At 59.9% G+C, this 57,428-nt stretch carries 52 protein-coding genes and 1 pseudogene (1 of these 53 running past the window's edge); 26 read left to right on the top strand and 27 right to left on the bottom strand.

From position 1 onward, the window contains the following. Together B1722_RS07075 and B1722_RS07070 are read left to right on the top strand one after the other, a co-directional pair. A protein-coding gene (locus B1722_RS07075; protein WP_086791993.1) for an allophanate hydrolase subunit 1 crosses the window boundary here: on the top strand, positions 1-74 show its 3' portion. 631 nt of this gene lie to the left of the window's left edge; 74 of the gene's 705 nt are visible here — the last part of the coding sequence; the start codon falls outside the window, past its left edge; its stop codon occupies positions 72-74. Continuing rightward, complete coding sequence (locus tag B1722_RS07070; protein WP_086791992.1) at positions 71-988, top strand: biotin-dependent carboxyltransferase family protein; 918 nt, start codon at positions 71-73, stop codon at positions 986-988. Before B1722_RS07075 ends, B1722_RS07070 begins: the two co-directional genes overlap by 4 nt. A gap of 88 nt (positions 989-1,076) precedes the next feature. Here the strand turns inward: B1722_RS07070 and B1722_RS07065 are convergent, their stop codons facing one another. Together B1722_RS07065 and B1722_RS07060 are read right to left on the bottom strand one after the other, a co-directional pair. After that, a complete protein-coding gene (locus B1722_RS07065) occupies positions 1,077-2,255 on the bottom strand; it encodes a VWA domain-containing protein (protein WP_027614532.1) in 1,179 nt (392 codons plus the stop codon). A gap of 12 nt (positions 2,256-2,267) precedes the next feature. Beyond that, positions 2,268-3,113, bottom strand: coding sequence for a MoxR family ATPase (locus tag B1722_RS07060; protein WP_003222636.1), 846 nt, complete (start codon positions 3,111-3,113; stop codon positions 2,268-2,270). Between the two features lie 202 nt (positions 3,114-3,315). Here B1722_RS07060 and B1722_RS07055 point away from each other — a divergent pair. Together B1722_RS07055 and B1722_RS07050 are read left to right on the top strand one after the other, a co-directional pair. After that, positions 3,316-3,545 (top strand): annotated as a pseudogene (locus B1722_RS07055) (DUF4160 domain-containing protein). After that, positions 3,533-4,030, top strand: a complete 498-nt coding sequence (locus tag B1722_RS07050) for a DUF2442 domain-containing protein (protein WP_086791990.1) — start codon at positions 3,533-3,535, stop codon at positions 4,028-4,030. The pseudogene B1722_RS07055 and the gene B1722_RS07050 overlap by 13 nt, the downstream one beginning before the upstream one ends. Here B1722_RS07050 and B1722_RS07045 read toward each other — a convergent pair. After that, entirely contained in the window at positions 4,027-5,103 is a 1,077-nt protein-coding gene (locus tag B1722_RS07045; RefSeq protein ID WP_086791988.1) for a DUF748 domain-containing protein, read from the bottom strand. The genes B1722_RS07050 and B1722_RS07045 overlap by 4 nt on opposite strands. A gap of 127 nt (positions 5,104-5,230) precedes the next feature. Between B1722_RS07045 and cysK the strand changes: the two genes are divergently transcribed. Both cysK and B1722_RS07035 read left to right on the top strand, forming a co-directional pair. After that, complete coding sequence (cysK, locus tag B1722_RS07040) at positions 5,231-6,205, top strand: cysteine synthase A (RefSeq protein ID WP_041070300.1); 975 nt, start codon at positions 5,231-5,233, stop codon at positions 6,203-6,205. A 184-nt stretch (positions 6,206-6,389) separates the two neighbouring features. After that, positions 6,390-7,328 (top strand): aspartyl/asparaginyl beta-hydroxylase domain-containing protein, encoded by a 939-nt coding sequence (locus B1722_RS07035; RefSeq protein ID WP_041070298.1) that lies wholly within the window; start codon positions 6,390-6,392, stop codon positions 7,326-7,328. A gap of 259 nt (positions 7,329-7,587) precedes the next feature. Here the strand turns inward: B1722_RS07035 and B1722_RS07025 are convergent, their stop codons facing one another. Then, the gene (locus B1722_RS07025; protein ID WP_368040856.1) at positions 7,588-8,112 is read right to left on the bottom strand and encodes a hypothetical protein; all 525 of its coding nucleotides are present in this window, start codon (positions 8,110-8,112) and stop codon (positions 7,588-7,590) included. Positions 8,113-8,585: 473 nt separating this feature from the next. Between B1722_RS07025 and B1722_RS07020 the strand changes: the two genes are divergently transcribed. Further along, entirely contained in the window at positions 8,586-9,449 is an 864-nt protein-coding gene (locus B1722_RS07020; protein ID WP_086791984.1) for a DMT family transporter, read from the top strand. A gap of 135 nt (positions 9,450-9,584) precedes the next feature. On the opposite strand, the gene B1722_RS07015 is transcribed toward B1722_RS07020, so the two are convergent. Continuing rightward, positions 9,585-10,478 carry a DMT family transporter gene (locus tag B1722_RS07015; protein ID WP_086791982.1) on the bottom strand — a complete coding sequence of 298 codons (894 nt, stop codon included), beginning with the start codon at positions 10,476-10,478 and terminating at the stop codon, positions 9,585-9,587. 219 nt (positions 10,479-10,697) lie between these two features. On the opposite strand from B1722_RS07015, the gene aceK reads away from it, so the two are divergent. From aceK to B1722_RS06990, 5 genes are all read left to right on the top strand, one after another. Next, positions 10,698-12,419 carry a bifunctional isocitrate dehydrogenase kinase/phosphatase gene (gene aceK / locus B1722_RS07010; RefSeq protein WP_041070282.1) on the top strand — a complete coding sequence of 574 codons (1,722 nt, stop codon included), beginning with the start codon at positions 10,698-10,700 and terminating at the stop codon, positions 12,417-12,419. A 180-nt stretch (positions 12,420-12,599) separates the two neighbouring features. Further along, positions 12,600-16,511, top strand: a complete 3,912-nt coding sequence (gene hrpA / locus B1722_RS07005) for an ATP-dependent RNA helicase HrpA (protein WP_086791980.1) — start codon at positions 12,600-12,602, stop codon at positions 16,509-16,511. A gap of 319 nt (positions 16,512-16,830) precedes the next feature. Then, positions 16,831-17,952, top strand: coding sequence for a beta-ketoacyl-ACP synthase III (locus tag B1722_RS07000; protein ID WP_047292361.1), 1,122 nt, complete (start codon positions 16,831-16,833; stop codon positions 17,950-17,952). Between the two features lie 189 nt (positions 17,953-18,141). Next, the gene (locus tag B1722_RS06995) at positions 18,142-18,756 is read left to right on the top strand and encodes an RNA polymerase sigma factor (protein ID WP_086791978.1); all 615 of its coding nucleotides are present in this window, start codon (positions 18,142-18,144) and stop codon (positions 18,754-18,756) included. Then, entirely contained in the window at positions 18,750-18,989 is a 240-nt protein-coding gene (locus B1722_RS06990) for an anti-sigma factor (protein ID WP_041070273.1), read from the top strand. Before B1722_RS06995 ends, B1722_RS06990 begins: the two co-directional genes overlap by 7 nt. Before the next feature lie 169 nt (positions 18,990-19,158). Here B1722_RS06990 and B1722_RS06985 read toward each other — a convergent pair whose 3' ends face one another. Beyond that, complete coding sequence (locus tag B1722_RS06985; RefSeq protein WP_007966005.1) at positions 19,159-20,481, bottom strand: putative porin; 1,323 nt, start codon at positions 20,479-20,481, stop codon at positions 19,159-19,161. A 278-nt stretch (positions 20,482-20,759) separates the two neighbouring features. On the opposite strand from B1722_RS06985, the gene B1722_RS06980 reads away from it, so the two are divergent. Next, positions 20,760-21,884, top strand: coding sequence for a GNAT family N-acetyltransferase (locus tag B1722_RS06980; protein WP_086791976.1), 1,125 nt, complete (start codon positions 20,760-20,762; stop codon positions 21,882-21,884). 94 nt (positions 21,885-21,978) lie between these two features. Here the strand turns inward: B1722_RS06980 and aqpZ are convergent, their stop codons facing one another. The 5 genes from aqpZ to B1722_RS06955 form a co-directional block, all read right to left on the bottom strand. Next, complete coding sequence (aqpZ, locus tag B1722_RS06975) at positions 21,979-22,674, bottom strand: aquaporin Z (protein WP_041070268.1); 696 nt, start codon at positions 22,672-22,674, stop codon at positions 21,979-21,981. Positions 22,675-23,024: 350 nt separating this feature from the next. Beyond that, on the bottom strand, positions 23,025-24,857 hold the full coding sequence (locus tag B1722_RS06970; RefSeq protein WP_086791974.1) for an ABC transporter ATP-binding protein: 1,833 nt from the start codon (positions 24,855-24,857) through the stop codon (positions 23,025-23,027). Positions 24,858-24,945: 88 nt separating this feature from the next. Then, positions 24,946-25,503 carry a peptidylprolyl isomerase gene (locus B1722_RS06965; protein ID WP_086791972.1) on the bottom strand — a complete coding sequence of 186 codons (558 nt, stop codon included), beginning with the start codon at positions 25,501-25,503 and terminating at the stop codon, positions 24,946-24,948. 3 nt (positions 25,504-25,506) lie between these two features. Next, positions 25,507-26,310 carry an alpha/beta fold hydrolase gene (locus B1722_RS06960; protein ID WP_086791970.1) on the bottom strand — a complete coding sequence of 268 codons (804 nt, stop codon included), beginning with the start codon at positions 26,308-26,310 and terminating at the stop codon, positions 25,507-25,509. A gap of 14 nt (positions 26,311-26,324) precedes the next feature. Then, the gene (locus tag B1722_RS06955) at positions 26,325-27,248 is read right to left on the bottom strand and encodes a LysR family transcriptional regulator (protein WP_041070257.1); all 924 of its coding nucleotides are present in this window, start codon (positions 27,246-27,248) and stop codon (positions 26,325-26,327) included. 49 nt (positions 27,249-27,297) lie between these two features. Between B1722_RS06955 and B1722_RS06950 the strand changes: the two genes are divergently transcribed. From B1722_RS06950 to B1722_RS06940, 3 genes are all read left to right on the top strand, one after another. Further along, positions 27,298-27,612: a 3-phosphoglycerate kinase gene (locus B1722_RS06950; RefSeq protein ID WP_086791968.1), complete on the top strand. Its 315-nt coding sequence runs from the start codon at positions 27,298-27,300 to the stop codon at positions 27,610-27,612. A 231-nt stretch (positions 27,613-27,843) separates the two neighbouring features. After that, entirely contained in the window at positions 27,844-28,443 is a 600-nt protein-coding gene (locus B1722_RS06945; RefSeq protein WP_041070251.1) for an FMN-dependent NADH-azoreductase, read from the top strand. A 343-nt stretch (positions 28,444-28,786) separates the two neighbouring features. Beyond that, on the top strand, positions 28,787-29,644 hold the full coding sequence (locus tag B1722_RS06940) for a carboxylate/amino acid/amine transporter (protein ID WP_086791966.1): 858 nt from the start codon (positions 28,787-28,789) through the stop codon (positions 29,642-29,644). An 89-nt stretch (positions 29,645-29,733) separates the two neighbouring features. Here B1722_RS06940 and B1722_RS06935 read toward each other — a convergent pair whose 3' ends face one another. Beyond that, positions 29,734-31,032, bottom strand: a complete 1,299-nt coding sequence (locus tag B1722_RS06935; RefSeq protein WP_086791964.1) for a mechanosensitive ion channel family protein — start codon at positions 31,030-31,032, stop codon at positions 29,734-29,736. 191 nt (positions 31,033-31,223) lie between these two features. Between B1722_RS06935 and B1722_RS06930 the strand changes: the two genes are divergently transcribed. Continuing rightward, positions 31,224-32,564, top strand: coding sequence for a DEAD/DEAH box helicase (locus B1722_RS06930; protein WP_086791962.1), 1,341 nt, complete (start codon positions 31,224-31,226; stop codon positions 32,562-32,564). A 62-nt stretch (positions 32,565-32,626) separates the two neighbouring features. Here the strand turns inward: B1722_RS06930 and B1722_RS06925 are convergent, their stop codons facing one another. From B1722_RS06925 to B1722_RS06915, 3 genes are all read right to left on the bottom strand, one after another. Continuing rightward, positions 32,627-33,226 carry a hypothetical protein gene (locus B1722_RS06925; protein ID WP_086791960.1) on the bottom strand — a complete coding sequence of 200 codons (600 nt, stop codon included), beginning with the start codon at positions 33,224-33,226 and terminating at the stop codon, positions 32,627-32,629. Between the two features lie 12 nt (positions 33,227-33,238). Continuing rightward, positions 33,239-33,823 carry a papain-like cysteine protease family protein gene (locus B1722_RS06920; RefSeq protein WP_086791958.1) on the bottom strand — a complete coding sequence of 195 codons (585 nt, stop codon included), beginning with the start codon at positions 33,821-33,823 and terminating at the stop codon, positions 33,239-33,241. Between the two features lie 261 nt (positions 33,824-34,084). After that, positions 34,085-34,360: a hypothetical protein gene (locus B1722_RS06915; protein WP_086791956.1), complete on the bottom strand. Its 276-nt coding sequence runs from the start codon at positions 34,358-34,360 to the stop codon at positions 34,085-34,087. Between the two features lie 187 nt (positions 34,361-34,547). Between B1722_RS06915 and B1722_RS06910 the strand changes: the two genes are divergently transcribed. Further along, on the top strand, positions 34,548-34,940 hold the full coding sequence (locus B1722_RS06910) for a transcriptional regulator (RefSeq protein WP_086791954.1): 393 nt from the start codon (positions 34,548-34,550) through the stop codon (positions 34,938-34,940). A 78-nt stretch (positions 34,941-35,018) separates the two neighbouring features. On the opposite strand, the gene B1722_RS06905 is transcribed toward B1722_RS06910, so the two are convergent. The 3 genes from B1722_RS06905 to B1722_RS06895 all read right to left on the bottom strand — a co-directional run bounded on the left by B1722_RS06905 (position 35,019) and on the right by B1722_RS06895 (position 37,074). Next, entirely contained in the window at positions 35,019-35,888 is an 870-nt protein-coding gene (locus tag B1722_RS06905; RefSeq protein WP_086791952.1) for a DUF6279 family lipoprotein, read from the bottom strand. Positions 35,889-35,959: 71 nt separating this feature from the next. Beyond that, the gene (locus tag B1722_RS06900; protein WP_041070236.1) at positions 35,960-36,679 is read right to left on the bottom strand and encodes a TorF family putative porin; all 720 of its coding nucleotides are present in this window, start codon (positions 36,677-36,679) and stop codon (positions 35,960-35,962) included. Positions 36,680-36,885: 206 nt separating this feature from the next. Then, positions 36,886-37,074: a hypothetical protein gene (locus B1722_RS06895; protein ID WP_016985943.1), complete on the bottom strand. Its 189-nt coding sequence runs from the start codon at positions 37,072-37,074 to the stop codon at positions 36,886-36,888. A 350-nt stretch (positions 37,075-37,424) separates the two neighbouring features. Between B1722_RS06895 and B1722_RS06890 the strand changes: the two genes are divergently transcribed. The 3 genes from B1722_RS06890 to B1722_RS06880 all read left to right on the top strand — a co-directional run bounded on the left by B1722_RS06890 (position 37,425) and on the right by B1722_RS06880 (position 39,942). Then, entirely contained in the window at positions 37,425-38,261 is an 837-nt protein-coding gene (locus B1722_RS06890) for a S1 RNA-binding domain-containing protein (RefSeq protein ID WP_041070234.1), read from the top strand. A gap of 102 nt (positions 38,262-38,363) precedes the next feature. Further along, a complete protein-coding gene (locus B1722_RS06885; RefSeq protein ID WP_086791950.1) occupies positions 38,364-38,768 on the top strand; it encodes a DUF2177 family protein in 405 nt (134 codons plus the stop codon). Between the two features lie 241 nt (positions 38,769-39,009). Then, complete coding sequence (locus tag B1722_RS06880; RefSeq protein WP_086791948.1) at positions 39,010-39,942, top strand: DMT family transporter; 933 nt, start codon at positions 39,010-39,012, stop codon at positions 39,940-39,942. Here the strand turns inward: B1722_RS06880 and B1722_RS06875 are convergent. Then, positions 39,887-41,068, bottom strand: a complete 1,182-nt coding sequence (locus B1722_RS06875; RefSeq protein ID WP_086791946.1) for an MFS transporter — start codon at positions 41,066-41,068, stop codon at positions 39,887-39,889. The genes B1722_RS06880 and B1722_RS06875 overlap by 56 nt on opposite strands. Before the next feature lie 104 nt (positions 41,069-41,172). Here B1722_RS06875 and B1722_RS06870 point away from each other — a divergent pair, with 104 nt between their 5' ends. Both B1722_RS06870 and B1722_RS29770 read left to right on the top strand, forming a co-directional pair. Further along, complete coding sequence (locus B1722_RS06870; protein WP_041070227.1) at positions 41,173-42,066, top strand: LysR family transcriptional regulator; 894 nt, start codon at positions 41,173-41,175, stop codon at positions 42,064-42,066. Positions 42,067-42,208: 142 nt separating this feature from the next. Next, entirely contained in the window at positions 42,209-42,337 is a 129-nt protein-coding gene (locus B1722_RS29770; RefSeq protein WP_003184145.1) for a PA1414 family protein, read from the top strand. A gap of 107 nt (positions 42,338-42,444) precedes the next feature. Here B1722_RS29770 and B1722_RS06865 read toward each other — a convergent pair whose 3' ends face one another. The 5 genes from B1722_RS06865 to speB all read right to left on the bottom strand — a co-directional run bounded on the left by B1722_RS06865 (position 42,445) and on the right by speB (position 47,769). After that, positions 42,445-43,170 (bottom strand): MBL fold metallo-hydrolase, encoded by a 726-nt coding sequence (locus tag B1722_RS06865; RefSeq protein WP_041070226.1) that lies wholly within the window; start codon positions 43,168-43,170, stop codon positions 42,445-42,447. A gap of 84 nt (positions 43,171-43,254) precedes the next feature. Next, positions 43,255-44,634, bottom strand: coding sequence for a sodium:solute symporter (locus B1722_RS06860; RefSeq protein ID WP_041070225.1), 1,380 nt, complete (start codon positions 44,632-44,634; stop codon positions 43,255-43,257). Positions 44,635-44,819: 185 nt separating this feature from the next. After that, the gene (locus B1722_RS06855) at positions 44,820-46,331 is read right to left on the bottom strand and encodes a cytosine permease (protein ID WP_041070224.1); all 1,512 of its coding nucleotides are present in this window, start codon (positions 46,329-46,331) and stop codon (positions 44,820-44,822) included. A gap of 54 nt (positions 46,332-46,385) precedes the next feature. Further along, positions 46,386-46,808: a nuclear transport factor 2 family protein gene (locus B1722_RS06850; protein ID WP_041070223.1), complete on the bottom strand. Its 423-nt coding sequence runs from the start codon at positions 46,806-46,808 to the stop codon at positions 46,386-46,388. A 10-nt stretch (positions 46,809-46,818) separates the two neighbouring features. Further along, entirely contained in the window at positions 46,819-47,769 is a 951-nt protein-coding gene (gene speB / locus B1722_RS06845; RefSeq protein WP_003222717.1) for an agmatinase, read from the bottom strand. Positions 47,770-48,152: 383 nt separating this feature from the next. On the opposite strand from speB, the gene B1722_RS06840 reads away from it, so the two are divergent. Then, positions 48,153-49,046: a LysR family transcriptional regulator gene (locus tag B1722_RS06840; RefSeq protein WP_007956593.1), complete on the top strand. Its 894-nt coding sequence runs from the start codon at positions 48,153-48,155 to the stop codon at positions 49,044-49,046. Between the two features lie 5 nt (positions 49,047-49,051). Next, entirely contained in the window at positions 49,052-49,648 is a 597-nt protein-coding gene (locus B1722_RS06835) for a tRNA-uridine aminocarboxypropyltransferase (protein ID WP_086791944.1), read from the top strand. 144 nt (positions 49,649-49,792) lie between these two features. On the opposite strand, the gene B1722_RS06830 is transcribed toward B1722_RS06835, so the two are convergent. From B1722_RS06830 to B1722_RS06820, 3 genes are all read right to left on the bottom strand, one after another. Continuing rightward, positions 49,793-51,151: an HlyD family type I secretion periplasmic adaptor subunit gene (locus B1722_RS06830; RefSeq protein WP_041070217.1), complete on the bottom strand. Its 1,359-nt coding sequence runs from the start codon at positions 51,149-51,151 to the stop codon at positions 49,793-49,795. Positions 51,152-51,324: 173 nt separating this feature from the next. Next, positions 51,325-53,487 (bottom strand): type I secretion system permease/ATPase, encoded by a 2,163-nt coding sequence (locus tag B1722_RS06825; RefSeq protein WP_041070215.1) that lies wholly within the window; start codon positions 53,485-53,487, stop codon positions 51,325-51,327. 157 nt (positions 53,488-53,644) lie between these two features. Continuing rightward, positions 53,645-55,003: a TolC family outer membrane protein gene (locus B1722_RS06820; RefSeq protein ID WP_047292413.1), complete on the bottom strand. Its 1,359-nt coding sequence runs from the start codon at positions 55,001-55,003 to the stop codon at positions 53,645-53,647. Positions 55,004-55,535: 532 nt separating this feature from the next. Here B1722_RS06820 and B1722_RS06815 point away from each other — a divergent pair. Further along, positions 55,536-57,428, top strand: a 1,893-nt coding sequence (locus B1722_RS06815; protein ID WP_140395989.1) for a retention module-containing protein, incomplete at its 3' end; no start/stop codon positions are given.

Genomic DNA, 57,428 nt, shown 5'->3' with positions numbered 1-57,428 from the left:
GTTTCGAAGCGGTGAGCCACGCCGAGTTCATCAACCTGGGCGGTGATGACACACCGCTGGAGGCGCTGGCATGAGCCGACTGACGATTGAAGCCAGCACGCCGCTGTGTTTGTTGCAGGACGCCGGGCGTTTTGGCGTGCGCCATTTGGGCGTGACTCAGGGCGGCGCGGCAGATTGGTGTTCGATGAGTTGGGGCAATTGGTTGCTCGGCAATGCGCTGGATCTGCCGGTGATTGAAATTACCCTCGGCGGGTTTGCCGTGGTGGCAAAGGAGGATTGCCTGCTGGCGCTGGCCGGGGCGGATCTTGGTGCGCAGATCGATGGGCAGGCGCTGGCGCCGTGGCGCAGTTTCAAACTGGGCCAAGGGCAAACATTGAGGTTCACCCAACCGCTGCTCGGCGCGCGGGCTTATCTGGCCGCGCCCGGTGGTTTCGACGCGCCGCAGGTGCTGGGCAGCAGCGCCACGGTGGTGCGCGAAGAACTCGGTGGATTGGATGGTATGGGGTTACCGCTGACCAAGGGCGCGACGTTGAGTTATCGCGGTGCGGTTCAGCAAGTGCGTGAAGTACCGCAGGCGCATCGACCTGATCTGCGCCTCAATGCACCGCTGGATCTGGTGCTCGGCGCACAGATCGGCCAGTTCAGCGGACAGAGTCTGTTCGATGTGTTCAACAGTCCGTGGGCGCTGGACAGTCGCGCTGACCGCATGGGCATTCGACTGTTGGGCACGGCGTTGCAGTACCAGGGCCGGCCGATGATTTCCGAGGGCATTCCGCTGGGCGCGGTGCAGGTGCCGCCGGATGGACAGCCGATTGTGCTGCTCAATGATCGGCAGACGATTGGTGGGTATCCACGGTTGGGAGCGTTGACGCCGTTGGCGCTGGCGCGACTGGCGCAGTGTCTGCCGGGGGCGCAGGTGCGATTGAGGCCGGTGGTGCAGGACGTCGCACACCGCGAGCATGTCGAGTATTTGCAGCGCTTTGGTTGAAGATCAAAAGATCGCAGCCTACGGCAGCTCCTACATGGAAACGCGAATTTTTCTGTAGGAGCTGCCGCAGGCTGCGATCTTTGGCTTTTTATTTGGACAAAAACCGCATCCCTTCCTCAAGCCCACGCAACGTCAGCGGATACATCTGATCCTCGATCAAATCGCGCACGATATTGGTCGACGAAGTATAGCCCCACGTGTCCTTCGGATACGGATTGATCCAGATGAGCTTCTTGTACTTCTCCATGAAGCGCTGCATCCACAGGTAGCCCGGCTCTTCGTTCCAGTGCTCGACGCTGCCGCCGGCCTGGGTGATTTCGTAGGGCGCCATGGCGGCGTCACCGATGAAGATCACTTTGTAGTCGGCGCCGTACTTGTGCAGCAGATCCTGCGTCGAGAAACGCTCGGACGTGCGGCGCATGTTGTTCTTCCACACCGACTCATAAATGAAGTTGTGGAAGTAGAAGTACTCCAGATGCTTGAACTCGGTCTTGCACGCCGAGAACAGCTCCTCGCAGATCTTCACGTGAGCGTCCATCGAGCCGCCGATGTCGAACAGCAGCAACAGCTTCACCGTGTTGCGCCGCTCCGGGCGCATCTGGATGTTCAGCAGGCCGGCATCCTTGGCGGTGTGGTCGATGGTGCCGTCGATGTCCAGCTCTTCCGCCGCACCCTGACGGGCGAATTTACGCAGACGACGCAGGGCGACCTTGATGTTGCGCGTGCCCAGCTCCACCGAATCGTCGAGGTTCTTGTACTCGCGCTGATCCCAGACCTTGACCGCTTTGCCTTGACGCTTGCCGGCATCGCCGACCCGAATGCCTTCCGGGTTGAAGCCGCCGGAGCCAAACGGGCTGGTGCCGCCGGTGCCGATCCATTTGTTGCCGCCGGCGTGGCGTTCCTTTTGTTCTTCGAGGCGCTTCTTGAACTCTTCGATCAGCTTGTCCAGACCGCCAAGGGACTGGATCTGCGCGCGTTCCTCATCGGTCAGCGAACGCTCGAATTCCTTGCGCAACCAATCTTCGGGAATCAGCGCCTGCAAGTGATCGTCGAGCTTTTCCAGGCCATTGAAGTAGGCGCCGAACGCACGGTCGAACTTGTCGAAATGCCGTTCGTCCTTGACCAGAATCGCCCGCGACAAGTAATAGAACTCGTCCATGTCGGCGAAGGTCACGCGCTGCTTCAAAGCGTTGATCAGGTCGAGCAGCTCGCGCACCGACACTGGCACCTTGGCTGCACGCATTTCATTGAACAGGTTGAGCAACATGGCATCAGCCTCTTAGCGAGAACCGCGACGGCTCATGAACGCCAGGCGCTCAAGCAACTGCACATCCTGCTCGTTCTTCACCAGCGCACCGGCCAATGGCGGAATGGCTTTGGTCGGATCGCGCTCGCGCAGCACCGCTTCGCCGATGTTGTCAGCCATCAGCAGCTTCAGCCAATCGACCAGCTCGGAGGTCGACGGCTTCTTCTTCAGGCCCGGCACCTTGCGCACGTCGAAGAACACGTCCAGTGCTTCGCTGACCAGGTCCTTCTTGATGTCCGGGTAGTGCACGTCGACGATTTTCTGCAGTGTGCTACGGTCGGGGAAGGCGATGTAATGGAAGAAGCAGCGGCGCAGGAAGGCGTCCGGCAGCTCTTTCTCGTTGTTCGAGGTAATGATGATGATCGGACGTTTCTTGGCCTTGATGGTCTCGTCGATCTCGTAAACGTAGAACTCCATCTTGTCGAGTTCTTGCAGCAGGTCATTCGGGAACTCGATGTCGGCCTTGTCGATTTCGTCGATCAGCAGGATCACCCGTTCTTCGGACTCGAACGCCTCCCAGAGCTTGCCTTTTTTCAGGTAGTTACGCACGTCGTGGACTTTTTCGTTGCCCAGTTGCGAGTCGCGCAGACGGCTGACCGCGTCGTACTCGTACAGGCCCTGATGGGCCTTGGTGGTGGACTTGATGTGCCAGGTGATCAGCTTGGCGCCGAACGATTCGGCCAGTTGCTCGGCGAGCATGGTCTTGCCGGTGCCCGGTTCGCCCTTGACCAGCAGCGGTCGCTCCAGGGTGATGGCGGCGTTGACCGCCAGCTTCAGGTCATCGGTGGCGACGTAGGCCTGGGTGCCTTCGAACTTCATCTGCTAATCCTCGAACGGTAACGCCGACCTGCACGAGCAGGGCGGGGGCGAAAAAATCGGATGCCCCGACTATAACGCGCAGCCCGGTCGACTGTGAACGCAGACGGCTTATTCAGTCTCTGAATGGGGCGTCACATGTTGACTCGGTTTCGGCCAGAGGCCAGTATTCAGGTATCGCCGATTTGGCGATAGTCTGTCGGGCATGACGACTAAATACCGATTTCGCGACAAATACCGCATTCAGTTACGTGAGAAGGATCACCCGCCACCCATGTCCACTTGATCGGTGGCGGTGTGGACGTGATGCTGAGCCTTGAAACCGTCGACGTCATGACGGGCAAGGCACCGCCGCTGATTATCAAGGAAGCGCTGGCTTGGGTTGCGGCTCATCAAGTGCAACTGCTGGAGGACTGGAAACGATGTTACCCATGAAAAGGCCTCGTCTGACGGCTGTGCAGGCGCTGTCAGGTTATCGATTGAAACTGACCTTTATTGATGGTCAGGATCTGACCCTTGACCTGAGCCGAGATATCCACGCTTATCCAGGTCTGCAACCATTGCTTGATCCCGAAGTGTTTGCGGCTGCGACCCTTGACGACAATGGCTGGACGGTCGAATGGCTTGAGCCTGATATACAGATTGGCGCAGACACGCTTTATATGGATGCGCTGGCCCAAAACACTGTCGATGAAAACACTCGGATTTTCATCGATTGGCGTGCACGTACCGGACTCTCACTGAATCAGGCAGCCGAGGCGTTGGGTGTCAGTGCCCGCAGCATCAGCCGATACAGTAATGGGCGGGAGGCGGTGCCAAGGTCATTAGCCTTGGCTTGTCTTGGTTGGGACTCATTGCAGCAAAAGTCCACGCTGGCGGCTGAAGAATCTGGTCGATATGTCGTTAATCGTAAGAATTAGCCCGCATCCGGCTTCGGCCGCTCATACCGCGCATTGAAAGCCTGAATGAAGCCATTACGCAAAATCTGCAAAAACGCTTCGAACGCACTGATGTTTTGCTGATGCACGTTGCCACTGAGTTCGACCTTGGTGGCGAACTGGTTTTTGGCCTGGTTCTTCAGCACGGTTTCCGTGCCGCCGACGATGGCCTCCCAGACGGAGCGGAAGATGCTCTTGTCCTTGTTTTCCACGTCCTGCTGCCAGTTGAACACTTCGACGTCGCGCAGCAAGGGTTTGATGTAGCCGCTGACCTGGGCTTTTTTCGCCTGGGCCTCGATGACGACGTCGCCATGGCCGGCGTTGAAATCGAACTTGCCGTAGGCCGAGGCAAAGTCGTTCATGCTTTTGAGTTCGATGTCGCGGGCGCGCAGGCGGAACTGGAAGTCTTCGAAGTTGCTCAGCGGATCGAAGGTGGCGCTGGTCTCCAGCGGTGCATGGCCGAGCAGCTTGGCCTTGCCTTCGAAGCGGGCATCGCGTTTGCCCTGTTTGTCGACCACGTTGGTCATGTTGTAGATGCTCGCCTCGACGTTGCTGGCGTTCATGTTGACCGGGGGTTTGGAGTTGAAATTGCGGAAAGTGATCTTGCCGTCGTGGATCTGCACCTCGTCGAGAGTGATCGGCAGCAACTTGCCCAGTTGCGCCCGCCAGTCGGTGCCTTTACCAGTCTGCGAGTTCTGCTTGTTGGGGCCGCCATCGACGAAGTTGATCTCGGGATTGAAGAACTGCACCTGCGCCACCACGGCATGGTCGTACCACAGCGAATGCCAGCTGACCGCCAGATCAATCACCGGCGCGTTGACGAACGGCACCGGCACCTTGCCGTCGACCTTGACGATCTTCAGGCCGTTGATCTTATAAGCGCCGCGCCAAAGGGCCAGATCGACATCGGTGATCTGACCGCGGTAATCGCCCATGTCGGCGAGCTTGCCGTTCAAGTAATCGCGTACCACGTAAGGCAGGGCGATGTGCAGGGCGATCAGCAGCACGACGATGATGGCGAAAATTCCGATGGGCCAGCTGTAGCGACGCTTCATGGCGGTAGTTCCCGAACGATGTAAGCGATTGACTGTTGCGCGTCGCAGACGTTCGACCCGACTGGACTGCGTCAGGCAACAGGCATACCTTGAAAGGCTGAATTCAACGCTGCATAAGGACCCAGCCATGAGCCGCATTTTCGCTGACAACGCCCATTCCATTGGCAATACGCCGCTGGTACAGATCAACCGCATCGCGCCGCGTGGCGTGACCATTCTGGCCAAGATCGAGGGACGCAACCCCGGTTATTCGGTCAAATGCCGAATCGGCGCGAACATGATCTGGGACGCCGAGAGCAGCGGCAAACTCAAGCCGGGCATGACCATCGTCGAGCCGACGTCGGGCAATACCGGCATCGGTCTGGCCTTCGTTGCCGCCGCCCGTGGTTACAAATTGATGCTGACCATGCCGGCCTCGATGAGCATCGAGCGGCGCAAGGTGCTCAAGGCCCTCGGCGCAGAACTGGTCCTGACCGAACCGGCCAAGGGCATGAAAGGCGCAATCGAGAAGGCTGCCGAGATCGTTGCCAGTGATACCGGCAAATACTTCATGCCGTCGCAATTCGATAACCCGGCCAACCCGGCGATCCACGAAAAAACCACCGGTCCGGAAATCTGGAACGACACTGACGGCGCTGTCGATGTACTGGTCGCAGGTGTCGGGACCGGCGGAACCATCACCGGCGTTTCGAGGTATATCAAGAATACCCAGGGCAAACCGATTCTGTCGGTCGCGGTAGAACCCGTCTCTTCACCGGTGATCAGCCAGGCCCTGGCAGGAGAAGAGATCAAGCCAAGCCCGCACAAGATTCAGGGAATTGGCGCCGGTTTCGTGCCGAAGAACCTCGATTTGTCGATGGTCGACCGGGTGGAGCAGGTCACCGATGACGAGTCCAAGGCCATGGCGCTGCGCCTGATGCAGGAAGAAGGGATCCTTTGCGGGATCTCATGCGGCGCGGCCATGGCCGTGGCGGTGCGTCTGGCCGAAAAGCCGGAAATGCAGGGCAAGACCATCGTGGTGATTTTGCCGGACTCCGGTGAGCGGTATCTGTCGAGCATGTTGTTCAGCGATCTGTTCACCGAGCAGGAGAATCAGCAATAGTCGAATTGACTCAGATCAGCCGGGGTTCAGGATCTTTATGCTAATAAATGCTTTGTTGCGCAATTCTTAACACTGAATCTTGGGTTCAGCGGGTTTTGCCCGAGGCCGGTAGTGTTTATCATGGCCGGCTGCCATGCCGGCTAAAGGGCATTGCGCAGCGTTGTCTTTATTCAAGGAGTCGTTGATGACCTTTTCGTTAGCCGCCAAGGTGTTGGTGTTGCTGCTGTTTGTGGGCAGCATCCTCTATGTGCATTTGCGCGGCAAGGCGCGTTTGCCGGTCCTGCGTCAGTTCGTCAACCACTCGGCGCTGTTCGCCCCGTACAACGCGCTGATGTACCTGTTCTCCGGCGTGCCGTCCAGACCGTATCTGGATCGCAGCAAGTTTCCGGAACTGGATGTGCTGCGCGATAACTGGGAAACCATTCGCGACGAGGCCATGCATCTGTTCGATGAGGGCTACATCCGCGCGGCCGAGAAAAACAATGACGCTGGTTTCGGCTCGTTCTTCAAGAAGGGCTGGAAGCGTTTCTACCTCAAGTGGTACGACAAACCGCTGCCGTCGGCCGAAACCCTGTGCCCGAAAACCGTGGCGCTGGTCAGTGCGATCCCTAACGTCAAAGGCGCGATGTTCGCGCTGTTGCCCGGTGGCAGCCACCTGAACCCGCACCGTGATCCGTTTGCCGGCTCGCTGCGTTATCACCTGGGCCTGTCGACACCGAACTCCGACGACTGCCGGATCTTCGTCGACGGTCAGGTCTACGCCTGGCGCGACGGTGAAGACGTGATGTTCGACGAGACCTACGTGCACTGGGTGAAGAACGAAACCGAACAGACTCGCGTCATTCTGTTCTGCGACGTCGAACGCCCATTGAGCAACCGTCTGATGACCCGCATCAACCGCGCCATCAGCGCTTGGCTGGGACGCGCCACCGCCCCGCAGAACCTTGATGACGAACGTGTCGGCGGCATTAACCAGGCTTATGCCTGGAGCAAGAGCTTCAGCGACAAGTTCAGTGGCGTGGTCAAACAATGGAAACGCCGCAACCCCAAGGCTTACCGCATCCTGCGTCCGGTGTTGGCGGTGCTGGTGTTGACGTTGCTGGGGTATTGGCTGTTTGGTTGAGGCTGGGTGTTGAAATAAAAAACCGCTCCTGGTGAGCGGTTTTTCGTCTGCTGATAAATCTAAAGTCGGCCAGCGGCGAGTACATTCGGCTCTTCGCTTTCAGTACCCTTTATCAGTAACTGCAGCAGACGCCTCTGACTCGCAGTGAGCGTTATCTCATCGGATTTTTTGCCGAGAGGGGGTATCTCTTTTCTGGAGGACGGCTTCTTTGTTGATTTGCTCATTTCTCCTCCTGTATTGATCGATAATTGAACAGTTTTCACGATACTAGGTTCTCCAGGGTTTTGACAAGGCGGCCACCAGCGTCGAAGCCGAAGCCAAGCTCTTGATAGTGTGAAATCGCGCCCTTCAAAGGTTCTTGGATCTCGAGAACCTTGCTGCCTATGAGTTGGGCGTATTGTTCAATCACAATCATCGCCAGTGCCCCGATACGTCTTTTTAACGGATGGGATTCGTAGGGGCGTCCCTCCAGGCGCACAATTCGTAGTCTGTTTTTGCTGGCATTTGGATTTGCGAAACACAGCCCGCACAGTTCCTCTTCAAACCAGATAGCGATGTCCAGAGATAAAGGCTCTCGACCTTTCCACTCAATGACCTCATTCCAGCAAAAGTGCTGGTCTCTCCAGAAAGTTGATGCCTGAAGTGCTTGTTGGTCGATAGGTTCGAAACGTACTTTCGACAAATCGATGGCAGTCGGACCATGGCGTTCCAACTGAAGCTGTAGTTGAAGGGTAACGATAGCAGCCTGCTTCCGCGCCTCTGACCGATAGACCTGATACCGCAAATATGTCCGTTCCCTTGGCATGTGATCCCGAGCATTCCCTGTCTCCCCATCAATGGGCCTATCCGTTGCTCATCAGCCTATTCACCTCGCCGCCAACTGTCCCTGCTGGCCCTTTGTCCAAATCGTTGCAATCCATGTCCCACGCTGGTTATAGTCGGCGCTCGTGAATCAGCTGATTCACTCTCCAAACCCCTCAAAAAAGATCAGCCCCAATGCCTGCATCCCTCATCAACGCGGTAGTCGATTCAGCGGTCAACGCTGGCGTCGTGCCGTGCGGGAATCAGCAGCCTGGGCAGATCAGTCATTACCCTCCACCTGTCAGTAGCACGCCGGTGTGCGTCGTCGTATCACCGCCGGGCGTTGGCGTTGCGGGCTGATCGGCATTCTCCGCTGACCCCCTGCGCCCGCCAGAAACACCTACTGAATTTCAGCCTCGGCTGAGTTGGCTATTTGCCTGACTACAGGTGGTATTCATGTTTGTCCTTTCGAAAAAATCCGCGCTCGCGGCGATGTCCACGAGCCTGTTCGTTCTGCTGTGGAGCAGTGGTGCGATCTTCTCCAAATGGGGCCTGGCCCATGCCTCGCCCTTTGCCTTTCTGCTGATTCGCTTTGTGATCGCCCTGTGCGGGCTGCTGTTGTTGACGCCGCTGCTCAAGTTGAAGCTGCCCAAGGGCAACAAACCGATGCTGTTCGCGATTGCAACGGGCCTGGTGTTGTTGGGCGCGTATCAGATTTTCTATCTGCTGGCGCTCAACACCAAAGTCACGCCGGGGGTGATGGCGACCATCATGGGTGTACAGCCGATCCTCACCGTGGTGTTGATGGAGCGGCAGCGCTCGGCGAGCCGGATGTTCGGTCTGGCGCTGGGCTTGGCGGGGCTGATCATGGTGGTTTACCAGGGGATCGGTCTGGCGGGGATGTCCTGGGCCGGCATGCTGTTTGGCCTGCTTGCACTGGCGAGCATGACTCTGGGTTCGATCATGCAGAAACGCATCACCGACAATCCCCTTGGCACGCTGCCGGTGCAATACCTGGCCGGACTGTTGTTGTGCGGGATATTTGTACCGTTTCAGCCGTTCCACTTTGAGCACAGCGCCGGTTTCATCGTGCCGGTGTTGTGGATGGGACTGGTGGTGTCGGTGCTGGCGACGCTGTTGCTGTACCGCCTGATCGCTCGGGGCAATCTGGTGAACGTCACCAGTCTGTTCTATCTGGTGCCGGCGGTGACGGCGCTGATGGATTACCTGATTTTCGGCAATCGTCTGGCGGCGCTGAGTGTGCTGGGGATGCTGTTGATCATTGTCGGTCTGGCGTTTGTGTTCCGTAGAACTGCTTGAAAACCTTCAGGCCGACCCGGGCATTTTCAGTGTCTGGGCCGGCCTCTTCGCGGGCAAGCCCGCTCCCACAATTGGAATGCATTCCTCCTGTGGGAGCGGGCTTGCTCGCGAAGACTGACTTATCAACGCCGCAAATCAGCGGGCTGTAGCTACCGCCGGCTTCAACACCAACCACAACGCCAGCGCAATCAACACCCCGCCGTACAAGTGAGCCATCGACAGCGGCTCATCCAGCAGCAACGCACCCCACAACACGCCGAACGCCGGGATCATGAAGGTGACGGTCATCGATTTGACCGGGCCGATGGAACTGAGCAAGCGGAAATAGATGATGTAGGCGAACGCCGTGCAACCCAGACCCAGGCCCAGCAGCGACAGCCAGACGTTCCACCCACCCCAGCTTGCCGGTGGTGCGGTGATCACGCTGTAGCCGAACAGCGGCAACAGAAACAGCGAAGCGCCGAGCATGCTGCCCACCGCCGAGAGACGACTGTCGAGCCCGCCGCTGTGATCCAGCCAGCGTCGCGTGAGAAATCCGGCGAAGCCGTAGCAGGTGGTGGCAAGCAGGCAGGCGAGGGCGCCCATGAGCAATGGCAGATCAAAAGCCACCGGACCTGCGCGCGTCAGCACGCCGACACCGAACAAGCCGAGAAACACCCCGGTCAGCTTCGCGGCAGTGAGTTTTTCACTGAAAAACAGCCCGCCAATCAACACGCCCATCAACGGCGTGGTGGCGTTAAAGATTGCCGAGTAACCCGCCGGCAACACCTGCGCCGCGACTGAATACAGCGTTGCCGGAATCCCCGAATTGATCACGCCCAGCAACATCACGGTTTTAAGCTTGCCTTTGAAGTCCCAGCTGATGCGCATCAACCCGAGAATCACCAGCAGCCCGACGGCCGCTATCGACACCCGAAAGAACGCAGTCGGAATGGTGCCGATGACCGGCGCAATAATGCGCATGAACAGGAAACTCGCGCCCCAGATGGCTGCCAGCGACAGCATGCGGAAAATATCGACAGCGCTCACGATGGCACTCCTTCCTTGATCGGGACGAGAGTGTTGCCGAGCGCCCCGGCGATGGCAACCGCTAATCGGGCATTTAATTCTCAGCAGCGGGTTGCCTGGTGAAAAATGCCAGCGATGTGCGCTGGCGTTCCGGTTTTGGCAGAAATTGCACTTCACCTGCACCCGGTTCCGTGGCTAAGCTCAGGCACAGATTTCCACTTGCACGCCGAGGTCTCATCTATGCCGCAGCAATGGCCAGCCATCGACATCGCCCGCATGATCCTCGATGGCTTTGACGATTACCGCGAGCACTTCCGGCGGATTACCGATGGCGCGCGCGAGCGCTTCGAGCAGGCGCGCTGGCAGGAAACGCAGACCGCCTCGGCGGCGCGGATCAATCTCTACGAGGAAAAGGTCGGCGAAACCATCGCCCGCCTGCGCGATCATTTCGACGACGAGACGTTGATGAATGTCGGCAGCTGGCCGTTGGTGAAAAGCGCCTACATCAGCGTAATCGACCTGCGCTTCGACGATGAGCTGTCCGAGACCTGGTACAACTCGATCTTCTGCGGGCTGTTCAGCCACGACCTGATCAGCGACGGCTGCATGTTCATCCACACCACCCGGCCGAGCCTGCGCCGCGCCCGGGCTGCGCAAACCCGCACCTACAAGCCGCAAGGTCAGCTGTCGTCGATGCTTGCGAGCATCTTTGCCGACTACCGTTTCAGCGAGGATTACGCCGATCTGCCCGGCGATCTGCAGCGCCTCGAAGCGCAACTGCGCGAGAATTTGCCGGACTGGGTGTGCAAGGATCCGGAGCTGAGCGTCGAGCTGTTTTCCTCGGTGCTGTACCGCAACAAAGGCGCCTATCTGGTCGGGCGCATCTACACCCGCGACGAGCAGTGGCCGCTGGTGATTCCGCTGCTGCACCGCGAAGGCCGCGGGATTCAGATCGACGCGCTGATCACCGACGAAGCCGATGTGTCGATCATCTTCTCTTTCACCCGTTCGTATTTCATGGTCGATGTGCCGGTGCCGGCCGAGTTCATCGGTTTCCTGCGGCGCATTCTGCCGGGCAAGCACATCGCTGAGCTGTACACCTCGATCGGCTTCTACAAACACGGCAAGTCCGAGTTCTACCGCGCGCTGATCAATCACCTGGCCAACACCGACGATCAGTTCATCATGGCGCCGGGCGTGCGCGGCATGGTCATGAGCGTGTTCACCCTGCCGGGCTTCAACACCGTGTTCAAGATCATCAAGGACCGTTTCTCGCCGTCGAAAAACGTCGACCGGGCGACGGTGATCGAAAAATACCGATTGGTGAAAAGTGTCGACCGCGTCGGGCGCATGGCCGATACCCAGGAATTCGCCGACTTCCGTTTTCCACTGAGCAAGTTCGATCCGGCGTGCCTGGAAGAACTGCTGGAAGTCGCGCCGTCGACGGTCTCGGTCGAAGGCGACACGGTGCTGATCCGTCACTGCTGGACCGAGCGCCGCATGACCCCGCTCAACCTCTACCTGGACAACGCCAACGACGCGCAGGTGCGCGAGGCGCTGGAGGATTACGGGCTGGCGATCAAGCAACTGGCGGCGGCCAATATCTTCCCCGGCGACATGTTGCTGAAGAACTTCGGCGTCACCCGTCACGGGCGGGTGGTGTTTTACGATTACGACGAGATTTGTTTCCTGACCGAAGCCAACTTTCGCCACATCCCCGCGCCGCGCACCCCCGAGGACGAAATGGCTTCCGAGCCGTGGTATTCGATCGGGCCGCTGGACGTGTTCCCGGAAGAGTTTCCGCCGTTCCTGTTCGCCGATGCCGGGCAGCGCAAACTGTTCGATCAACTGCACGGCGAGCTGTACAACGCCGATTACTGGAAGGGTCTGCAGGAGGCGATTCGCGCCGGGAAAGTCATCGACGTCTTTCCTTATCGCCGCAAAGGCCTCGACAACGAATAACCCGTTGTCACCTCAATCCTGTAGGAGCTGCCGCAGGCTGCGATCTTTTGACTTTGATTTTTAAAAACAAGATCAAAAGATCGCAGCCTGCGGCAGCTCCTACAGGGGAAGCAGGTCAATCGAGAGCAAATCTGCGACAATCCGCCCCCTGCACATATAGACGACCGAATTGCGTACCCGATGACCGACGAATCGCCCTCCATCGACAAACTGCTGAAAAACCTCGATCACGCCATGCTCGCCGACCGTCACCGGCTGCGGCGGCAGTTGCTCGAGCTGCGCAAGAAACCCGACGAGGCCAAACTGGCCCAGTGGGTGGCGCGCATGCAGGCGTCCTGTGATCAGGTGTTGGCGCGCTGTGCCAGCCTGCCAGTGATTCGTTACGACGACAGCCTGCCAATCGCCGCCAAGCGCGATGAGATCAAGGCTGCGCTGGAGAAGCATCAGGTTCTGATCATCGCCGGCGAAACCGGTTCGGGTAAAACCACCCAGTTGCCGAAAATCTGTCTTGAAATCGGTCGCGGCCAGCATGGCTTGATCGGCCACACCCAGCCACGCCGAATCGCGGCGCGCAGTGTCGCCAGCCGGGTCGCCGAAGAACTCGGTACGCCACTGGGCGCGCTGGTCGGTTATCAGGTGCGTTTCGAAGATCAGAGCGATGCCAACACCCTGATCAAACTGATGACTGACGGCATCCTGCTGGCGGAAACCCAGAACGACCGCTACCTCGAGCGCTACGACACGATCATCGTCGACGAAGCCCACGAACGCAGCCTGAACATCGACTTCCTGCTCGGTTACCTGAAAACCCTGCTGCCGCGTCGCCCGGATCTGAAGGTCATCATCACTTCGGCGACCATCGATCTGGAGCGCTTCTCCAAGCATTTCGATGACGCGCCGATTGTCGAGGTGTCCGGCCGCACCTTCCCGGTTGAAACCTGGTATCGCCCGCTGACGCTTGAGCAGGATGAAGAAGGCAACCGCGTCGAAGACGACCTGACCGTGGATCAGGCGATCCTCGCCACCCTCGACGAGATCGCCGCCTACGAACGCAGCGAACGCCGCAGTCCCGGCGATGTGCTGGTGTTCCTGCCCGGCGAGCGCGAGATTCGCGACGCCGCCGACATGCTGCGCAAGGCCCAGCTCAAACACACGGAAATCCTGCCGCTGTACGCGCGCCTGTCGCCGGCTGAACAGCAGCGGATTTTCCAGTCGCATCCGGGGCGGCGCGTGGTGCTGGCGACCAACGTCGCCGAGACCTCGTTGACCGTGCCGGGCATCCGTTACGTTATCGACAGCGGCACCGCACGCATCAGCCGCTACAGCTATCGCGCCAAGGTGCAGCGCCTGCCGATCGAAGCGATTTCCCAGGCCAGTGCCAATCAGCGTAAAGGTCGTTGCGGCCGGGTTGAACCAGGGATTTGCGTGCGGCTGTACAGCGAGGAAGATTTCCTCGGTCGCCCGGAATTCACTGACCCGGAAATTCTGCGCACCAACCTTGCCGCCGTGATCCTGCAGATGCTGCACCTGCGCCTCGGTGAGATCACCGCGTTCCCGTTCATCGAGCCGCCGGACGGCAAGGCGATCAGCGACGGTTTCAACCTGCTGCAAGAACTCTCGGCGGTGGATCGCAACAGTCAGCTGACCCCGCTCGGTCGCCAGCTCGCGCGCCTGCCGGTGGACCCGCGCATGGGCCGCATGCTGCTCGAAGCGGCCAGGCTCGGCAGCTTGCAGGAAGTGCTGATCGTCGCCAGTGCGATGTCGATTCAGGACCCGCGCGAGCGTCCGCCGGAGCGTCAGCAAGCAGCCGATCAGGCCCACGCACAATGGAAAGACAGCGATTCGGACTTCGCCGGTCTGGTCAATCTGTGGCGTGGTTTTGAAGAACAGCGCCAAGCGCTGACCGCCAGTCCGCTGCGCAACTGGTGCCGGAAGAATTTCCTCAATTATCTGCGCCTGCGCGAGTGGCGCGATTCCCATCGCCAGCTGAGCCTGATCTGCCGCGACATGCAACTGAGCCTCAACAAGGAACCGGCGGATTACCCGAAACTGCACAAAGCGGTGCTGGTCGGTTTGCTCAGCCAGATCGGTCAGAAAACCGAAGACGGCGATTACCTCGGTGCCCGGCAACGGCGCTTCTGGATTCATCCGTCGTCGGGCATCGGCAAGAAACGCCCGCAATGGCTGATGACCGCCGAACTGGTGGAAACCACCAAGCTCTACGCGCGGATGGTCGCCAAGATCGACGCCGACTGGATCGAGCCGCTGGCCGGGCACCTGATCAAGAAAAACCACTTCGAACCGCACTGGGAGAAGAAGCGCGGCCAGGTTGTGGCCTACGAGCAGATCACCCTGTTCGGGCTGATCGTGGTCGGTCGCCGTCCTGTGCATTACGGCCCGGTGGATCCGGTGGTGTCACGTGAGCTGTTTATCCGCGAGGGCCTGGTGCGTGGCGAGATTCAGTCGAAAGCCAAATGCCTGAGCGCCAACAAACAATTGCTCGAACAGCTCGACGAACTGGAAGCCAAGGCCCGGCGCCGCGACATTCTCGCTGACGAAGAAACCCTGTACGCGTTCTACGATGCGCGGTTGCCGGCGGAGATTCACCAGACCGCGACCTTCGACAGTTGGTATCGGGTCAACAGCCAGAAGAACCCGCAGCTGCTGATCATGCGCGAAGAGGATGTGCTGGCCCGCGAGGCCAGTGAGGTCACCGCGCGCGACTACCCGGACACGCTGCACATTGGTGATCTCGAACTGGCGCTCAGTTATCACTTTGAACCCAATCACCCGCGCGACGGCGTGACCCTGCGCGTGCCGGCACCGCTGCTGCCGATGCTGCCGCCGGAGCGCCTGGAATGGCTGGTGCCGGGGCTGATCGAGGCCAAGTGCATTGCGCTGGTGCGCAATCTGCCGAAAGCCCTGCGCAAAAACTTCGTGCCGGTGCCGGATTTCATCAAAGCGGCGTTGCAGCGCATGAGCTTCGCTGAAGGATCGTTGCCGCAATCGCTGGGTCGCGAACTGCTGCGCATGACCGGTGCGCGCGTCAGCGATGAAGCATGGGCGGAAGCGGCGCAGCAGGTCGAAAGCCATCTGCGGATGAACCTGGAAATCGTCGACGGCCAAGGCAAGTTTCTTGGTGAGGGACGCGATCTGGCCGAGCTCACCGCGCGCTTCGCCGAAGCCAGTCAAGCGGCTTTGGCCGTGCCGCAAAGTGCGAAAAGTCAGCAACCGGTGGAAGCAAAAGTGTTTGCTCCGGTGGCGGAAAAGACTCAGCAGAAGATTGCCGGCCTGTCGATGACGGTCTATCCGGCACTGGTGGAAGAGGGCGGCACGGTCAAGGAAGGGCGGTTTTCGACCCCGGCCGAAGCCGAATTCCAGCATCGCCGCGCCTTGCAGCGGCTGCTGATGCAGCAACTGGCGGAACCGGCGAAGTTCCTGCGCAGCAAACTGCCGGGCATCACCGAGTTGGGCCTGTTATATCGCGAGTTGGGCCGAGTGGATGCACTGGTCGAAGACATTCTGCTGGCCAGTCTCGACAGCTGCATTCTGGAAGGCGAAGACCCGTTACCCCGTGACGGTGCCGGGCTCGCCGCATTGGCTGAACGCAAACGCGGCAGCTGGACCGAACACGCCGAGCGCGTGGCGCGGCTGACGCTGGAGATCCTCAAGCTGTGGCACGGCCTGCAAAAACGCTTCAAGGGCAAGATCGATCTGGCTCAGGCTGTGGCGCTGAATGACATCAAGCAGCAAATCAGCCATCTGGTGTATCCGGGGTTTGTCCGGGAAACGCCGATGCAATGGCTCAAGGAGCTGCCGCGCTATCTGAAGGCGGTCGAGCAGCGTTTCGAAAAACTCGGTGCGCAAGTACAGAAGGATCGCGTCTGGAGCGGTGAATTGGCCGGCCTCTGGGCGCAATACCAGACCCGCGCGGCGAAACATGCCCAGGAAGGCAAGCGCGATCCGCAGCTGGAGTTGTACCGCTGGTGGCTGGAGGAATACCGGGTGTCGCTGTTCGCCCAGCAGTTGGGAACGAAAGTGCCGATCTCGGACAAGCGGCTGAGCAAGCAATGGAGTCAGGTCGAGGCTTGAACCCGCGACAGGCAAGGACTTTGTAGGAGCCGCCGAAGGCTGCGATCTTTTGATTTTGCTTTTTAAAGGATCAAGATCAAAAGATCGCAGCCTTCGGCAGCTCCTACAGGGAGTGCGTTTAGCGGGAGAGGCGCCAAAACCTTGGGTTTATGGCAAACTTCGCGACCATAAACGCCGGTTTCGTGACCCAGAGCCTTCGGCCGGGTCACGTGGCGGAATAAAGCGATGCCAGGTCAGCGTCCCCGGACGGGAACAGACCCTTTGTGTGTTGGTACGTCGGTGCCAGCGCTTTCTGCCTGAACAGATTAGAGAAACGACCATGCATAACGTCGTCATCAGCGGCACCGGCCTGTACACCCCGGCCAACAGCATTTCCAACGAAGAGCTGGTGCAGTCTTTCAATACCTACGTCGCGCAGTTCAACGCCGACAACGCCGATGCCATCGCCCGCGGTGAAGTCCAGGCGCTGACCGAATCCAGCGCCGCGTTCATCGAAAAGGCCTCTGGTATCAAGAGCCGCTTTGTCATGGACAAGGATGGCATTCTCGATCCGCAACGCATGGCCCCGCGTCTGCCGGAACGCTCCAACGACGAATGGTCAGTCCTCTGCCAGATGGCCATCGGCGCCGCCGAACAGGCCCTGCAACGTGCCGGCAAGACCGCCGCCGACATCGACGGCGTGATCGTCGCCTGCTCCAATCTGCAACGCGCCTACCCGGCCATCGCCATCGAAGTCCAGGAAGCACTGGGCATTCAGGGCTTCGGTTTCGACATGAACGTGGCCTGCTCCTCGGCGACCTTCGGCATTCAGGCTGCGGCCAACAGCGTGCAACTGGGTCAGGCCCGGGCGATCCTGATGGTCAACCCGGAAGTCTGCACCGGTCACCTGAACTTCCGCGACCGCGACAGCCACTTCATCTTCGGCGACGCGGCGACGGCAGTCATCATCGAACGCGCTGACCTGGCGACCTCCAAGTACCAGTTCGATGTGGTCAGCACCAAACTGCTGACCAAGTTCTCCAACAACATTCGCAACAACTTCGGCTTCCTCAACCGTGCGGCGGAGGAGGGCATCGGGGCCCGCGACAAACTGTTCGTGCAGGAAGGCCGCAAGGTGTTCAAGGATGTCTGCCCGATGGTTGCCGAGCTGATCGGTGAGCATCTGGAAGAGAACAAACTCAACGTCGGCGACGTCAAGCGCTTCTGGCTGCACCAGGCCAACCTGAGCATGAACCACCTGATCGTGCGCAAGCTGCTGGGTCGTGAAGCCACCGAAGAAGAAGCCCCGGTGATTCTCGACACCTACGCCAACACCAGCTCTGCCGGCTCGGTGATTGCCTTCCACAAGTATCAGGACGATCTGGCCGCCGGTTCGCTGGCCGTGCTGAGCTCGTTCGGCGCCGGTTACTCGATCGGCAGCGTGATTCTGCGCAAGCGCTGAGTTACCCGCCCTTGTGGCGAGGGAGCTTGCTCCCGCTGGAGTGCGTAGCGCTCCCAAAACCGGCGATTGCGGTCTTGTTGAAGAACCGCAATCGCCGGTTTTGCGACTGCTGCGCAGCCGAGCGCGAGCAAGCTCGCTCGCCACAGGTTCGAGTGGTTAACGTTAATCGGTATTGCAAACGAGGCGCGCATGGCCGCAACGGACGACACCCAACTGCTCGAACGCCTGTTGGCCGGTGAGCAAAGAGCTTTCAAGGAACTGGTCAGCACCTACCAGAGCGCCATGCGCGCTGTGGCTTACGCGATTGTCGGCCAACGTCATGTCGAAGAAGTGGTGCAGGACGCCTGGCTTTCGGTGGTGCGCCACATCGGTAGCTTCGAGGGCCGTTCCAGTCTCAAGACCTGGCTGCTGACCATCACTGCCAACTCGGCCAAGAGTCGTTACAAACAAAATCGTCGCGAAGTCTTGATGGATGACCTGCCGTCACCCCACGGCACCATCGACGATGATCGCTTTTCTCCCGGTGACGGTCATTGGCTGGTGGCGCCGTTCGCCTGGCATCAGGACACGCCGGAAGCCTTGCTGACGGAAAGCGAATTGCGCGACTGCCTGGAGCACACCTTGCTCAGCCTGTCGGAACTGCAAAGCAGTGTTTTGCTGCTGCGCGAGCGTCAGGGCCTGGAGCTGGAGGAGATCTGTAATCTTCTGGAGATCTCGCTCTCCAATGTCCGTGTGCTGCTGCATCGTGCGCGGCTGAAAGTCTTCGCCACGGTGGAGCATTTTGAGGAGACCGGCGAATGCTGACCTGCAAGGAACAAGTAGCGCGCTCCAGCGATTACCTCGATGGCCAGTTGAGCTTTCGCGAGAGACTGTTGGTGCGCCATCACCTGATGTTCTGCCCTAACTGCCGGCGTTTCATTCGCCAGATGCGTTTGATGCAGGCCACGTTGAAGGCGATGCCGGAGAAGCCGCAAGAGGGTATGGATGCGCTGGCTGAGCGCCTGGCCGAGCAACGCCGCAAAGATAATCTCCTGTAGGAGCTGCCGGAGGCTGCGATCTTTTGATCTTGTTTTCAAGGATCAAAAGATCGCAGCCTCCGGCAGCTCCTACATGTTTTTTGCATCCTGCAAAAAATAGCCCGACGCGGATGAAACGAACGGATGATGGGGATCGTCCCGCCCGCGTCAGGCTACAGGTGACGCTTTTTTAGAACTTCGCTTCCGCGTCCAGCTGCAGGGTGTTGGTGTCTGCGTCACGCTGGGTACGGCTGGAGAAGTCGGCCTTGGTCAGGAAGTAGGTGGCGCCGATGGCGAAGTTCTTGTCGATGTCGTAACCGACCTTGAACTTGTGGCCGCGCGAACCGGTGGTGCCGTTGGCGAAGTCGGAGTCGGTGAACGCGCCGACCACGGCGTCACGCTGTACGTCACGATAGTTGTAGTCCAGGTTCAGGCCGAAGACTTTCGACTTGGCGCCGACCAGCCACGCAGTGTCGGCATCGGTCACCGCATCGTTGTTCTTCACGTACTGGCCGTAGAACGACAGCGGCATTGGCAAACCACCGATATCGATCTGGCTGAAACCCTCGTACAGACGGAATTCGTTGTTGGCGGAGTTGCCGTTGACCGACAGTGCGCACGGTGTGGACGTCCCGGTGCAACGGCTGTCCTCGTCGTTCTGGTAGGCGTAGACGCTGCCGCCCAGGGTCAGTTTCAGGTTGTCGGTAATCGCGAAGCGGCTGCCCAACTGGCCAGCGGTCAGGCGCAGGTCGTGGCGAAATTGCACGCCTTCGCCGTCGACGTTGTCCTTGAGGGTGTAGTTACCCAGGCTGCCGAACAGTTCGGCGCTGCTGCCCAGCGGGTATTTGTAGGTCACGGCCAGACCTTCCGGGTTGATGTCGCTGTCCCAGATCACATCGCCCATGCTGACCCACGGTTGCAGCATCTTGCCGCCGATCACGTGCAGGTTCTTGATGGCATCGGGGTGGTAGTCGATGTAACCCAGATCGAGCCAGATCTGCTTCTTGTCGAAGTAGTTGTCCATGTCCTGGTTGGTCGAACGGGCATCGTCACCGCCGCCGGTGGCAATACGGATACCGGTGTCGACTTGCGGGTTGATCTCGGTGTAGGCGCCGAGGCGGGCACGGATACGCTGGCGATCCTTGTCGCGACCACCATTGTTGGATTCACCGTCGATCTTGACGGTCTCCTGACGGATACGCACGTCACCCTTGAACTGGGTCTTGGCGGCCCAGGCAAGTTTCTGGTCGAAGGAGCTCAGCTCATTGGTTTTCTTCGCGGTTGCCGCGATTTGCTCGTTGGTCTCTTGCTGCGCCTGCTGCGCGATTTGCTGAGCCTTCTGATCCTTGGCCAGTTCAGTTTGCAGTTCAATGTACTGCGCCTGGGAAATGGAACCGTTAGCCTTGAGCATGTCGAGCAGTTTGGCGTCGACTGCAGCACTGGCCGGAACGCTCATGGCCAGCAACAGGCCACCGCACAGGGCCGCCGCAGTTTTCGTGGAAGCAAGACGCATAGCAATCTCCGAAGATGAGAGGGATGGCTGAACCATCCTGGGCACACCGACGCGCACGTCGGAAAACAGTGTCCGGGTAGAACCCGGCGCTCTAAAAACAGGAGCGAGTATCGCGATGGTTTATGACAGAGCAGTGGCTAAGTGATGTCATGTCGATGACGATGCAAAGTCTTCGTGAACTCTTGAGCCAGAGCACTGTCGCCCGAATGAGCGTGTGCAATGGAAGCTGATCAGCGATACTCGCGGGGCTTTGACGCCAAGATGTGGAGAGCCAGTTGATGCCGTTGCAACGTGTGCAAAACCTGTCAGAAATCGCCCCCGCGACCTGGGATGCGCTGGTGCCCGAGAACCAGCCGTTTCTGCGCCATGCGTTCCTCGGCGCACTGGAGGACAGTGGCAGCGTCGGCCCGCACACCGGCTGGCAACCCGAGCATCTGCTGCATGTTGAAGACAATCGGTTGATCGCCGCGCTGCCCAGTTATCGCAAATGGCATTCCTACGGCGAGTACGTCTTTGATCACGGTTGGGCCGATGCCTGCGCCCGTGCCGGGATCGATTACTACCCCAAGCTGCTGACAGCGGTGCCGTTCAGTCCGGTCAGTGGCCCGCGCTTGCTGGCGGCGAATGTCGAGGACGGATTCGAACTGCTCAAGAGCCTGCCGGGTTATCTGGAAATCGAAGAACTTTCCAGCGCACACATCAATTTCACCGACCCGTTCACCGACGCCGCCATGGCCGAGCAACCGGGCTGGCTGCAACGCATCGGCTGTCAGTACCACTGGCAGAATCGCGGTTACCGGGACTTTCAGGATTTTCTCGACGTGCTCAGCTCGCGCAAGCGCAAGCAGATGCGCAAGGAGCGCGAGCAAGTGGCGGGGCAGGGCTTCGAATTCGAATGGCTGGAAGGGCGTGAGCTGGACGAGGCGCAATGGGATTTTGTCTACGCCTGCTATGCCAACACTTATGCCGTGCGCCGACAGGCGCCGTACCTGACGCGCGAGTTCTTCAGTCTGCTGGCTGCGCGGATGCCGGAGGCGATTCGGGTGGTCTTCGCCAGGCAGGGTTCACGGCCGGTGGCGATGGCCTTCAGTCTGGTCGGGGGCGACAGCTTCTATGGACGCTATTGGGGATGTCTGGCCGAGTTTGACCGGCTGCATTTCGAGACGTGTTTCTATCAAGGCATGGATTACGCGATTGCCCAGGGGTATCAGCGCTTTGATGCGGGGGCCCAGGGTGAACATAAACTGATTCGCGGCTTTGAACCGGTGATCACGCATTCGTGGCACTACCTGCGCCATCCCGGGTTGAAAGCGGCGGTGAAGGATTTTCTGCAGCAAGAGCGCGCTGGCGTCCTTGCGTACGCCGAGGAAGCCAGAACAGCCTTGCCTTACCGCCAAGCCTAGACCCCTGTAGGAGCTGCCGGAGGCTGCGATCTTTTGCTCTTTAAAAGTCAAAAGATCGCAGCCTCCGGCAGCTCCTACAGGGGAGGTAGTGGTTTCAGGATTCCTCTTTACCCAGCCAGCGATAGATTCCGCCGCCAACCACCGCGCCCAGCAGCGGCGCGACCCAGAACATCCACAACTGCGCGATCGCCCAGCCGCCGACCATCAGCGCCGGCCCGGTGCTGCGCGCCGGGTTGACCGAGGTGTTGGTGACCGGGATCGAGATCAGGTGAATCAACGTCAGACCCAGGCCGATGGCGATCGGTGCAAGGCCCGCCGGAGCGCGTTTGTCGGTGGCACCAAGGATGATGATCACGAACATGGCGGTCATCACCAGTTCGGTGACAAAGCCTGCGGCCATCGAGTATTTGCCCGGCGAGTGCTCGCCATACCCATTGGAGGCCAGACCTGCGGCAATATCGAAACCCTCCTTGCCGCTGGCAATGTGCGCAATCAGCGCCGCGGCGAGAATCGCGCCGAGCACCTGCGCGATGATATAGGCGGGCAACTCTTTGGCCGGAAACCGGCCGCCAACGAACAGACCGACCGAGACGGCCGGGTTGAGATGACATCCGCTGATGTGGCCAATGGCGAACGCCATGGTCAGCACCGTCAGACCAAACGCCAGGGCCACCCCCAGCACTCCAATGCCCAAAGGCGAAGACGCAGCGAGCACTGCACTGCCGCATCCACCCAGAACCAGCCAGAACGTACCCAACAACTCAGTGACTGAACGTTTGAACAGAGACATGAGAGAGTCCTTGATAGGCGTGCTATCGAGACTGTATCGAGTTGTGCTTCCTTGCAGATTTACGACAGGCTCCCTGCTGGAGCCTTGGCTGAGTACAGCAGGCTTTGGATGGATTGCCAGCAGCCATGAAAAAACCGCCAGAGCCCGTGGTTGGCGGGCTGGGGCGGTTTTTTGGCGGACAAACATTGTGTGGCGAGGGAGCTTGCTCCCGCTGGACAGCGAAGCTGTCCCAAAACTATCTGCACCGGTAGTGTCAGACTCGCACAGTTGGCGGGCTTTGCGCCTGCTGCGCAGTCGAGCGGGAGCAAGCTCCCTCGCCACAAAAGTTCACAAAGTCAGATTTTTTGTGATCAATCGATGCCGACAAATCCTCCGGTCTGGTGCGCCCACAACCGCGCATACAACCCGCGATGCGCCAGCAGTTCGGCGTGGGTGCCGCTCTCGGCGATCTTGCCGTTTTCCAGCACCACCAGCCGATCCATGCGGGCGATGGTCGAGAGGCGGTGAGCGATGGCGATCACGGTTTTGCCTTGCATCAGGGTTTCCAGGCTTTCCTGAATCGCCGCTTCGACCTCCGAGTCGAGTGCCGAGGTCGCTTCGTCCATGATCAGGATCGGCGCGTCCTTGAGCAGCACGCGAGCAATCGCGATGCGCTGACGCTGGCCGCCGGACAGCTTCACCCCGCGCTCGCCGACGTGCGCATCGAAACCGGTGCGGCCCTCGGCGTCCGACAGCAACGGAATGAACTCGTCGGCGCGAGCCTTGTGCACCGCATCCCAGAGTTCGGCGTCGGTGGCGTCAGGCTTGCCGTACAGCAAGTTGTCGCGGATCGAGCGGTGCAGCAGGGAGGTGTCCTGCGTGATCATGCCGATCCGTGCGCGCAGGCTTTCCTGGCCGACTTCGGCGATGTTCTGCCCATCGATCAGGATCCGTCCGCCCTCGACGTCGTACAGGCGCAGCAGCAGGTTGACCAATGTCGATTTGCCGGCGCCGGACGGCCCGATCAAGCCGATTTTCTCGCCCGGTTTGATGGTCAGGTTGAGGTCGCCGATGATGCCTTTCTTCTTGCCGTAGTGAAAATCCACATGCTCGAAACGCACTTCGCCATGGGCCACCGCCAGTGGTTTGGCCTGTTCGCGATCAGTGACGCTGACCGGTTGTGAGATGGTCTGCAGACCGTCCTGGACCATGCCGATGTTTTCGAAGATGCCAGTGACCACCCACATGATCCAGCCGGACATGTTGACGATGCGAATCACCAGACCCGTAGCCAGCGCGATAGCGCCGACCGTGATCAACGACTGCGTCCACAGCCACAGCGCCAGCGCGGTGGTGCCGACGATCAGCAGGCCGTTCATGGCGGTGATTGCCACGTCCATGCTGGTCACCACGCGGCCGGCCATCTGCGCCTTGACCGTCTGTTCCTCAATGGCTTCCCTGGCGTAATGCTGTTCAAAGTTGGTGTGGGCAAACAGCTTCAGTGTGGCGATGTTGGTGTAGCCGTCGACGATCCGCCCCATCAGTTTCGAGCGCGCATCGGAGGCCTCCACCGAGCGATCCTTGACCCGTGGCACGAAGTAATACAGGGCGCCGATGTAGGCGGCGATCCACGTCAGCAGCGGGATCATCAGGCGCCAGTCGGCTTCGGCGAACAGCACCAGCGAACTGATCGCGTAGATCACCACATGCCACAACGCGTCGACCGCTTGCACGGCGGAGTCACGCAGCGAGTTGCCGGTCTGCATGATGCGTTGGGCGATGCGCCCGGCGAAGTCATTCTGGAAGAAATTCAGGCTCTGTTTGAGCACATAGCTGTGATTCTGCCAGCGGATCATGCTGGTCATCCCCGGGCTCAGGGTCTGGTGCACCAGCAGGTCGTGCAGGCCGAAAAAGATCGGCCGCAGTACCAGCGCAACCACCACCATCCACGTCAGTTCGAGGGCGTGGTCGCTGAAGAAATTCGGGTTGGGTGTGCCCTGGGCCAGGTCGATGATGCGGCTCAGGTAACTGAACAGCGCCACTTCGATCAACGCAGCAAACAGACCGACCACCAACAGCGCGGCAAAGCTCGGCCAGACTTGTTTCAGGTAATAGGTATAGAAGGGCAGCACGCGATTGGGCGGAGCCGCCGTCGGAGCGTCGCGGAATATGTCGATCAGTTGTTCGAAACGGCGATAGAGCATCAGATAACCGCCCGGAGGCCGGGCTCTCCTTTTATCGGTGTGAGCGGCGTGGCATCAGGCCCGCGCCGCTCGATACGCCCTGTACAGCTTAGTCGATGACTTTGGCCGACTTGATGATCACAGGGTCGGAAGGCACGTTCTGCATGCCCTGTTTGGTGGTGGTTGGCGAGTTGACGATGATGTCGACCACGTCCATGCCTTTGACCACTTTGCCGAATACGGCGTAGCCATCACCCTGGTCGAGGAAGTCGTTGTCCTTGACGTTGATGAAGAACTGGCTGGTCGCCGAATCGGGTACGGAGGTGCGCGCCATGGACAAGGTGCCGCGAACGTTGGCCAGACCGTTTTTGTGTTCGTTCTTGATCGGCGCCTTGGTTTCTTTCTGCTGCAGCTGTGGCGTGAAACCGCCGCCCTGAGCCATGAAGCCCGGGATCACGCGGTGGAAAATGGTGTTGGTGTAAAAGCCGCTGTTGACGTAATCCAGAAAGTTTTTGGTACTGATCGGCGCCTTGACCGGGTCCAGTTCGATTTCGATCTGGCCGTTGGTGGTGTCCAGCAGCACGTGCGGCGCTTTGGCCGGGGTGGCAGCCATCAGGTTGGCAGCGAACAGCACGGTGCCGGCGGCGAGGGCGAGTTTTTTCAGCATGGGTCAGTGATCCTGAGATTGAATGTCGGCTGCGGCGAGAAACTCCAGCAGCGTTTGATTGAAGCGGTCGGGTTGATCGAGCGGGGTGGCGTGGCGCGAATCGGCGATGACCACCAGCCGCGCATCGGGCAGCAGTTTTACATAGGTTTCTTTCAGCGCCACCGGTGTGTAGTCACGGTCGGCAGTGACGATGAGGGTTGGACAGGTCACCCGGGAAAGTCGTTCCTGAACGCCCCAGCCAACAATCGCATCGAAGCTGGCGAGATAAGCACGTTTGTCGTTTTTTGCCCAGCGTTCGGACATTTTCTGCCGCAAATCAGCCTGTTCCGGTTTCGGAAAAAGTTTGCCGCCCAGCGCCTTGCCGATGGTTCCCAGGCTTAGCACACGCATCAGGCTCCAGCGTTTGAACCACTGCCAGTAATCGTCGCGGCTGCGGAGTTTGACTTCGGGGGCGCTGTTGACGATGGTCAGGCTTTTGAGCCTTTGCGGCTGATCGACGCCGAACTGAAAGCCGATCATCCCGCCCATCGACAGGCCGACGTAATGCACCGGACCGAGGTGCAAGTGGTCGAGCAACGCCAGCAGGTCAGCGCTGAAACCGGCGATGCTGTAGCGCTCGCGGGGTTTGTCCGAGCGACCGTGACCGCGTATGTCCGGGACGATCACCCGGTAATGCGCCGACAGTGCCGGAATCTGCATTTCCCAGTCCAGGGTGCTTGAGCCGAGCCCGTGAACCAGCAGCAACGGCGTACCGTGGCCATATTCCTCGTAGTGCAGGTTGCAACCTTCGTGCTCGAAATACGCCATCGGTGAACTCCGTGTCAGGCTTGTTCGGGGGCGGCGAACGGTGCGTCCAGCGGCAAGGTGTCGAAGGTACGCAGCAGTTCGATGAGGATTTGTGTCGCCGGGCCCAGCGGTTTGTCCTTGTTCGAGTACAGATAGAAACTCGGGTTGCGGCTGCCGCCCTGAACCAACGGTAGCAGCTTGAGCGTGCCTTCCTTCAATTCACGTTCGATCATGTGTCGGGGCAACCAGGCGAAACCCAGGCCGCTGCTGACGAACGTTGCGGCAGTGGCAAGGCTGCCGACCGTCCAGCGCTGTTCGGCACCCAGCCAGCCGACGTCGCGTGGCTGCTGGCGCCCGGAGTCGCGAATCACCACCTGCATCTGGGTTTCCAGATCCTGGAAGCTCAGTTCGCGATTGAGCCTATGCAAGGCGTGGTCCGGGTGGGCGACGGCAACAAACTCGACATCGCTCAATTCCGCACCAAGATAGCCGGGAATGCTCAGACCGGTGATCGCCAGATCGGCCACGCCTTCCAGCAGCACTTCTTCGACCCCCGACAACACCTCCTCGCGCAGCCGCACGCGGCAGCCACGACTTTGCGGCATGAACGCGGTCAGCGCCCGGACGATACGTGCGCTCGGGTAGGCCGCATCGACCACCAGCCGCACCTCGGCCTCCCAACCTTGCTCCATGTGGTGGGCGAGGTCTTCCAGTTGGCTGGCCTGTTTCACCAGTTGCCGCGAGCGGCGCAACAGTACGCCACCGGCTTCGGTGAGCACCGCCTTACGCCCGTCAATGCGCAGCAAGGGCACGCCGAGCTGGTCCTGCATGCGGGCGACGGTGTAACTCACCGATGATTGCGAACGGTGCAGTGCCTCGGCGGCTTGGGCGAAGCCGCCGTGATCGACCACGGCCTGCAATGTTCGCCATTGATCAAGGGTCACGCGGGGCGCTTTCATCAATAGCTCCTCTTGTCCTAAGCTGGCCGTCCCTCATGGAGACTGGCGAATGAAAAAATTCTGTTGTGTGGTGCTCGCGTTGCTGCCGCTGACTGCGTTTGCTTACCCGATCGATGTGCAGAAGAACCTCAATGGCTTGAAGATCGACTACGAAACCTATGACACCGACAAGGACATCGGCTCCATAAAAGTGGTCAACTTCGGTGATGTCGATGCCGTCTGCAAAGCCGTTTTCAACAATGGCCCGGAAGCGCCACGTACGCGCAACATCGAAGTCCCGGCCCGCAAGCATACGAACGCCACGGCCAAGTTCTCTCGCGAGATCATCAGGCTGCGCATTGAACTGAGTTGCAGCCCGAAATAACGGCGTCAATCCCTTGTGGGAGCGAGCTTGCTCGCGAAGTGGCCGTTTCAGTCGACATCATTGTTGAATGACACACCGCTTTCGCGAGCAAGCTCGCTCCCACAGGGGGCAAGTGCATCTAAACGAATTATTCGATGCTTTGCAGCAATTATTTGCGCTTTTTCATCGATACAACCCTGTTTAACCTTCACTCCATCGACCTACAACATTCTCGGATGGAGACTACACACCATGTCCCGCGTTCTGATCATCGAAAGCAGCGCCCGCCAGCAAGACTCGGTTTCCCGTCAACTGACCCAGACCTTCATCGGTCAGTGGAAAGCGGCGCACCCCAACGATCAGATCACCGTGCGTGACCTCGCCGTGAACCCGGTACCCCACCTGGACGCCAACCTGCTGGGTGGCTGGATGAAGTCTGCCGAACAGCGCAACGCCGACGAACAATCGTCGCTGGACCGCTCCAACGAATTGACCGAAGAGTTGCTGGCCGCCGACGTATTGGTGATGGCAGCGCCGATGTACAACTTCGCGATCCCGAGCACTCTGAAAGCCTGGCTCGACCACGTGCTGCGCGCCGGTGTGACCTTCAAGTACACCGAAACCGGCCCGCAAGGCCTGCTCAGCGGCAAACGTGCCTACGTGCTCACCGCTCGCGGCGGGATCTACGCCGGCGGCCCGGCCGACCATCAGGAACCGTACCTGCGCCAGGTCATGGGCTTCATCGGCATCCACGACGTGACCTTCATTCACGCCGAAGGCATGAACCTGGGCGGCGACTTCCAGGAGAAGGGCTTGAATCAGGCCAACGCCAAACTGTCCCAAGTCGCTTGATAGGTTAATCGCCAGATAATCGCCGCTTGTTTAAGTGACCTGGCGCAACCCCTTCAAGGCTCTACGCGCATCGAACCTCCCTTTGCACTTGTTGCTCCTGAGTGCTGTAGCCCGATTGAACGCTTTAGCGAAATCGGGCTTTTTTTTGCCTGAGATTATCTGAGCAACGTGTAACCCCTGTGGGAGCGGGCTTGCTCGCGAAGGCGGTGTGTCAGTCAAATATTCGTCGACTGACACGATGCCTTCGCGAGCAAGCTCGCTCCCACAGGGTTCAGTGTTGCCTGAGGTTCGCGGTCTGGCGTAAAAACCGCTATCGTCGCCGCCATTCGAAACAGAGGCGACCATGGGCTATCTACTTTTTGTCACGCTGATCCAGGCGTTTTCCTTCAGTCTGATCGGCGAATACCTCGCCGGGCACGTCGACAGCTACTTCGCGGTACTGGTGCGTGTGGTGCTGGCCGGGCTGGTGTTCATCCCGCTGACCCGCTGGCGTTCGGTGGAACCTTCGTTCATGCGCGGCATGCTGCTGATCGGCGCGTTGCAGTTCGGCATCACCTACGTCTGCCTGTACCTGAGCTTTCGCGTATTGACGGTGCCGGAGGTGCTGCTGTTCACCATCCTCACACCGTTGCATGTGACGTTGATCGAAGATGCGTTGAACCGACGCTTCAATCCATGGGCGCTGGTCGCTGCATTGGTAGCGGTGGGCGGTGCGGCAGTGATTCGTTTTGATCGGATCAACCCGGATTTCTTCATGGGTTTCCTGTTGCTGCAACTGGCGAACTTCACCTACGCCGCCGGCCAGGTGCTGTACAAGCATCTGGTGGCGAAACACCCGAGCGACCTGCCGCATTACCGGCGTTTCGGCTTCTTCTACCTCGGCGCACTGGCGGTGGTGTTGCCGGCGTTTCTGCTGTTCGGCAAAGCCAACTTCCTGCCCGAAGCACCGCTGCAGTGGGGTGTGTTGCTGTTTCTCGGCCTGGTCTCCACCGCGCTGGGCATGTACTGGTGGAACAAGGGCGCGTGCATGGTCAACGGTGGCACGCTGGCGGTGATGAACAACCTGCATGTGCCGGTGGGGCTGCTGCTGAATCTGCTGATCTGGAATCAGCATGAGGAACTGGGAAGGCTGTTGCTTGGCGGGAGTGTCATCCTGGCGGCCGTATGGATCAGCCGGTTGGGTATCCGCCGCACCGCATGACCCGGTGTAGGAGCTGCCGAAGGCTGCGATCTTTTAATCTTTAAAATCAAAAGATCGCAGCCTTCGGCAGCTCCTACATGAATTGTGGGTTACATGAGGTGTTTTTGCGGTTCCGCAATGTGCGCCGAACCCAGCACCGCCGGCAACAACCCCGAACGCAAATCTCCGCCACTCGGCTGCTGATACAGGCTCAAGCCAAACTCCGGCAGCACCGCCAGCAGATAATCGAAAATATCCCCCTGAATCCGCTCGTAATCGGCCCACACCGTGGTTGTCGTGAAGCAGTAGATTTCCAGCGGAATGCCCTGCGCCGTGGTCTGCATCTGGCGCACCATGCAGGTCATGTTCGGCTGGATCTCGGGATGGCTTTTCAGGTAGGCCAGTGCATAAGCGCGGAAGGTGCCGATGTTGGTCATGCGCCGACGGTTGGCCGCCATTGCCGCTACATTACCCTGCGCCTCGTTCCACGCTTTGAGTTCGGCTTTCTTGCGGCCCATGTAGGCGGTCAGCAGGTGCACCTGGGAGAGCTTTTCTTCTTCATCGTCGCGGATGAAGCGCACGCCGCTGGCGTCGATGAACAGGCTGCGCTTGATCCGTCGTCCACCGGACTGCTGCATGCCGCGCCAGTTGCGGAACGATTCGGACATCAGGCGCCAGGTCGGGATCGAGACGATGGTCTTGTCGAAGTTCTGCACCTTGACCGTGTGCAAGGTGATGTCGACCACGTCGCCATCGGCGCCGACTTGCGGCATTTCGATCCAGTCGCCGACCCGCAGCATGTCGTTGCTGGTCAGCTGTACGCTGGCGACGAACGACAGCAGGGTGTCCTTGTAGACCAACAGAATCACCGCCGACATCGCACCCAGACCGGACAGCAGCAACAACGGCGAACGGTCGATCAGGGTGGCGACGATGATGATCGCACCAAACACGTACAAGACCATTTTCGCCAGTTGCACATAGCCCTTGATCGAGCGGGTGCGCGCGTGTTCGGTGCGCGCATAGATGTCCAGCAACGCATTGAGCAGGGCGCTGACCGACAGCAGCAGGAACAGGATGGTGAAGGACAGCGCCACGTTGCCGAGGAAGGTCATCGCGGTTTTGCTCAGTTCCGGCACAAGGTGCAGACCGAACTGGATTACCAGCGATGGCGTCATCTGCGCCAGACGCTGAAACACCTTGTTGTGGCGAAAGTCGTTGATCCAGTGCAGCGCCGGCTGGCGCCCGAGCATGCGGCTGGCGTGCAGGATCAGATAGCGCGCCACTCGTCCGAGGACCAGCGCGATCACCAGTAGCAGCATCAGCGCCAGGCCGGATTGCAGGAACGGGTGCTTTTCGAGGGCACCCCAGAGGTCTTGGGCGTTGAGCCAGAGCTGTTTGAAATCCATGTGAGCAACGATTCTTCTGTAAGACGCGATGGGCGATTAGAGCATTTAAGACGCTGTGTATTACCGTTGGAGACAAATCGAGCAACAAAAAAGCCACTGATTACGCCCGTTTGTATAAAGAAACTCGGCCTGAGCGCTCGAAACCGGTAACCTATGCAGCTGTTTTTTTGCATATCTTCGAGGTAGCACCCGTGTTTTCCCAATTCGCCCTGCACGAACGCCTGCTCAAAGCCGTGGCCGAGCTGAAATTTGTCGAGCCAACGCCTGTGCAAGCAGCGGCCATTCCGCTGGCGCTCCAGGGGCGTGACCTGCGGGTGACGGCGCAAACCGGTAGCGGCAAGACCGCCGCTTTTGTCCTGCCGATCCTCAACCGCCTGATCGGCCCGGCGAAGATTCGCGTCAGCATCAAGACCCTGATCCTGCTGCCGACCCGCGAACTGGCCCAGCAGACCCTGAAAGAAGTTGAACGCTTCTCGCAGTTCACCTTCATCAAGTCCGGCCTGATCACCGGCGGTGAAGACTTCAAGGTGCAAGCGGCGATGCTGCGCAAGGTGCCGGACATCCTGATCGGTACGCCGGGCCGGATGATCGAGCAACTCAACGCCGGCAACCTCGACCTCAAAGAAGTCGATGTGCTGGTGCTCGACGAAGCCGACCGCATGCTCGACATGGGCTTCGCCGAAGACGTACAGCGTCTGGTCGACGAATGCCCTAACCGTCAGCAGACCATGCTGTTCTCCGCCACCACCGGCGGTTCCGGCCTGCGCGAGATGATCGCCAAGGTGCTGAACAACCCTGAGCACCTGCAGCTCAACGCGGTCAGCCAACTGAACTCGACCACCCGTCAGCAGATCATCACAGCCGATCACAACCAGCACAAAGAACAGATCGTCAACTGGCTGCTGGCCAACGAGACCTACCAGAAGGCCATCGTCTTCACCAACACCCGGGCCATGGCCGACCGCATCTACGGCCGCCTCGTGGCTCAGGAATACAAAGCGTTCGTGCTGCACGGCGAGAAAGACCAGAAGGATCGCAAACTGGCGATCGACCGTCTGAAGCAGGGCGGCGTGAAGATTCTGGTCGCTACCGACGTCGCGGCCCGTGGTCTGGACGTTGATGGCCTGGATCTGGTGATCAACTTCGACATGCCACGCAGCGGCGACGAATACGTGCACCGCATCGGTCGTACCGGCCGCGCAGGCAACGACGGTCTGGCGATCTCGCTGATCTGCCACGGTGACTGGAACCTGATGTCGAGCATCGAGCGCTACCTGAAGCAGAGCTTCGAGCGCCGCACCATCAAGGAAGTCAAAGGCACCTACGGTGGGCCGAAAAAGGTCAAGGCCTCGGGCAAAGCCGTCGGCGTGAAGAAGAAAAAGACCGACGCCAAGGGCGACAAGAAGAAAACCGCCGCCAAGACCCCGACCAAGCGCAAGAGCGCCAATCGGCCGAAGCCGGATTCGCTGGTGAGCAGCGACGGCATGGCCCCGCTCAAGCGCCGCAAGCCGGCCGAGCCTGCGGCTGAGTAAGGCGTTTTCGCAGGCAATAAAAAACCCGGACAGTGTCCGGGTTTTTTTATGCGCAGGGTTTGTCAGCTCCCCAACTGTCCGCTGGTGTCTGCGTCAAAGCGCTGTTTGGCGCGATCTGCCGCAGGTTTAAGCAAACCGAGCAGCGCGGCTTCGCTGTACAACCGCGAGTCGCCCAGCTCTTTCGGCGTTGGCTCGATCGGGATCAGTACATCTTCACCGTCCGCATGCAGCCAGATCGCCACGACGTGCAGTGCCGAGACAAACAGCACCCGCAGTTCAACGGTTTTGCCCTGCAATTGCGGCGCCTGTTCCGCCAGTTTCAGCGCGCCCACGGTGTCGGCGGCCCGGGTGCCGTGGTTCAGCGAAGCGAACTCGACATGGCCACGCACCTCGGCCAGTTGCGCATCGGCAATGCTCACGCCGTCGGCAAATACCAGGTAATGCCAGTCGCCGATGCGGGCGTCTTTCAAGCCCTTGCCCTGGCTCAGATCGTCGAGGGTCAGCGAGTAGCCGCGATAGGCTTCGCTGAGGCTGACTTTGGCTGGTGTCGCGTTGGCGAACTGGCGGTTGATGCCGAAGCCCTGGTTTTGCAGCGCGGCTTGCAGCACCGGACGCAACGTCTGTACGCCGTTGGAAGGCGCCTTTGGATAAGTCAGTTGCATGATGTCGCCCTCCTAGTTTTTCGCGGTAAAGTAAGTGTGAGTCCAGTTGCCGCCGCCGTTGTACGAACCGGGGAATGAGTTCAGCGCGCGGGTCGAGTAACCGTAGATCGAGTCGGCGATCAACACGTAGTTGCCATTGGTGCCGTAGATCGCCAGGAAGTGCGCACCGCCACCGTACCAGGCACAGCGCAGGCCGACCGGGCGGCCCATGTTGATCTGGTTCTGAATGGCCGACATCTGCAGCGAACCCTGATTCATGCCGTTGTAGCTGCGGGTGGTTTGCAGGGCTGAATCCAGATAGCCGTAGACGTTGCACGGGCCTGGCTGGCTGCAGCAATTGCGATCCAGTTGGGTGCTGGCGACGCCGCACTGGGTCCAGTTTCCAGTGCCGTAATAGTTGCCGACCGAAGCGGAAACCGCGGCCCAGCACCAGTTGGTCTGAGTCTGTTTCTGCATGCTGAAGTTGAGGCTGGCAGCGGCCAGTGCGGCGGTTTGTGCAGTGGCTTGAACCTCGACCAGTTGCGGGTCGAGCAGATGGCCGACAAGGCACCTTGGCAGGCTCTCGCCGGTGAATGATGTGGCTTGAGTGGTTAACATTTTTTCAGTCCTCCATGAATGAAAACAAGCGTCCAGCTTGTGGTGGTGTTGCGGTATTGCCGAGCGATCGGTGGGTAACGGTTTTCATCTGCGATGAACGGTGCCGATCTCCTTGCTCGATGTAACCTTAGTCTGGATATGCGTTTATGCAAGAAAATAAATGCACAAATGCATTTTTAAGATCAAAAGATCGCAGCCTTCGGCAGCTCCTACAGGGATCGATGTAGGAGCTGCCGAAGGCTGCGATCTTTGATCTTGCTTTTAGCCCTCGGCTTTTTTCTCAGCCGTCCCCAATTCCTTCAAGCGCTGATCAATCAACTGGCACTTGTCCGGCAAATCTGCACTGGCCGTGCCCAAGTCCATCTTCTGCAACTCGGCATTGATTTCCTTGGCCTTGGCCGGATTCTGTTCGGTGAGCTTGGCCACTTCCTTGGCCAGTTGTTCACGTTTGGCGGTGGCTTCTTCTGGGGTACAGGCCCAGACCGGCAGGGCGCAGGCGAGGGTGGCGGCGAGGGTGAGTTTGAGCAGGGGTTTCATGGGGCATGCCTCCGTTCCGGTTAAGGCGGGTTATTGGGTGGAGGCCTGGATGCGACGAAAAGTTCAGAGTTGTCGCAAACAGCATGTCGGTCGCTCGCTGCGGAAAATGCAGCTGAACGGCTGCGGTGTGTCCGGGTCACAACCTATGACAGTGCCCCAAATCACGCGCACCGGAGGTTGAATCAGGATGACGACTTATAACTGGGATTTGATTGAACGCTTGCTGCATGAAGTGCAGAACAGTGCAGGCGAAAGTTTCGCGCCGCGAAAATATGCCGAGGACTACGCAGCAGAGAAAGCCAGTGCGGGCGAGCCGATCGAGAATCTGGATCACCTGAAAACGGTGGCCTGCGAGTACGAGAAGTTACTGCTGGACCGTGGGTTCATCGAACCGCGTCCGGATCATGAGGGCAGCACCGGTAACAATTTCATACTGACCCCGCGGGGTTCCAGCTTGTTGAGCCTGATCGACAGCAGCATTCCCGGCAATGATCATCCGCGGCAAGTGCTGGATGAGCAGGACGATGCGCTGGATGAAGCGACATTCGATGAAGTGGCTTCAAAGGCGCAGATTGCCTGAATGTCAAAGATCGAAGGCTCCGGCAGCTCCTACACATAACCCTGTCGGAGCTGCCGAAGGCTGCGATCTTTTGATCTTCTATTCCTGCTTTACTGCCTTCAGACACTTCAAATCATTGAAGTCCTTACGCACACCCTCGATCTTCTTCAACAACCGCTGACGCTGCTGCGGCGTACTCTCGGCCATCAGATCCACCGCCAGCGAACGCGCCTGCGCTTCGGTGTTGGCGTAGGCTTTTTCGTAATCCGCTGTCCATAAACGCTCGCGGTTGACCAGAAGTGTCTCGATTCGTTGTGGGAATTCCGGACTCTTGCGCTGAGCAACGGCATTGCTGAACTGCTGCTGCCAGTGGGCGCGGTTGGCGATCCATTGGGTATTCTGATCGCCCAGGGCGGTCGACCAGGCCATTACCCGTTGTTCCTGAGTGACGCTCAACGGACCCAGCCAGTCGGTCAGGCGCTTGTCCATGCGTGCGCCGCGTTCGGCAATCTGTTGCGCCAGCGGCGGTTTAACGTATTCCTTTTCACGTTTGCGCAGATCCTTGGCGAACGCGTCGTTCATTTCCGCCACTTGTTTGTCGTCCAGCCCTTGCAATAACTCGATGGCCGACGGTGTGATCTGGCGTGCGGTTTCGGCGATGGCCTGTTTGGCCTCTGCGGTTCGCGCTTGCAGCGCAGCGTCGGTCACCTGATTGGTTTCAACCATGTTCTGCAAGCGATCCAGCCAGTCGAGGTAGCCCGGCAGCTGCGTGGTGCAGTGCCAGTTCAGGTGTTCCTTGAGCCGTTCATTGAACCAGTCCTTCTGCTCGCCGTTCATGTCCAGGTAGTCGCCGAGCGTCCACGGGATGATCACGTCGAGGTTGCGGTAGGCCAGGCCGACACGGCTGCAGGCGCCGAGGGCAAGGGTGAAGATCAGCAGGGTGGCGAGGTGTTTGAACCAGCGAGACATGGGCGAATCCTTGCGAGAGCCTGACGTCTGATTCTCATGTGAACGCAGGAAGCTCCCGGCAGTTCAGCCGATCAATAGAATGCGCGCTCTGCCTTGAGCGTCACCAGCCCGTCACACTGACTGTTGTGCCCCGAATACGCCGAGCAATCGCTGCCACTGAGGTTGGAATTGCTGTAGATCAGGTCGAGATCGACGCCCATGAACGGTCGGGAAAATTTCACCGACCAATCGGTAAAACTGCTGACATAACCACCGTCCACTGACACCGGCGTGTTCAATTGATGGGTGGTGTATTTCATGCTGATCCCGATGCCGAACGGCTGATTGCCGCCAAGGTCGGCGAACAGCGTGTTGTTCTGTTTGTCCGGGTCGTTGCTGACGGCTATGCCGAAACGGCTGCCGAGCAGGGTCAGGCCGCCGAACAGTTCCTGACTGTCGAGGGTCTCGACCTTGGGATAGCTGTAGTGGATCATCCCGACTTCGTAGCCGAGGGTCTGATCGAAAGGTTGTTTGAAGCCGACGTAGGAGTCGATTTCCAGGTTCTTGCCCGGGGTCAGGCCCATGCTCGGCGCGTATTGACCGACATACAGGCCGCTGTCGTGGCTCAGATCCAGGCCGCCGTGGAACGAGCCGACGGCTGCCGGCTTGACCAGACCTTGGGCCATGCTGCGGCTGGGCGTGGTGCCGAGTTTGAGGTCGAAGTCGCCGAGCTCGCGCTGGAAAATCTGCGCGTGCACCGATGACCAGGCCAGTAGGCCCACAAGCAATAAACAGGAATTTGATTTGAGCATGCGTCACTCCATGAACAGCGAGGGCAGGGCTGAGCCTGCTGAAACGCTTGATCCAGACGCGTGCAAGGATACCGGCGAATGCTCGGCAATGATGGCCGTTCGTCGATTTTCAAAAGATTGATTAAACAGAAGTGAGGGTGTTGCGCGGGTGCCTGTCCAGACGCTTCGAAGCTCAAAGCGTCTCAGGACGGGTGTTTTACCGGGTGTTACTTCTTGCCCAGGCTGATCTGCTTGGACGGGCCGAACGTCTGGCCGCTGACGCCTTTGGCAATTTGCTGGATTTCGCCGCCGGACTTGAGGAACGCTGCGATTTGATCATTGATCGATTCGCTGGTTTCAACGGCTGGAGCTGGCTTTGCTTTGCTGGTGGATGCTTTTACACGCATGGCGGCCATTAACCTGTAGAAAAGTAACTCGGCCAGGCATCGTACAGGAATAACTTGACAATTGCTTGATAAATATCCCCGGGAATAACTGAGTGTGCGGGTCGATTATTCTCGCTTAATTATTCGAAATATCCGCCTAAGCCACTGTTTTAAATAACAACATTTATTGCTCGTTACTGAAAATGTAAGCCGTGAAACGCTGCGTCAGGTGCCGCACTGGCCTGACGAATGGCGACTCGCTTGCGCCAAACCAAGGAAAATCAAGGTGCCCAGAGGATTTTCTTCGCCCGGTTGCTCGCTCGGCGAACGAGACCGGCAAAACCGGGTAGAATGCCGCCACGCAATGAGGGTTTTGGAAAATGGCTTTAGTCGGGCGTTACAACAGTTTGCAAGTGGTTAAACACACTAACTTCGGTTTATATCTGGACGGCGGTGCTGACGGCGAAATTCTTTTGCCCAACCGTTATATCCCTAAAGATATTCCCAGCGAAGATGAAGACTGGCTCAACGTATTTATTTATCTGGACAGCGAAGACAAACTTCTCGCTACCACTGAAAAACCAAAAGTTCAGGTCGGTGAATTTGCCAGCCTGAAAGTAGTTGAAGTCAACAGCATCGGTGTCTTCCTCGATTGGGGCCTGCCAAAGGATCTGTTGCTGCCGTATTCCGAAGAAAAGCGGCAGATGACCGCTGGCGAGTACTGCGTGGTGCACGTCTATCTCGATAAACACACGCGCCGCATCACCGCGACCGCACGTCTGGATCGCTACCTCGACAAGACACCGGCCAACTACAGCGCCGGTCAGGAAGTTGATCTGCTGGTGGCTGAAGCCACCGACATGGGTTTCAAGGCGATCATCAACAACAAGCATTGGGGCTTGATCCACAAGAATGAAATCTTCAAGTTCATGCGCTCCGGCATGCGCGAGAAGGGTTTCATCAAGGAAGTGCGCGCCGACGGCAAGATCAGCCTCAGCCTGCAACCGGTAGGTCAGGAAGCGGCGAGCAGCCTCAGCTCGAAAATCCTCGCCAAGTTGCGCGAAAACAATGGCACGCTGGCCGTCAGCGACAAGAGCGATCCGGCGCTGATCAGCAGTCTGTTCGGGGTCAGCAAGGGTAACTTCAAGAAGGCCATCGGTTCGCTGTACAAGGAAGGCAAGATCGTCATTCATGCTGATCGCATTGAACTAACCTGAGCCACCGCCGGCCCCATGTAGGAGCTGCCGCAGGCTGCGATCTTTCGATCTTCAAAGGCAAAAGATCGCAGCCTGCGGCAGCTCCTACATGAGGGTTTGCAGATGAAGAAAGCGTTAATTGCCTATGGCGCCACACTGCTGGCGTTTCTGTTGCTCGACGGTATCTGGCTCGGCGTATTGATGGCGCCCACCTACCGCGAGCTGCTCGGTTCGCTGATGCTCGAAAAACCGCTGCTGGTTCCGGCAGCGGTTTTTTATTGCCTGTACGTTTTTGGTTGCGTTCAGTTTGTGGTGTTGCCGGCGCTGAGCTGGCAACGCGCGGCAAAGATGGGCGCGCTGCTGGGGCTGGTGGCGTATGGCACGTATGACCTGACCAATTGGGCGACATTGCACGGGTGGTCGGTGCAGGTGAGTTTGATGGATTGGGCGTGGGGGACGTTTGCCACGGCTGTTGCCTGCTCGGTCGGTTTCCTGGTTGCGAAGCGATTTGTGAGGTCAGCTGCATAATCCTGGTTGTCTGGGCAGACGCCTTCGCGAGCAAGCTCGCTCCCACAGGGGAAGTGCGGTCGACTGTGGGAGCGAGCTTGCTCGCGAATGGCGGCGCAGCCGACAACCATTCACCTGTGACGTTACTGACGCATCCAAAGTCTTTTTCAGACGGCTTTTTTTGCCCGAGTGATTGATAATCCCCGACACAGATTTTCGACCAGTGGACGGCTGCCATGTTGTGTGTTTTCGAGGTGTTGCGGTGAGTGTCGAGCGGCGCAATGCCGACGGGTTTGCCTTGCAGGTGATGATCGGCCTCTGCCTGATCTGGGGCGTGCAGCAAGTGATGATCAAGTGGGCCGCGCCGGACATCGCGCCGGTGATGCAAGCCGCCGGGCGCTCGGGGATTTCTGCGCTGCTGGTGGGCCTGCTGCTGTGCTGGAAGGGCGGTTGGGATCAGGTGAGCAACACTTGGCGCGGCGGACTGCTGGCCGGTGCGTTGTTCGGTCTGGAGTTCTTCTTCATCGCCGAAGGTCTGCAACTGACCACCGCCGCGCACATGTCGGTGTTCCTCTACACCGCGCCGATTTTCACTGCGCTCGGCGTGCATTTCCTGTTGGCCAGCGAACGTCTGCGGCCGCTGCAGTGGCTGGGGATTCTGCTCGCGTTCGTTGGTATCGCCATTGCCTTCGCCGGCGGCGTGTCGTGGGACAACCTCGACCGGCGCATGCTGCTGGGCGACGCGTTCGGGGTCATTGCCGGCGCCTGCTGGGGCGCGACCACCGTGGTGGTGCGTGCCTCGCGTCTGTCAGAGGCGCCAGTGACGTTGACCCTGTTCTATCAGTTGATCGTCGGCTTCGCTGGCCTGCTGTTGATTGCGTTGTTTAGCGGCCAGATCAGCCACGTCAGCCTGACCCCCGTGGCGGTGGCCAGCGTGTTGTTTCAGGGTCTGGTGGTGTCGTTTTTCAGTTACCTGACCTGGTTCTGGCTGCTGCGCCGCTATCTGGCGGCCAATCTGGCGGTGTTTTCGTTCATGACGCCGCTGTTCGGCGTCACCTTCGGCGTGCTGCTGCTCGGTGAAGCATTGAGCGTGAACTTCGTCATCGGCGCGGTACTGGTGTTGCTGGGCATCACTTTTGTCAGCGCTGAGCAGTGGGTGCGTCGGCGTTTGCGCCAAGCCCTCGGCCAGCGCTGACTGACTGCAAGGCCAGCCCGCCGGCAATCAGCAGACCGCTGCCGGCGATCACCAGCGCCGGTTGCAAGCCGCCGCTGAAATGGCTGCTCAGCGCCGCCAGCAACGGGCCGCTGAGCTGGCCGACGGCAAAGCACGCCGTCAGCAGCCCGGCGTTGCGCTGGGTGCTGTGCGGCGCCAGTTCCCGCGAGCGTTGCATCACCAGTTGCATGCAAGCGAGGAACGGCATGCCGCACAACACCACCCCCAGCGCCAGGCCATAACCGCTGCCCAACAGACAGGCAAAGACCCCGAGCGCTTGCAACCACAGGGTGGCGGTCAGCCAGTGCCGTGTGGTGTTCGGGTCGTGGCGTCGCAGGCTCACCAGCAACACGCCGATGGCCGCGCCAAGGCCGAAGCACGGCCAGAACAGATCGGCCTGCCATTGCCCGTGAAACTGCGCGTTGGCCATTTGCGAAAGGAATGTGGCCGGGATGATGTAACCCAAGCCATACAGCGCATACACCACTGCCAGTCGCGGGATGCCGCGATTCGAATGATTGACGTTGAGCGTGGCGACCGGCGTGTGCACGCCCGGTTGCGGCAGGATTCGCACGATCCCCAGCAGCATCAGCATCGCCACGCCGGCATAGATCAGCCACAACGTGGCAGAGGTCTGGTTCAGCAGATGTGAGAACAGTGCCAGCAACCCGGTCAGAAAAATTCCCAGTCCGGGGCCGGCAAATACCAGCGCACCCAGCCGTGGCCGACCTGCCGCCGCTGCCAAAGGCTGACTCAGCGCCGTAATCATCACCAGCACCCAGGCACTCGCCACTCCGGTGCCGAAGCGCAGCAGCAAATGCGCCCAGAAACCGTTGGCCCAGAACGATGCCAGCGTCAGCACCACGCACAGCCACAAACCGCCATGCAAACGCCGCTGCACTTGCGGCGGACGATGGGCGAACATCGCATCCACCGCGCCCAACAGATAGCCGAGGTAGTTGGCCGCAGCAATCAGACCGGCGGCCGTCAGATCGATCTGGCCTTCGCTGAGCAGGTGCGGCAGTTGCGGGGTGAGGGCGAAACGCCCGATGCCCATGGCCATCATCAGGGCGATGAAACAGGCGGATAAGCGAATCAGTGGCGACAAGGTCAATATTCCTTTGGAGGAGCAATGACCGTCAGGCTAGAACCGATTGACTTTCTTTAAAATTGAATAATAGTGAGAAACTTGTTCTGTTATGGAGAAGGTTTGTGGAGTTCAGCCAATTGCGGATCTTTCAGGCAGTGGCCGAGGAAGGTTCGATCACCCGCGCCGCCGAGCGCCTGCATCGGGTGCCGTCCAACCTGTCGACCCGACTCAAGCAGTTGGAAGAGCAATTGGGCGTCGAACTTTTCGTTCGTGAGCGTCAGCGTTTGCAGTTGTCCCCTGCGGGAAAAGTCCTGCTGGACTACACCGGCAAGTTGTTCGCCCTGCGCGATCAGGCCAGTGCAGCGGTGATGGGCGGGCAGCCGGCCGGGGATTTTGTCCTCGGCACGCTGTACAGTACGGCGGCGATCCATTTGCCGGCGCTGTTGGCGCGCTATCACAAGCAATACCCGGCGGTGAACCTGCAAGTGCAGTCCGGACCCAGCGGCGAGTTGCTCGAAGGCCTGGTCTCCGGGCGCCTCGATGCGGCGCTGGTGGACGGCCCGCCGCAATTGGCCGGGATCGACGGCGTGCCGCTGTGTGAGGAGCGTCTGGTGCTGATCAGCGAGGCCGATCATCCGCCGATCCGCAGCGCCAAGGACGTCGAGGGAAGGGCGGTGTTCACCTTCCGCCATGGCTGCGCCTACCGCGCCCGGCTGGAGGCTTGGTTCGTCCACTATCAGGCGGCAATGGGCCGGGCGATGGAGATCGAGTCGTATCAGGGCATGCTTGCCTGCGTGATTGCCGGCAGCGGGGTGGCATTGATGTCGGAGTCGATGCTGGCCAGTCTGCCGGGGCGCGAGAGCGTTGCAGTGCACCCGTTGGCCGAACCGTTTGCCAGTGCGACAACGTGGCTCATGTGGCGCAAGGGCATGGTCGGGGCCAACCTCAATGCCTGGATTGAACAGCAGCAAGCGCTCTATCCTGTGGCATCGAGTGAACCCCGGCGGACGGCGTGAACCAACCCATCGTAATTCTGTTCAATTCAGTAACAGATCATTGCGGATTTGGCCGAGCATTGCGTAGGACTTCGGACTATTATCAGTGCGAAGCGGCCTCAGAATTCCGGCTGCTCAGCACTACCCTGAAGGGGGCATGACGATGAAAGAGAAAATTCAGAACTGGCTGCACGATTTGGGTGTTGCCCTCGGCTTGATCGAACCGCCTCTGCAACCCGTACCGATCCGCACCGATGACGAACAGCGCCGGCGTCAGCCTCGCCGGCGGTAGTGCTCAAATAAAAGATCAAAAGATCGCAGCCTTCGGCAGCTCTTACAGGGAATGTGTTTCCTGTAGGAGCTGCCGAAGGCTGCGATCTTTTGCTTTTGTGGTGGAACTCAAGCGTGCCCGCGCAGCCATGCGTCAATCATCGAACGCAAATGCCCGCCGGAAAAACTGCCGAAATGCCCGCCATGCACAGTGCGGATCGGCAGCGTCTGCAAGCGCCGCAGGCTGGCGGCGTAATCCTGCAGATCGGAGTGGTAGGCGTCTTCGATCAGCGGCCCGTCGTAGATGATGTCGCCGCTGAACAGCGTTTCGGTCGCCGCTTCATACAGGCTGATGCCGCCCGGCGAATGCCCCGGCGTGTGCAGCACTTGCAGCGTGCGGTTGCCCAGATCCAGTACATCGCCATCCTCGACAAACCCGGTGGCTGGCGCAGCCTTGACCCGGTATTCGGCGTAGCACAGCGGACAGTCCGGATGCGCCTCGAACATGTCGTCGCCGACGAAGGCCCGGCTCAGGTCATTCTCGCCGTCCGGCGCGGCGAGGATGTCGGCCTCGGCGCGATGCACCAGGCGTTCGGCGAATTCGTGATGCCCGGCGATGTGGTCGAAGTGGCAGTGGCTGGCGACCGCCACCAATGGCCGCTCGGTAATCCACGGCAACTGCTCGCGCAGGCTGACCAGTCCTGAACCGCTGTCGAGCAGCAGATCCTTGTCGCGGCCCTGGATGTGCCAGAGGTTGCAGCGATAGAACGGGCGGATGTACGGCTCGTGGATTAACCGAATGCCATCGCTCAGATTCTGAACTTCAAACCATTGATCGCGAGAAACAATCTTCATCAATCATTTTCTCCAGGCGAAAAAAACGGGTGTGGCAACCGACGCCACACCCGTCGAAGAAAGCATCAAGTCGTTACGTAAAGCTTAGATCGCGCTCGCCACCGTCGCCGGGCGAGGGGAGACCAGGCTGACCACCACAAAACTCACCAGGCCCACAGCCAGGCTGTAGTAGATCGGCGTGTTCGCATCCAGACCGTCCTTGAACATGAACAGCAGCGCGGTGGCGAAACCCAGGCCCATGCTGGCAATGGCGCCGGCGGTGGTCGCACGTTTCCAGAAGATCGCGCCGATCAGCGGAATCAGCATGCCGCCGACCAACAGGTTATAGGCCAGGGTCAGGGCGCTGATCACGTCATTCACCACCAGCGCAATACCCAGTACCACGACACCGGTGAGCAACGTGAACAGGCGGTTGACGCCTAAGCTCGACTGTTTGCCGCCGCGCAGTTTCGGCAGCAGGTCTTCGGTCAGGGTGGTGGCCGCGGCGAGCAGGCCGGCGCTGGCGGTGGACATCATCGCCGCCAGTGCCGCAGCGATCACCAGACCACGGATGCCGTCCGGCAGCGACAGTTTGACGATGGCGGCGAAGGCGTTGTTGACGTTGTCCAGATCCGGGATCAGCACGTGCGCAGCCATGCCGATCAGCGCGCAGGCCAGCCCGTAGAGGATGCAGTAGATACCGGCGATGCTGCCGGCGTACTGCGCGACTTTGGCGGTCTTGACGGTGAACACCCGTTGCCAGATGTCCTGACCGATCAGGATGCCGAAGAAGTAGATCATGAAGTAGGTGATGATCGTGTCCCAGCCGATGGTGGTGAAGTTGAACGCCGCTGCCGGCAGCTTCAGCACCAGTTCGTCCCAGCCACCGACGCGGTACAGGCAGATCGGCAACAGGATGAACATCAGGCCCACGGTCTTGATGATGAACTGGACGATGTCGGTGAGGGTCAGCGACCACATGCCGCCGATCGCCGAGTAGATCACCACCACGCCACCGCCGAGCAATACCGAGATCCAGAAGGGCAGGCCGAACAGCACTTGCAGCACGGTGCCGATGGCGAGGATCGAGGTCACGCCGATCATCAGCGCGTAGGCCAGCATGATCGCCGCGCTCGCCGAGCGGGCCATCGGGTTGTAGCGTTTTTCCAGGACTTGGGTAACGGTGTAGATCTTCAGTTTCAACAGCGGTTTGGCGAGGAACAGGTTCAGCGCGACGATGCCGCAACCCAGTGCCGCGCACAGCCAGAAGCCGGAAATGCCATGCACATAGCCCAGACGCACGGTGCCGACGGTGGACGCGCCACCGAGCACGGTCGCGGCCATGGTGCCCATGTACAGGCTCGGGCCCAGGTTACGCCCGGCAACGAGAAAGTCCTCGTTGGTCTTGGCCTTGCGCATGCCGTAGTAGCCGAGCAACAGCATGCCGGCGGCGTAGATGAGGACGACGAATAAATCCAAAGCCATGATGGCGTGTCTCCGATTGTCTTTTTTATGTGGAACGCTGAATCGAATGCCTCTCTGTGGCGAGGGAGCTTGCTCCCGCTGGGCTGCGAAGCGGCCCCAACAGCTTCATTGCGACTGCTGCGCAGTCGAGCGGGAGCAAGCTCCCTCGCCACAAGAACTCCAATCCTTCAAATTTTCTGTGTGAATCAGGCCGCCTGGCGCAGTGCCGATTTTGCTTGCGCCGCCGCGCCTTGACTGCGCGCATCCTGCGGTCCAAATACCTCCCGCGGTTCCGGGAACAGGCTCAGCAGTGTCAGGTACACCACCGACGCCAGACCCAGCGTCACCGGCAGGCTGATGTCGATGCCGCCGGCCATCTCGCCCAGCGGGCCGACGAACTGCCCCGGCAGGTTGACGAAGCACAGGCCGACCGCCGCGCTCGGGATCCATGCACCCAGACCACGCCAGTTCCAGCCGTGGTTGAACCAGTAGCGTCCGCCTTGTTCGCCGCGTGTGAACACTTGCAGGTCATCCGGGCAGTAGAAGCCGCGACGCACCAGCAGGCCGATGATCATGATCACCATCCACGGGGTAGTGCAGGTGATGATCAGCACGGCGAAGGTCGACACGCTCTGCACCAGGTTCGCCGCAAAGCGCCCGATGAAGATGAAGGCAATCGACAGCACGCCGATCAGCAGCGTCGCCTTGACCCGCGACAGCACCCGTGGGAACACGCTGGACATGTCCAGCCCGGTGCCATACAGCGAGGTGGTGCCGGTGGACATGCCGCCGATCACCGCAATCAGGCACACCGGCAGGAAGAACCAGCTTGGCGATACCGCCAGCAGGCCGCCCACGTAGTTGTTCGCCGCGATGTAGTCCGGCGCCTTGATCGCGACGATGGTCGCGGTGCTCAGGCCGAACAGGAACGGAATGAACGTGGCGATTTGCGACAGCACCACGGCGGCCATGATTCGCTGCTTGGAGGTGTCACGCGGGATGTAGCGCGACCAGTCGCCGAGAAACGCACCGAAGGAAATCGGGTTGCTCATCGCCACCAGCGCCGCGCCGATGAACGCCGCCCAGAAGCCCGGTTGCCCGAGGTTCACGGTGCCTGCGTAGTTGACGTCGAAAGGACCGGCGAAGGCGAAGATGCCCAGCAGGAACAACAGGCTGGCGCTCCACACCGCGATCTTGTTCACCCACAACAGAAAGCGGAAGCCGTAGATGCACACGGTCAGCACCAGAATCGCGAACAGACCGTAGGCCAGGCCCAGGGTCAGGTCGGTTTCCGGCAGACCGATCAGGCGTTTCGCCCCACCGATCAATGCATCGCCCGAACTCCACACCGAGAGCGAGAAAAACGCGATGGCGGTCAACAGCGACAGGAACGAGCCGACGATCCGCCCGTGCACGCCGAAGTGCGCCCCGGAGGACACGGCATTGTTGGTGCCGTTGATCGGGCCGAACAGGCCCATCGGGGCGAGAATCAGCGAGCCGAGCAGCACGCCCAGCACAATCGCCCAGACACCGGCCTGAAACGACAGGCCGAACAGTACCGGGAAACTGCCGAGCACGGCGGTGGCAAAGGTATTGGAACCACCGAAGATCATCCGGAACAAGTCCGTCGGGCCTGCGGTGCGTTCGTGGTCCGGGATCTGTTCGACTCCGTGGGTTTCAATTTGCGTAAGGCTTTGGTCGTTGTTGTTGTTATTCATGATCTGCTCCGATCATAAAGGCGCGCTCATCGTGCGTGAGCGTCACCCGTTTGGCTAAGGGGATGGCAGCCCTTCCGGCATTGCGGACAAATGTTCGTGGCAGGCCAGCCAATGGCCTTGTTGTTCTAGGCTCGACGCTTGTTTCCTGAAAACAATCGTCTCGCGCTCCTGGCTGAAATGTTGCTCCCCTTGCATGCGCAGCTCGGTGGCCACGTCATGGATAAACACCGCCACGTCACCTTGCAGGCTGACGAAGGCGTTGCTCGAAGTGCACGACAGCACTTCAAAGCCATCCTCGGCGCGCCAGCTGTCCCACAAGGCCTGATAGGCATCGCGCGACAGCAGCGGCTGTTCGAGGGTGTAAAACACGAAACTCGCATCGGCGCTGAACGCGCCGAAATAAGCTTCGCGATCGTTGCGAGCGAAGGCGGACACCAGATCGGCAGCCGCTCTCAGAACCTGATCACGTTCGTGCATGGCCGAACCCTCAGCGGTGGACCACGCCCGGCAGTACGCAGAGCATTTCGTACAGCAGGTTGGCGGCCAGCAGCGAGGTGTTGCCGGTGGTGTCGTAAGCGGGCGAGACTTCTACCAGATCGCAGCCGATCAGGTCGAGGCCCTGACAGCCGCGAACGATTTCAATCGCCTGAATGGTCGTCAGACCCCCGATTTCCGGGGTGCCGGTGCCTGGCGCCCAGGCCGGGTCGATACCGTCGATGTCAAAGCTCAGGTACACCGGGCCGCCACCGACTTTCTCGCGCACTTCGGCCATCAGCGGGGCCAGCGATTTGTGCCAGCACTCTTCGGCCTGCACCACGCGGAAACCCTGATCGCGGCTCCAGTTGAAGTCGTCAGCGGTGTAACCCTGCGCGCGCAAACCAATTTGCACCACGCGGTCGCAGTCCAGAAGACCTTCTTCGACGGCGCGACGGAAGGTCGTGCCGTGGGCGATCTTCTCGCCGAACATGTGATCGTTGACGTCAGCGTGGGCATCGATGTGCACCAGACCGACCTTGCCGTGCTTTTTATGGATGGCACGCAGGATCGGCAGGGTGATGGTGTGGTCACCACCCAGGGTCATCGGGATCACGTTGTGCTCGAGGATGTTGTCGTAGGCTTCTTCGATGATGCGCACGGCGTCGAGCAGGTTGAAGGTGTTGATCGCCACGTCACCGATGTCGGCAACCGACAGCGAGTCGAACGGCGCGGCGCCGGTGGCCATGTTGTACGGGCGGATCATCACCGATTCGGTGCGGATGTCGCGCGGCCCGAAGCGGGTGCCGGGGCGCAGCGAAGTACCGATGTCCAGTGGCACGCCAACGAAGGCAGCGTCCAGGCCGGCAGCGGTCGGTACATGGGGGAGTCGGAGCATGGTGGCGATGCCGCCGAAGCGCGGCATTTCGTTGCCGCCCAGTGGTTGGTGAAGAATCTTGTCCACGGGTAGGGCCTCATCGTCTTTGTTTTATTTATGTCGGCGCACCGTCCAGCACAGGTTCGGACGCCGCTGTGGGGTCGATTCTGCGAAATGTAGTGGCGGGGAAGAATCGCTACGGGCAAAAACTTAGTTCAGATTTTTCTAAACTAATGGTCAGGCCCGGGATAGACTCTTCGGGCATGTATTGATGAACCTGTGGCGAGGGAGCTTGCTCCCGCTGGGCGGCAAAGCCGCCCCAAAACCACACGACTCGGTACACCTGATCAACTGTATTTGCCGGGTTTGCGACTGCTTCGCAGCCGAGCGGGAGCAAGCTCCCTCGCCACAGGGGATGTGGTGTGGTGCAGCGTTCTACGCACCTGTGATCCTTGTTTGTGGAGTACCTGATGGCCAACGCTTTACCCGACCTGAAACTATTGCGCATCTTCGTCAGCGTGGTCCGACATCAGGGCTTTGCCAACGCGCAGCAGGAACTCAACCTGTCGACCTCGGCGATCAGCACCTACATGAGCCAGCTCGAAGCCGCGCTTGGTCTGGTGTTGTGTCATCGCGGGCGGGGCGGGTTCAGCCTGACCAGCAAGGGCGAGCTGTTCCATCAGGAAACCCTGCGCCTGCTGGCCGAACTTGAAGGTTTCGAGCAATACGCTGCTGCACTCAAGGGCGAACTGCGCGGTACGCTCAATCTCGGAGTGATCGACTCCACCGTCAGCGACAAGGCCTTGCCGTTCGCCGAAGCCATCGGCGCTTATAGCCAGGAGCACCCGGCGGTGCATTTGCACTTGTCGGTGATGAGCCCCTACGAATTGCAACTCGGTGTGCAGGACAACCGCCTCGATCTGGCCATCGGCGCGTTTTCCACGCGCATGAGCGGCCTGGTGTACATGCCGCTGTACCGCGAGCAGCACTGGCTGTATTGCAGCAGCCGCCATCCGCTGTTCAACGAACGGCGGATTCCCGAGCAGGTCATCACTCAGCAACGCATGGTCGGCCGTGGTTATTGGAGTCAGGCGGAACTGGCGCGCCACGGTTTCAAACACAGCGCGGCGACCGTGGAAAGTATGGAGGCACAGCTGATTCTGGTGCTGTCCGGCGCCTACATCGGCTACCTGCCGGAGCACTACGCTCAGGCCTGGGCCGACAAAGGAGACTTGCGCGTGTTGCTGCCGGCGACCTTCGGTTATCAGGCGCCGTTTTCGATGATCATGCGCCGGGGCCGCAGCCGCGAACCGCTGATCCAGACCTTCCGTGATTTGCTCAAAGCACAGCTCAATCAGGCATAAGAACCATGTCCAGACCCCAATGTCCGCGCTGCCTGCGTCCACAAAGCCACTGCCTGTGCCCGCTGATCCCGAGCCTCGACAGCCGCACCCGCGTTCTGCTGTTGCAGCATCCGAGCGAGGTTAACCATGCGTTGAATACTGCGCGGTTGGCGGCGCTGGGTTTGGCCAATGCCGAGTTGATTGTCGGTGAGATATTCGAGGATCTGCCGGCGCTGCTCAATCGGCCGGGATATCAGGCGCGGTTGCTGTTTCCCGCTGACGATGCGCAGCCGCTGCAGGCTTACCGCGAATCCGATCAACCGTTGTTGCTGGTGGTGCCGGACGGCACCTGGCGCAAGGCACGCAAGATGCTTCATCTCAACCCGCTGCTGGCGGCGTTGCCGCGGGTGACGCTGGCGCAGGGTGGGGTGTCGCGCTACCGGTTGCGCAAGGCACCGGGGCCGGGGGCGTTGTCAACGATTGAGGCGATTGTGCAGGCGCTGGAAACTCTGGAAGCGCCGATGACGTTTGCGCCGTTACTGAAGCCGTTCGAGGCGTTGATCGAGGGGCAGATTGCGGCGATGGGGGCGGAGGTTTTTCAGCGCAATCATGGCGACAGATAGTTGATGTCTGGGCTGGCCCCATCGCTGGCAAGCCAGCTCCCACAGTGTCCGTGTCGAACACAAAATCTGTGAGCACCTCAGAACCTGTGGGAGCTGGCTTGCCAGCGATGAGGCCAGTCAATTCACCACCAGATCCAGAAACTTCTACCGCTCGCGCATCGCCTCGGTCCGCGCTTTCAGCACCGGTTTCAGCAGGTAATCCAGCACACTTTTCTCCCCGGTAATAATGTCCACCGTCGCCACCATGCCCGGGATGATCAGCAGCGGTTTCACATCGCCGCCCAAGTGGTTTTTATCGGTGCGCACCTGAATCAGGTAGAAGCTGTTGCCCTTGTCATCGGTAATCGTGTCGGCGCCGATCAGTTCCAGTTTTGCGCTCAGCCCGCCGTAGATCGTGTAGTCATAGGCACTGAACTTGACCATGGCTTTCTGGCCCGGATGCAGGAACGCGACGTCTTGCGGACGCACCTTGGCTTCGATCAGCAGGTTGTCCTCCAGCGGCACGATTTCGACCATGTCGCTGCCCGGCTGCACCACGCCGCCAATGGTGTTGACCTTGAGCTGCTTGATGACCCCGTGCACCGGCGAGGTCACGGTGGTGCGGCTGACGCGGTCGTCGATGGCGATGCTCGAGGCGGTGATTTTCGACAGGTCGGTGCGTTTCTGATTGAGGTCTTTAGCCGCGTCGGAGCGGAAGGTCTGCTCCGATTCGTCGATCTTGCTCTTGATCTCATTGATCGCCGATTCCGCCCGAGGAATCGCCAGGGTCGTCGCATTCAGCGAACCGCGAATCTCCACCGCGCTGCGTTTGAGTCGCAGGATTTCCACCGGCGATACGGCGCCGGTGCCGACCAGAGGCGACGACATGTTCATCTCTTGTTGCAACAGCGCCAGGCTGGAACTGTACTGACCTTGTTTGGAACGAAACTCCGCCAGTTCCTGAGTTTTCTGCCGCAGCTGTTCAGTGAGGGTGCGTTGTTCGCTGGCCAGTCGACGCTGGCGCTGGTCGTACAACGCACGTTCGTCTTCGGCCACTTGTGGCGCCTTGCTGACGACTTCGTCCGAGAGTTTCATCGGCCGCCCTTCGGCTTCAGCCGACAAACGTTCGACCTGCGCCATCAACGCATAACGGTCGGCCTCGCTCTCGCCCTTGTTCGACAGAAACCGCGTGTCATCCAGGCGCAGCAACTTGTCGCCCTTGTTCACCATTTGCCCTTCACGCACGAAAATCTCGGTGACGATCCCGCCCTCGAGGTTCTGGATCACCTGGACCTTGCTCGACGGAATCGCCTTGCCTTCGCCCATGGTCACTTCTTCAAGCACCGCGAACTTGGCCCAGACCAGCGCACTGATCAACAGCGCCGCCGCCAGCCACACGGTGATCCGCGACCAGCGCGGCGAATCCTGCAGTGCAGCGCCGGCGGTTTCCGGCATGAACTCGGCTTCGGCGCTTTTGCCGAAACTGTCGAAGTAGCCGCGCTCTTTCGAAGATGAAGCTGACATGCGGCGATACCCCTCACTCAAGAGAAACAGGTCAACACAATCCTTGTGGCGAGGGAGCTTGCCCCCGCTGGGTTGCGAAGCAGCCCCAAAGATCTTGTGGGCGCTGCGCACCCAAGCGGGAGCAAGCTCCCTCGCCACAGAAAGTAGGTGGCCACAGGTTTATGTTGCATCAACTAAACCGCCGCCGAGCCGACGCGGCCCTTGCGCAGTGCATCGATGACCGCTTCTTTCGGGCCGTCGGCGACGACCCGGCCGTTGTCCAGGACCAGCAGCCGGTCCACCAGGCTCAGCATCGAGGTGCGGTGGGTGACCAGCAGCAGCGTCTTGCCTTGCACCCAGCCGTGCAGCTTCTGGCGCAGCAGGTCTTCGCTGCTGTTGTCCATGGCGCTGGTGGGTTCGTCGAGCAGCATGATCGGCGGGTCGAGCAGCAGCGCCCGGGCCAGCAACACCGCTTGGCGCTGGCCACCGGAGAGCAGTTGTCCGCGCTCGCCCACCGGCCGGTCGAAACCTTGCGGATGCTGCCGCGCCAGTTCGGTAACGCCGGTCAGTTCAGCGACTTCGAGCATGCGCGAGTCGCTGATGTAGCGGGCGCCGAGGGTCAGGTTGTCGCGCAGGCTGCCGGCCAGCAGCGGCAGGTCGTGGGCGACGTAACCGATCTGCTGGCGCAGGTCGGCGACATCCAGTTGCCGCAGGTCGAGGCCGTCGAGCAGCAACTGGCCTTCCTCGGGTTCATAGAAACCCATCAATAGCCGCGCCAGGGTGCTTTTGCCCGAGCCGCTGCGACCGATGATGCCGATCCGCTCGCCGGGTTTCATGCTGAAGCTGACGTTGCTCAGCGCCGGTGCATTCTGACCGTTGTAGTGAAAGGTCACGCCACTGACGTCCAGCGCACCTTGTAGCTGTGTACGTTCCAGTGGCCGCTGCTTGCCGTCACGCTCCTGCGGCAGGCCCATCAGCGCGTCGGTGCTTTTCATGGTCAGTTGCGCTTGCTGGTAGCGGGTGATCAGCCCGGCGATCTGTCCCAGCGGCGCGAGCACACGGCTGCCGAGCATGTAGCTGGCGACCAGCGCACCGACGCTGAGGTTGCCGGCGATGATGCTGTAGACCCCGGCAACGATCGTCGCCATCCCCGAGAACTGTTGGATGAACAGTGTGCCGTTGGTCGCGAGCGCGGAGAGGTTGCGCGCATGGCTGTCGAGGCGGGTGAGGGCGCCGTGGGTGCTTTCCCATTTGTGCTGGCGCTCGCTTTCGGCGCTGCAGGCCTTGAGGGTTTCCAGGCCGCCGAGGGTTTCGATCAGCAGCGCCTGCCGCTCGGCGCCGAGGCTCAGGCTTTTCTGCACGGTGTCGCGCAGGCGCACCTGAATCGCCAGAGCAAAAATGATCGTGATTGGAAACGCCAGCAGCGGAATCACCACCAGCCAGCCGCCGAGCAGGCCGATCACCACCAGCATCAACACCACAAAGGGCAGGTCGATCAGGCTGGTCAGGGTCACGGCGGTGAGGAATTCGCGCAGGCCCTGAAAGTCATGAATGCTCTGGGCGAAACCGCCGATGGTCGCCGGCCGGGCCTTCATCGCCATGCCGGTGATGCGTTCAAATAAAGTCGCGGAAAGGATCACGTCGGTTTTCTTGCCGGCGGTGTCCAGCAGGTGCGCGCGCACCACCCGCAACACCAGCTCGAAACCGGTGCCGATCAACAGGCCGATCGCCAACACCCACAGGGTCGAAGTGGCCTGATTCGGTACCACGCGGTCGTAGGTCTGCATGACGAACAGCGGCACCATCAGGCCCAGCAGGTTGATCAGAAAACTGGCGAGGATCGCATCGCTGTACAGCCATTTCGACAGCTTCAGCGTGTCGCGAAACCAGGCGTGGACCCGCGGCACCAGCGGTGAACGCAAGTCTTCGAGTTCGTGGCGCGGACGCGCGAACAAGGCTTGACCGCTGTAGTGCTCGGCCAGTTCTTCGCGCTCGACCCATTGCTCGCCGCCATCGGCTTCGCTGGGCAGGATCAGCGCTTTGCCGTCATCGCCAAAACGCCGCAGGACGGCGGTGCGCCCATCCTTGAGCAGCAACAGGATCGGCAGATTCAGTGCAGAAACATCCTTCAGTTCTCGCCGCAACAGGCGCGCCTGCAAACCGGCCCGGGCCGCTGCACGGGGCAGCAGGTCCAGGCTCAGGCGTTGCTTGTTCAGGGGCAGCCCGGCACTCAGGCTGGCGCGACTGACCGTCGCGCCGTGGAGCTTGCAGAGGATCAACAGACCGTCGAGTAACGGGTCATCGAAGCTCAGCCGCGGATCGATCCCGGTGTGTCCGCCTTCGGCCATGCTGGTCATATTGATCGCCCCTGTAATGACTGGTCCAACCTTGTGGCGAGGGAGCTTGCTCCCGCTTTAGTGCGCAGCACTCACAAAATCTTCATCGTTGAACGTTTTTGGGGTCGCTGCGCAACCCAGCGGGAGCAAGCCCCCTCGCCACAAGGGATCGTGAGACTTACTTCAGCTCAGGCAGGCGCGCTTCGTTTTTCACCTCGGTCGCCGCGATCGCATCCGCCGGCAGCACCACCCGTTGCTTGCTCAGCAACTGGCCCATGTTCGCCAGCACGCGGTACATCGAATATTCCTCGGTGTAGCGGATTTCGGTGTAGCGGCGGTTGGCGTTGTAGAGCTCGTTTTCACTGTCGAGCAAGTCGAGCAGGGTGCGTTGGCCGAGGCCGAACTGATCCTGATACGCCGCGCGCACGCGTTTGGTGGTCTCGGCGTATTCACGGGCGGTCGGGGTCTGTTTGTTCGCGTTGACCATGGCGTTCCACGCCAGGTGGATGTTCTCGTTCAACTGGCGCAGGGCGTTGTTACGAATGTCCATCGCCTGGTTGATCTGGTGCGCATCGGACGCCAGTCGGGCCTTGTCGCTGCCGCCACGGAACAGGTTGTAGTTCATGATCACGCCCACGCGCCATTCGTTGTCGTGGCCTTCATCGCCTTGCACGTTGTTGTTCGCACCCACCGCCGCTTCGGCATCGAATCGAGGATAGAACGGCGACTTGGCAACTTCGTACTGGCTCTCGGCTGACTGCACGTCCGCCTGCGCGGATTTCAGATACGGGTTGTTCTCGACCATGCTCTGCTGGGCTTCCGGCAGGCTGGTGGGAATTTCGCCGCGGGTCGACGGTGGTGCTTCGAGTTCATCGGGCATGCGCCCGACCACGGCGTAGAAGTTCGATTCGGCGTCGGCCAGATCGACTTCGGCGGTGTCGAGGTTGTTTTGCGCCAGCGCCTTACGGGCGACCGACTGATCGGAGTCGGCGGTACTGCCGATGCCGCGCTGGGTGCGCAGGCCGATCTGATCATTCACGCGCAGGTGCGCTTGCAGGTTGTTCTTGGCCAGGGTCACCAATTCGCGCCGCTTGAGCACTTCGAGGTAGACCTCGATTGTGCGCAGCGCCAGATCCTGGGCGGTGCCTTGCGCGTAGTAGGCGCGCGAGTTGGACACGCCCTTGGTGCGCTCGACTTCATTGGCCGTGTTGAAGCCGTCGAAGATCATTTGTCGCAGTCGCAGTTCCGACTGGGTGTAATTGAGAATTTCGGTGTGGTGATTACCGAAAGCCCGGGTATTGGTGTTGTCGCTGTAGCCGCGCCCGTAGGCGGCATTCAAGTCGACGGACGGATAGAAGCCGCCCTTGGCCACTTTCACTTGCTCATCGGCCGACAGTTTGGCGTCCACACGCGAGGCGAGATCCGGGTGGGTGGCAATGGTGCTCTGGATTGCTTCGGTCAGGTTCATGGCCTGGGCTTGAGAAGTGCAAGCCATGGCCAGCAAAACCGCGCTGCAAAGGGGGGTTAAAACGCGCATGGGGTGCATCTCCCTGGTCCTGATGGTGTGTTACTGTCGCCAAATATTTGACGATAATTTAAGGTGTAAGCGTTTCACTCTTGTAACAACAGAGCTAAGAACATCCTGAAGCGTAGCTAAGAAAAAATTTTCATAAGGCTTATGCCGAAAAAAACTTATGCGCTTGGCCAAAATCGGCACATTGTTCAGGACGAAAGCCTTTGTTTATGCGCTTCAGGGAGCACGGAGAGGCTTGAGGAAAGTTCCATTCACTTTGCGACATACGGCGAAGTAATGCTGAAGGGGAGGGACGCGTAGCGGCAGATGGGTGACGGTTTTTTGTCACTCGGGTGATTCACCACCGTTACGTAGCGCTAGTGGGTTTGCGGCATCAATCAGGATTGCGCAGTGCTTGAAAGCATCGACCTTTCCTTGTTTGCGCTACCTGCGAAACGAACTGTCGAGGTGCGAGCGTCACCCCGGCAACCCGCTTGAGCCATGGGCGTGCTTCGCGAACCAGTGCCGACGGTGTTCGGCAGCGGAGGAGTTTCACATGGCAACGCTCATCGGGATCGTCACTAAAGTCATTGGTCAGGTTTTTGCTCAAGGCACCGACGGCACTCGCCGCGCTTTGGTCGAGGGCGACCGCTTGTTTGCCGGCGATCAAGTGATCACCGGCGCAGAAGGCGCTGTCGCCATTCATTTGCAAAATGGCCACGAACTGACCCTGGGTCGCGACAGCAGCATGACCCTTTCCGGGCAACTGCTGGCCAATCAGGCGGTGCATGTCGACTCCCCTGAAGCGCTGACGCCGAGCGAAGCACAGCTGACTGACGTCGAGCAGATTCAGAAAGCCATCGCTGCCGGCGAAGACCCGACCAAAGCCGCTGAAGCCACCGCTGCGGGCCCGAATGCGCCGACTGGCGTGCCGGGCGAGGCAGGCGGTGGTCACAGCTTTGTGTTGCTGACTGAAGTCGGTGGACGAGTGGATCCGGTCATCGGCTTCCCGACCGCCGGTTTCAATGGCATTCCCGAGTTTCCCGAAGAGCGGCATAACGCGGTGATCGACAATGGCAACAACACGCCGATCGTGCCGCCGCCGGTCAACAATCCGGTGACGCTCAGCGGCCTCGCGGTGCCGGGGGGCGAGCTGACCCTCAACGAAGCCAACCTGCCCGACGGCTCCTCCTCCAACCCCAGCGCGCTGACTCAGAGCGGCAGCTTCACGGTGTCGGCGCCAGACGGCTTGAGCAGTCTGAACATTGGCGGCATCAGCGTGATCAATGGCGGCGTGGCGGCGGGTTTCCCGCAGTCGATCACCACGCAACTGGGCAACACCCTGACCATCACCGGTTACAACGCTGCGACCGGGGTCGTCAGTTACAGCTACACCCTCAACGGCAATGACGCCCATCCGGCCGGTGACGGCGCCAACAGCCTCAGCGAACATTTCACCGTGACTGCCGGTGACAGCAATGGCGACAGCGCCACCGGCTCGCTCGACGTCAACATCATCGACGACGTGCCCAGAGCGGTGAGCGACAGCAACGCCAATACCGCGTCGGAAACCCTGCTGACCCTTACCGGCAACGTGCTGACCAACGATGTGCAAGGTGCTGACCGCGTGCCCACCGGGCCTGTGACTGCGGGCACCTTCACCGGCACTTTCGGTACGCTGGTGTTGAATGCCAATGGCACGTACACCTACACCCTGAACACCAGCGACGCGGATTTCAAAGCGCTGCACGGTGGCGGTAACGGCACAGAGACGTTCACTTACACCATCACCGATTCTGACGGTGACACCAGCACTGCGAATCTGGTGCTGCAGATCTACAACAACGACGATCCGGTGCTGATCAATGGCTGGAACGCCGAGGGCGGCGAGCTGACTGTTTACGAAAAAAATCTCAGCACTGGCAGCGAGCCGGATTCCAACGCACTAATCCAAAGCGGCACCTTCACGATTACCGCTTTGGACGGCGTCACCACGCTGACTGTGGGCGGCATTGCCGTGGTTACTAATGGTGTGGCTGCAGGCTTCCCACAATCGGTGACCACGCCGCTCGGCAGCACGCTGACCATCACCGGTTTCAACGCAGCGACTGGAGTGGTCAGCTACAGCTACACGCTGGATCACAACGACGCCCACCCAACCGCCAACGGTGCCAACAATCTGCCCGAGCAATTCGCCGTCACCGTGGTGGATGACAACGGCACCACTGCCAATGCGACCCTCGACGTCAATGTGATCGATGACCTGCCAAAAGCGGTGAACGACAGCAACGCCAACACCGCGTCGGAAACCAATCTGACCCTCACCGGCAACGTGCTGACCAACGACGTGCAAGGTGCCGACCGCGTGCCCACCGGGCCTGTGACTGCGGGCACCTTCACCGGAACTTTCGGTACGCTGGTGTTGAATGCCAATGGCACGTACACCTAC

It is taken from the genome of Pseudomonas sp. SCPG-7 (assembly GCF_002156405.1).
Classification (GTDB): domain Bacteria; phylum Pseudomonadota; class Gammaproteobacteria; order Pseudomonadales; family Pseudomonadaceae; genus Aquipseudomonas; species Aquipseudomonas parakoreensis.
This window is presented reverse-complemented; position numbering and strand designations above follow the sequence as displayed.

Coding starts and splice junctions, on each gene's coding strand:
- B1722_RS06940 (WP_086791966.1), top strand. CDS start 28,787: ATGGGCTATCTACTTTTTGTCACGCTGATCCAGGCGTTTTCCTTCAGT.
- B1722_RS06860 (WP_041070225.1), bottom strand. CDS start 44,634: ATGGCTTTGGATTTATTCGTCGTCCTCATCTACGCCGCCGGCATGCTG.
- B1722_RS06900 (WP_041070236.1), bottom strand. CDS start 36,679: ATGCTCAAATCAAATTCCTGTTTATTGCTTGTGGGCCTACTGGCCTGG.
- B1722_RS07045 (WP_086791988.1), bottom strand. CDS start 5,103: ATGAAGCGTCGCTACAGCTGGCCCATCGGAATTTTCGCCATCATCGTC.
- B1722_RS07000 (WP_047292361.1), top strand. CDS start 16,831: ATGCATAACGTCGTCATCAGCGGCACCGGCCTGTACACCCCGGCCAAC.
- B1722_RS07065 (WP_027614532.1), bottom strand. CDS start 2,255: ATGTTGCTCAACCTGTTCAATGAAATGCGTGCAGCCAAGGTGCCAGTG.
- hrpA (WP_086791980.1), top strand. CDS start 12,600: ATGACCGACGAATCGCCCTCCATCGACAAACTGCTGAAAAACCTCGAT.
- B1722_RS06990 (WP_041070273.1), top strand. CDS start 18,750: ATGCTGACCTGCAAGGAACAAGTAGCGCGCTCCAGCGATTACCTCGAT.
- B1722_RS06995 (WP_086791978.1), top strand. CDS start 18,142: ATGGCCGCAACGGACGACACCCAACTGCTCGAACGCCTGTTGGCCGGT.
- B1722_RS06970 (WP_086791974.1), bottom strand. CDS start 24,857: ATGCTCTATCGCCGTTTCGAACAACTGATCGACATATTCCGCGACGCT.
- B1722_RS06965 (WP_086791972.1), bottom strand. CDS start 25,503: ATGCTGAAAAAACTCGCCCTCGCCGCCGGCACCGTGCTGTTCGCTGCC.
- B1722_RS07035 (WP_041070298.1), top strand. CDS start 6,390: ATGACCTTTTCGTTAGCCGCCAAGGTGTTGGTGTTGCTGCTGTTTGTG.
- B1722_RS06820 (WP_047292413.1), bottom strand. CDS start 55,003: ATGCGCGTTTTAACCCCCCTTTGCAGCGCGGTTTTGCTGGCCATGGCT.
- B1722_RS29770 (WP_003184145.1), top strand. CDS start 42,209: ATGAAAGAGAAAATTCAGAACTGGCTGCACGATTTGGGTGTTGCCCTC.
- B1722_RS06830 (WP_041070217.1), bottom strand. CDS start 51,151: ATGTCAGCTTCATCTTCGAAAGAGCGCGGCTACTTCGACAGTTTCGGC.
- B1722_RS06885 (WP_086791950.1), top strand. CDS start 38,364: ATGAAGAAAGCGTTAATTGCCTATGGCGCCACACTGCTGGCGTTTCTG.
- B1722_RS06910 (WP_086791954.1), top strand. CDS start 34,548: ATGACGACTTATAACTGGGATTTGATTGAACGCTTGCTGCATGAAGTG.
- B1722_RS06980 (WP_086791976.1), top strand. CDS start 20,760: ATGCCGTTGCAACGTGTGCAAAACCTGTCAGAAATCGCCCCCGCGACC.
- B1722_RS06835 (WP_086791944.1), top strand. CDS start 49,052: ATGTCCAGACCCCAATGTCCGCGCTGCCTGCGTCCACAAAGCCACTGC.
- aceK (WP_041070282.1), top strand. CDS start 10,698: ATGCCGCAGCAATGGCCAGCCATCGACATCGCCCGCATGATCCTCGAT.
- B1722_RS06945 (WP_041070251.1), top strand. CDS start 27,844: ATGTCCCGCGTTCTGATCATCGAAAGCAGCGCCCGCCAGCAAGACTCG.
- B1722_RS06865 (WP_041070226.1), bottom strand. CDS start 43,170: ATGAAGATTGTTTCTCGCGATCAATGGTTTGAAGTTCAGAATCTGAGC.
- B1722_RS06915 (WP_086791956.1), bottom strand. CDS start 34,360: ATGAAACCCCTGCTCAAACTCACCCTCGCCGCCACCCTCGCCTGCGCC.
- B1722_RS06925 (WP_086791960.1), bottom strand. CDS start 33,226: ATGCAACTGACTTATCCAAAGGCGCCTTCCAACGGCGTACAGACGTTG.
- B1722_RS06950 (WP_086791968.1), top strand. CDS start 27,298: ATGAAAAAATTCTGTTGTGTGGTGCTCGCGTTGCTGCCGCTGACTGCG.
- B1722_RS06895 (WP_016985943.1), bottom strand. CDS start 37,074: ATGGCCGCCATGCGTGTAAAAGCATCCACCAGCAAAGCAAAGCCAGCT.
- B1722_RS06905 (WP_086791952.1), bottom strand. CDS start 35,888: ATGTCTCGCTGGTTCAAACACCTCGCCACCCTGCTGATCTTCACCCTT.
- B1722_RS07050 (WP_086791990.1), top strand. CDS start 3,533: ATGTTACCCATGAAAAGGCCTCGTCTGACGGCTGTGCAGGCGCTGTCA.
- B1722_RS06890 (WP_041070234.1), top strand. CDS start 37,425: ATGGCTTTAGTCGGGCGTTACAACAGTTTGCAAGTGGTTAAACACACT.
- cysK (WP_041070300.1), top strand. CDS start 5,231: ATGAGCCGCATTTTCGCTGACAACGCCCATTCCATTGGCAATACGCCG.
- B1722_RS06960 (WP_086791970.1), bottom strand. CDS start 26,310: ATGGCGTATTTCGAGCACGAAGGTTGCAACCTGCACTACGAGGAATAT.
- B1722_RS06850 (WP_041070223.1), bottom strand. CDS start 46,808: ATGCACGAACGTGATCAGGTTCTGAGAGCGGCTGCCGATCTGGTGTCC.
- aqpZ (WP_041070268.1), bottom strand. CDS start 22,674: ATGTCTCTGTTCAAACGTTCAGTCACTGAGTTGTTGGGTACGTTCTGG.
- B1722_RS06955 (WP_041070257.1), bottom strand. CDS start 27,248: ATGAAAGCGCCCCGCGTGACCCTTGATCAATGGCGAACATTGCAGGCC.
- B1722_RS06920 (WP_086791958.1), bottom strand. CDS start 33,823: ATGTTAACCACTCAAGCCACATCATTCACCGGCGAGAGCCTGCCAAGG.
- B1722_RS07020 (WP_086791984.1), top strand. CDS start 8,586: ATGTTTGTCCTTTCGAAAAAATCCGCGCTCGCGGCGATGTCCACGAGC.
- B1722_RS07070 (WP_086791992.1), top strand. CDS start 71: ATGAGCCGACTGACGATTGAAGCCAGCACGCCGCTGTGTTTGTTGCAG.
- B1722_RS06840 (WP_007956593.1), top strand. CDS start 48,153: ATGGCCAACGCTTTACCCGACCTGAAACTATTGCGCATCTTCGTCAGC.
- B1722_RS06935 (WP_086791964.1), bottom strand. CDS start 31,032: ATGGATTTCAAACAGCTCTGGCTCAACGCCCAAGACCTCTGGGGTGCC.
- B1722_RS06855 (WP_041070224.1), bottom strand. CDS start 46,331: ATGAATAACAACAACAACGACCAAAGCCTTACGCAAATTGAAACCCAC.
- B1722_RS06985 (WP_007966005.1), bottom strand. CDS start 20,481: ATGCGTCTTGCTTCCACGAAAACTGCGGCGGCCCTGTGCGGTGGCCTG.
- B1722_RS06825 (WP_041070215.1), bottom strand. CDS start 53,487: ATGACCAGCATGGCCGAAGGCGGACACACCGGGATCGATCCGCGGCTG.
- B1722_RS07060 (WP_003222636.1), bottom strand. CDS start 3,113: ATGAAGTTCGAAGGCACCCAGGCCTACGTCGCCACCGATGACCTGAAG.